Source organism: Streptomyces sp. NPDC051219 (assembly GCF_040682335.1).
Taxonomy (GTDB): domain Bacteria; phylum Actinomycetota; class Actinomycetes; order Streptomycetales; family Streptomycetaceae; genus Streptomyces.
This window is the reverse complement of sequence record NZ_JBFBAS010000001.1, coordinates 168,331-224,751: the sequence shown is the minus strand read 5'-3', so window position 1 is coordinate 224,751 and position 56,421 is coordinate 168,331. Positions and strand designations below refer to the sequence as shown.

Sequence of the window (56,421 nt, the reverse complement as noted above, 5' to 3'; positions counted from 1 at the left end):
GGACGAGCGCGAGCAGCATGGTCCGCAATCCGCCCGGGGATGCGGCGGGGGCCACGCCCGCCAGCACCGCGAAGGCGCCGAGGACGAGCGGGTGCACATACGGGAACACCCCCAGCGCGGCGAACGCCGCCCCGCCGACCAGCAGTCCGGCCGCCATGTGGGTGCGGGCCCGCCCGGGAGTGAGCCGGGGCCCCAGCAGCAGCGCCCCGGCCACCTCGCCGACGACATACGCGGCGGCGAGGGCGGCACCCAGGCCGTATCCACCGGGCCGCTCCCGGACCAGGAAGACGAGCGCGAGCGGCGCCATGGCGATGGGCGACCTGGCCGCGACCGTGACGAGGGACCAGGTCAGCGTGGGCCGGGTGGCGAGCTCGCGGTAGGACATGGAGCCGACGGTAGCCGGGCGCCCGGGGGTGGCCTCAACCGCAACCGCGAACTGGGCACAAAGGACGAGCACCGCGGACGGGTCATGCGGACGGGTCATGCGGACGGTACCGGCGCTTCAGAACGTCAGCACCCCCCGCGCCACCCGCCCGTGGTGCGCGTCGTCCGCCGCCTTCGCGAAGTCCTCCACCGGGTAGGTCTTCGTGACCAGTTCGTCGAGCAGCAGCCGGCCCTCCCGGTACAGCTCCGCGTACAGCGGGATGTCCCGCTGCGGGCGGGAGGATCCGTAACGGCACCCCAGGACGGACTTGTCCAGATACATCGACGAGACGAGGAACGACGCCTCCGCGGTTGCCGCCGGGACGCCGAGCAGAATCGCCTGCCCGTGGCGGTCCAGCAGGTCGATCGCCTGCCGGATCAGCCGCACGTTCCCGACGCACTCGAAGGCGTGGTCGGCCCCCGTCGGCAGGATCTCTCCGACCCTTTGGACCGATTCGAAGAAGTGCGTCGCGCCGAACTGCCGGGCCATCGCCTCTTTCGCCGGATTCGCGTCGACGGCGACGATCTTCAGGGCACCCGCGATCCGGGCGCCCTGAATGACGTTGAGGCCGATGCCGCCGGTGCCGATGACGACGACCGTGTCGCCGCGGTCGACTCGTGCGCGGTTCAGTACGGCGCCCACACCTGTCAGGACGCCGCAGCCGATCAGGGCCGCCGCCGTCAGCGGGATGTCCTCGGGGATCTTGACCGCCTGGACGGCCCTGACGATGGTGCGCTCGGCGAAGGCGGAGTTCGACGCGAACTGGAACAGCGGCTCGCCGCCCCGTGAGAACGGCCGGCCCGGCATCCCGATCGCCTTACAGCACATCGTCGGCCGCCCCCGGTCGCACTGCGCGCACGCCCCGCAGTTGGCCAGGGTGGACAGCGACACATGGTCGCCGGGCGTCACATGGGTGACTCCGGCGCCTACTTGCGCCACGACACCCGCGCCCTCGTGGCCGAGGACGACCGGCACCGGGAAGGGGATCGTACCGTCGACGACGGAGAGATCGCTGTGGCACAGCCCGGCCGCGGCCACCGCGACCATCACCTCGCCGGGTCCGGGGTCCCGTACTTCCAGGTCGTCGACCACCTGGGGCTGTTTGCCGTCGAAGACGATGCCTCTCATCCCGCCTCCTTGGGCTCTCGGGGAAGGCCGAGCACGCGCTCGGCGATGATGGTGCGCTGGATCTCGTCCGAACCCCCGTAGATCGTGTCGGCTCGGGTGAACAGGAAGAGCCATTGCTCCGCGTCGAGTTCGTAGGGGCGCTTCTCGGTCCAGTCGTACGGTCCGGCCGTGGCCGCCGCACCGCGCACCCGCACGGCGAGCTCACCCAGCCGCCGGTGCCAGCCGCCCCACAGCAGCTTGGCCACACTGGGGGCGCCCCGGTCGGCCGAACTGCCCAGAGTCCGCAGGGCGTTCCAGCGCATGACACGCAGCTCTGCCCACTGGCGCACGAGCTGGTCCCGCAGCACCGGATCGGCTGCCGCGCCCGTGTCCAGAGCGGTCCGCAGCACGCTGCGCAACTCCGCCGCGAACCCGATCTGCTGTACGAGGGTCGACACGCCGCGCTCCAGCGCGAGGAGCCCCATGGCGACGCTCCAGCCGTTGCCTTCGCCGCCGACGACATGTTCCGCCCGCGCCGTCGCGCCGTCGAAGAAGACCTCGTTGAATTCCGACGTCCCGGACATCTGACGGATGGGCCGGACCTCGATCCGCCCCGGCTGGTCCATCGGGACGAGGAGGAAGGACAACCCGTGGTGGCGCCGGGACCCGCGTGCGGTGCGCGCCAGCACGAAGCACCAGTCGGCGTCCTGGGCGAGCGACGTCCAGATCTTCTGCCCGCTGATCCGGTACGTGCCGCGCTCGCGCACCGCGGCGGTGCGGACGCCGGCGAGGTCCGAACCCGCGCCGGGCTCGCTGTACCCCTGGCACCAGAGTTCCTCGCCCCGGGCGATGCCGGGCAGGAAGCGGCGGCGCTGCGCCTCGTCGCCGTGGGCGATCAGCGTGGGCGCGAGCAGGTTCTCGCCGATGTGGCCGACGCGGCCCGGGGCTCTTACGCGCGCGTACTCCTCGGCCCAGACGACCTGCTGGGTGAGACCGGCGCGCCGGTGGCTGTAGCCCCCGCCTCCGTGCCCCGGCCCCTCGCTTCCGTACCCCGGCCCGCCGTTGCCGTACTCCGAAGGCTCGCCGTCGTCCCAGCCGATGCCGATCCAGCCGCCGGCGCCGAGTTCGCGCTCCCAGGCCCGGCGCGCGGCCACCCCCTCGTGCTCGCTGCCCGGCCCGCCCCTGCCCACGGCGGCGGCGAATTCGCCGGTCAGGTGTGCCGCGAGCCAGTCCCGCGCCTCGGCGCGAAAGGCCTCGTCCTGCGGTCCGAAGCTGAAGTCCACGGCGCCTCCGCTCAGTCATCCGCTCTCACGCGTGGGGACGGTCCTTCTTGGCCGCCGCGGCGGCCATGGCCTCCAGCTGGGCAAGCATGGGCATCGGATCCGTACCGACCGTGCCCGGGAGGAAGTCCGCGATCCGCTGCGGTGTCCAGGCCCCGTCGGTGTATCCGGCGCGCAGTTCGCGCGGCTGTGCCCACACGGCGATCTTGGGACCGGCGATCGTGTAGACCTGGCCGGTGATCTTCTCCTCCCGCGCCCGGTCGCTGAGCAGGTAGACGACGAGCGCCGCGACGTCCTCGGGTTCCCCGATCTCCTTCAGCTCCATGGGCACGTTGGCTGACATCCTGGTACGGGCCACCGGCGCGACGGCGTTGGCCGTCACCCCGTACTTGTGGAGGCCGAGTGCCGCGCTGCGGACCAGCGAGATGATCCCGCCTTTCGCCGCGCTGTAGTTGGCCTGGGCGACGCTCCCCTGGTGATTGCCACTGGTGAAGCCGATCAGGGTGCCGGTGCCCTGCTTGCGCATGACGGCGGAGGCGGCGCGGAAGACCGTGAACGTGCCCTTCAGGTGGGTGGCGACGACCGGGTCCCACTCCTCCTCGGACATGTTGAACAGCATGCGCTCGCGAAGGATCCCGGCGACGCAGACGACGCCGTCGATCCTCCCGTACCGCGCGAGGGCCGTGTCGACGATGCGTTGCCCGCCCGCCATCGTCGCGATGTCGTCGGCAACGGCGACCGCCTCTCCGCCAGCTGCCTCGATCTCCTTCACCACCGACTCGGCGACCTCGCCGGCCGGTTCGCCGCCCTCGATCGATACGCCGTAGTCGTTCACGACGACCCGGGCCCCCTCGGCCGCCGCGGCGATCGCGACCGCCCGTCCGATGCCCCGGCCCGCCCCGGTGACGGCTATGGCCTTGCCTGCCAAGAAGTTCCCCACGCCCGGCCCCTTCCCGCGGTTTCTGACGGACCGTTAGATTTTATCGGCCATCAGGAGTACCAGCACAAGCCCCCAGGAGGCGCCATGTCACTGCCGGCCGAGTTCCATGACATCGCCGAACGCGTGAACAACTGGGGTCGCTGGGGAGCCGACGACGAGATCGGCACACTCAACCTCATTACGGACCAGGTGGTCCGGGAGGCGGCCTCGGCCATCGTCACCGGCCGCCGGATCCCGCTGGCGCTGCCCCTCCACCAGGACGGGGTCCAGACGGGCATGATCCCGGGCCGGGTCAACCCGCTCCACTCCATGGTCCAGATCAACCAGGAACTGTTCGGTCCGGGCACGGTCGCGTGCAGCGACGACGCCGTGACGATGGGACTCCAGGCCGCCACCCACTGGGACGCCCTCACGCATGTCTCGCACTCGGGAAAGATCTACAACGGACGCCCCGCCGGCACCATCACCCCGCACACCCGGGCGCAGTTCAGCGGTATCGACAAGGCGGGGCACATCGTCTCCCGTGGCGTACTGCTGGACGTCGCACGGGCCAAGGGGGTGGACCGGCTGGCCGGGGACCACGCCGTGACCCCGGAGGATCTCGCGGCGGCGGAGGACCTGGCCGGAACCCCTGTACGGGCGGGCGACATCGTCCTCGTACGCACCGGGCAGATCCAGGTGTACCTGGCGGGCGACAAGCACGCGTACGGGTATCCGTCCCCCGGGCTGTCGGTCCGTACGCCCGAGTGGTTCCACGCGCGGGACGTCGCGGCCGTCGCCAACGACACCCTCACGTTCGAGATCTGCCCCCCGGAGATCGAGAATCTGTGGCTTCCGGTGCACGCGCTGGACCTGGTCGAGATGGGCATGCTCCAGGGCCAGAACTGGAATCTGGAAAAGTTGTCCACAGCCTGTGCAGAAGAGGGCCGCTACAGCTTCCTGCTGTCGGCGATGCCCGAGCCGTTCGTGGGCGGGGTGGGCACTCCGGTCGCGCCTGTCGCCGTGCTCTGAGCGGATTCGCGCAGGTCGAGCGGGTCGGAAACGATGGGCAGGTCAGGCGCGGGAGACAGGGGCGGCGGAGGAGACTTGCGGATGGCGGCGCGCGCTCATGCGCTCCCCGGGCACGGCACGGCGGGCCGCCATCCGACTGCGACCCGCACTCGCCAAGGAGAAAGGTTCCTCGGCGTCCCCTCGCCACGAATCACTCACCCAAGGGTGATCAATTGACAACGGTCCGTCAACACCGCGTCAACGAATTGGGAGTCACGCCCGATTCGTGACGGCGCACGACGGCTCACACGCCCCAGACCCGTACGCCCCCTCGGTACCCGTGGCCGCACCCCGGTCCACCTCGCACCAGATGCGCTTGCCCGCGCCCTCCGGCTGCCAGCCCCACCGGTCCGCGAGCCCGTCGACCAGCTCCAGCCCGCGGCCGTTGGTGTCGTTGCCCTCCGCGTGCCGGGGCCTGGGCGGGCAGGAGCTGATGTCGGCGACCTCGACCCGTACCGTGCCGGCGGCGTGGGCTCCGGCGTCCGCGGAGCCGAAGAGCATGCGCAGTACAGCCGGACACCCGGTGTGGACCACGGCGTTGGTGACCAGTTCCGAGATGAGCAGGATCAGGGTCTCGGCCAGGGGCTCGTCGTCTCCTATACCGGACCCGGCGAGGCGTGAACGCGCCCACCTACGGGCCCGCCCCACCTCCGCGGGATCGGCTCCGACCTCCAGCTGAACCTGAAGCACCTGCACCGCTCACACCATCCGAACCGGCGGACACATCGCCTCGCGCCTACGCGGGGTCACGGAACGTGATCCCGTTACGAGACAGCATGGTTGACGTACAGTCACCACAACAAGCGCTTCGGGCATATTCCAGCGCGAAGGAGTATGCGTGGTGCATACTGTGCGACGCACACTGCGGGGAGTCGAACAGGGGCGCGTTCGTCGCGTCCATGCATGGCGAGCGGCGCGCATTCCGCGCTCCGGGGCCGCCGCACTGGCAACTCCGGGACAGTCGCGCCTCACCACCACTCGCACCCGACGGAGCGTACCGGAGCACTGCCCCGACTCCCGCGTGTGACGAGTCGCGGTAAGGACACAACCCGGTATCGACAGACCGTAGCCGCCGAGCGCCCGGGCCGTCTCAGAGGGCCTCGGCGAGCAACTCCTCCGTCTGCTCCGCCGTCTGCCACTGCGCGGCGCGTACCCAGGCCCGCTTGAGGTACAGGTGAACATCCGCCTCCCAAGTGAAGCCCATGCCGCCGTAGACCTGCAGGCAGTCACGGGCGTTGCGTACGGCCGCCTCGTCCGCCAGCAGCTTGGCGGCGGCGACGTCGACGGCCATGCCGGTGGCCGCACCCGCGTACACGGCGGCCCGCGCCAGCTCGGCCCGCACCAGCATCTCGGCGCACAGGTGCTGGACGGCCTGGAAGCCGCCGATGGGCCGGCCGAACTGCTCCCGCTCCCGCGCGTATCGCACTGCCATGTCCAGCGTCCGGCACGCACTGCCGAGCTGCTGTGCGGCGGTGAGCAGTGCGGCCTCGCGCCGCAACAGGGCCGCCCCGGCGTCGACCGGCGTGCCTGCCGGGAGCGTACGCACCCGGTGCAGGGGGGTGAGCGGGTCTACGGACCTGACGGGTTCGGCGTTCAGGGAGGCGGCGGGCAGGACGCCGACGGTGTCCCCGTCGAGGACGAGGACGCTGTCGGCCGCGTCGGCGTGCGCGACGAGCGGGGCGGTGCGTCCCGGGCCGACGAGGCCTGCCCGATCAGCCGGATCACCCAGATCGACGCACGTCACCAGCGCGGCGCCCTCGGCTGCTCCCTTCACCAGTCCGGCGGCCAGTTGGCTGACGACGAGCGGCCCCGGCAGCAGCACCCGCCCGGCCTCCTCGTGTACGAGCACGGCCTCGGCCAGGGCGAGTCCCACCCCGCCGTCACTCTCGGCCAGCCTCAGCGAGAAGAACCCGGCCTCTCCCAGGGCGGCCCACACGTGCCGGGCACCCTGCCCCGCAGAGGTGTCCGAGGGGGTGCCCGAGGAGGTGTCCGAGGGTGGGTTTGAGGGTGGGTTTGAGGGTGGGTCCGGCGGCGTGTCCGGTGTGACGGCCGGCGAAGCGTCCACCGCCGCCCGCAGCGCCTCGCGGTCGAAACGGGCCGCCAGCAGCTCGCGGATGCCTCGTTGCAGGTCTCGCTGCTCGTCGGTGAGTTGGAAGCGCACGGACGTCACCGAACCCTCGGCAGGCCGAGGATGCGCTCGGCGACGATGTTCCGCTGGATCTGGGAGGTACCCGCCGCGATCGTGTACGAGAGGGAGGAGAGCCGTTCGAGGGTCCACTCGTGACCGGCGTCGAGCGAGGTGGCACCCAGTACCTCCGCGGCCGTGTCGTACAGCTCCTGCCGGGCGTGCGAGTACCGCAGTTTGAACACCGAGCCGCCCACCCCCGGCAGCCCGCCGGTTCTCTCCGCTTCGCTGACGTTCCACTGGGTGAGCCGCCAGAGCGCCGCGAACTCGGCGTGCAGCCGGCCCAGTTTCCGGCGCAGCACCGGGTCGTCCCAGCGACCGTTCTCCCGTGCCGCGGAAGCGAGTCGGCCGAGTGTCCGGCGGCAGGCGACCACCTCGCCGACGAAGGCCGTGCCCCGCTCGAAGGACAGCGTGACCATGGTGACGCGCCAGCCGTCGTTCTCGGCGCCGACCCGGTTGGCCACCGGCACCCGTACCTCGTCGAGGAACATCTCGGCGAACTCGGTGGAACCCGCGAGCGTGCGCAGCGGCCGGACCGTCACTCCGGGAGTGTCCATCGGCATGGCGAGCCAGCTGATCCCGCGGTGCTTGGGCCCGGTCGCGCCCGTACGCACCAGGAGCTCGCACCAGTCGGCCACCTCGGCGTGCGAGGTCCAGATCTTGGCGCCGCTGACCACGTACGAGTCGCCGTCCCGGACCGCCCGTGTGCGCAGCGCGGCCAGGTCGGAGCCGGCGTCCGGTTCACTGAACCCCTGGCACCACACCTCGTCGCCGCGCAGCACGGGCGGCAGCCAGCGCGCCCGCTGCTCGCGAGTGCCCTCGGCGGCGATGGTCGGCCCGGCATGCAGCAGGCCGACGAAGTTCGCGCCGACGTACGGGGCACCCGCCCGCTCGGTCTCCTCCAGAAAGATCAGGTGCTGCGTGGGTGTGGCGCCCCGGCCCCCCGCGTCCACGGGCCAGTGCAGCCCCGCGTAGCCGGCGTCGTACAGCCTGCGCTGCCAGCCGAGGTCGTAGGCCCGGCGGCCCGGCCAGTCGTCGGGCGAGGGCTTCGGCGGCAGTGTCGGCAGGACGTCCGCGAGCCAGGCCTTCAGCCGGACCCGGAAGTCCTCCTCCTCGGTGCAGGCGAGGTCCATCAGCGGTCCGGCCTGTCCGCTGCGTCGAAGTCCAGGCCGAGCATGCGGATGGCGTTGCCGCGCATCAGCTTGTAGACGGTCTCGTCGTCGAGGCCCTTGACGTGGTCGAGGGCGACTTCCCTGGTGTGCGGGAAGGTCGAGTCGACGTGCGGATAGTCGGTCTCGAAGGTCGCGTTGTCGCGCCCGACGACATCGAGCGAGGCGATCCCGTGCTTGTCCCGGAAGAAGCAGCAGAAGATCTGCCGGTAGTAGTACGTGGACGGCGGTTCGGGGATGAGGTCACGCACGCCGCCCCACGCCCGGTGCTCCTCCCACACGTCGTCCGCGCGCTCCAGGGCGTACGGAATCCAGCCCATCTGGCCTTCGCTGTAGGCGAGTTTGAGCCGGGGGAACTTCACCAGCACCCCGCTGAAGAGGAAGTCCATCATCGACGCCATGGCGTTGTTGAAGGACAACGACGCCTGCACGGCGGGCGGCGCGTCGGGCGAAGCGGCGGGCATCTGCGACGAGGACCCGATGTGCATGTTGACGACCGTGTCCGTCTCCTGGCAGACGGCGAAGAAGGGGTCCCAGTAGCCGGAGTGGATGGACGGCAGCCCCAGATGGGTGGGGATCTCGCTGAAGGTCACGGCCTTCACGCCGCGCGCGGCGTTGCGCCTGATCTCGGCGACGGCGAGTGCGATGTCCCAGAGCGGGATGATGCAGAGCGGGATCAGCCGGCCACGGCTGTCGCCACACCACTCCTCCACCATCCAGTCGTTGTACGCACGGACGCAGGCGAGGGCGACCTCCTTGTCCCTGGCCTCGGCGAAGGTCTGGCCGCAGAAGCGCGGGAAGGTCGGAAAGCACAGGGACGCCTCGACGTGGTTGAGGTCCATGTCCTTCAGCCGCTCGGCCGGGTCCCAGCAGCCGCGCCGCATCTCCGCGCGGGTGATTCCCTCCAGCGTCATGTCTTCACGGTCGAAGCCGACGGCCGCGATGTTGCGCTTGTACGGGAACTTGAGGTCCTCGTAGATCCACCAGTCGGCCGGCGGCCCGTCCGGGTCCATGGTGATGACGTACTTTCCGCCGGTGTACGCGAGTTCGCCGATTCCGGCGGTCAGCGGCCGTGGGCCGCGGTCGCCGTACTTGGCGGGCAGCCAGGTCTCGAAGAGGTGGGCGGGCTCGATCACGTGGTCGTCGACGCTGATGATCCGAGGCAGTTCCATGGGCTTCCCCTCACCCGCTATTTCTGATGGACCGTCAGAATTAGGCTAGCCCCGCACCCTCTGGACCGACAAGCACGTGGGCCTTACGCTCTCGAGCACCATCTGACTGGGCGTCAGTTACGGAGGACCCGGTATGGCCGGCAGTACCGCGTATGAGCTCGACGGCACCGCCACCCTGTGGGAACTGGTCGCCCGCCGCGCCGGCCTCACACCCGAGGCAGCCGTACTGATCCAGTCCGCCGACGACCCCGCCGATGACCGGCGCCTCACCTTCGGCGAGCTGCGCGACCGCGCCGAACGGGTGGCGGCCGGCCTGTACGAGCTGGGGGTCCGCCCCGGCAGCGTCGTCGCGTGGCAGCTGCCCACCCGGATCGAGACCGTGCTGCTTTCGGTCGCCCTGGGCCGGCTCGGCGCGGTGCAGTCGCCGGTCATCCCCTTCTACCGGGACCGCGAAGTGGGCTTCGTTCTCAAGGAGTCCGGGGCCGGGTTCTTCGCCGTGCCGGGCGAGTGGCGCGGCTTCGACCACGTGGCCATGGCCCGCCGTCTCGCGCCCACGCTGCCGCGGCCCCCCGTCGTACTGGAGGCCTACGAGGACCTGCCGGACGCGGACCCGGCCGTCCTGCCCGCCCCGCCCGCCGAAGGCACCACGGTCCGCTGGATCTACTGGACCTCCGGCACCACCTCCGACCCCAAGGGTGTCCTGCACACCGACCGCAGCCTCGTCGCGGGAGGCTCGTGCCTGGCGCACGCGCTGCGTCTCGGCCGGGACGACATCGGGTCCATAGCGTTCCCGTTCGCGCACATCGGCGGTCCGGACTATCTGGTGATGCTGCTCCTGTACGGCTTCCCGGCCGTCCTGTTCGAGAAGTTCTCCCTGCCGGACGCGCTCGACGGCTACCGCAGGCACGGCGTGACGACGGCCGGCGGCAGTACGGCCTTCTACTCGATGTTCCTGGCCGAACAGCGCAAGGCTCCCGGCCGGAAGCTCATCCCCACCCTGCGGCTGCTGGCGGGCGGCGGCGCCGCCAAACCGCCCGAGATCTACCACGCCGTCGTACGCGAGATGGGCGTCCAGCTCACCCACGGATACGGCATGACCGAGGTCCCCATGATCACCATGGGGGCGCCGGACGACACGGCGGAGAACCTCGCGGCCACCGAGGGCCGGCCGCCCGCCGGGATGGAGATCCGTATCACGGACGAAGAGGGAAAGCCGCTGCCCACCGGCACGGACGGCGAGGTCCGGCTGCGGGGGGAGGCGGTCTGCCTGGGCTATCTCGACCAGGCCCAGAACGCCGAGGTCTTCGACCCCGACGGGTTCCTCGTCACCGGGGACGTCGGCCATCTCACAGCAAGCGGCCATCTCGTGCTCACCGGGCGGCTGAAGGACATCATCATCCGCAAGGGCGAGAACATCTCCGCCAAGGAGATCGAGGACCTCCTCCACCGGCACCCGGCGGTCGGTGACGTGGCGGTGATCGGCCTGCCCGACCAGGCCCGCGGCGAGCGGGTGTGCGCCGTCGTCGAAAAGCCGGCGGACTCAGGCGGGCCGGCCCCGGAATCGCTGACCCTGGAATCGATGACCGCGTACCTGCGGGCCGAGGGCCTGTCCGTGCACAAGCTGCCGGAGCAACTGGAGCTGGTCGAGGCCCTCCCGCGCAACGACGCCCTGCGCAAGGTCCTCAAGTACAAGCTGCGCGAGCGCTATTCCTGAGAACCGTCACGGGTACGGTCAGGCGTCCGGCTCTGCGGTGGTGTAGTACGCCGCGAACGCCGTCATGATCTCGTCCTCGCTGATCCTGCCGTCACCGTCCGCGTCGAGCGCCTCAGCCGCCCGACGGGCCACCTCGGCGTCGGCACCCAGCACCCGGATCACCCGGGCGGCGCTCTGCGGCGTCGCGCCGGCGCCGTCCTCGTCCGCTACGGCAAGCACGGCGTGCAGGAAAGGCCGGGCGATCTCGGCGAAGCGCTGGGGGTTGTCGCGCAGCCGCTTCACGGCGCCCGTGACGAACTCCTCGCGGTTCACCCGCTGGTCGCCGTCGACATCGGCGATACCGGCCATGCCCTGCCAGAAGGCTTCCGCGCCGATGAAGACCGCCTGCCCCTTGTCGGAGCGGGCGGCGGTCCCGAACTCTGCGAGCACGGCCTTCGCCGCCGCGCTGAAGTCCTCGCGGTCGATGTAGCCGTTGCCATCCTGGTCGAAGGTGGCGAATCGGGCGGCGATCTTCCGCTCATACTCTGCGCTGTCCATTTTCGGCCTTCCGCCTCACGTGTCAGGTGGGGTTGCAGTCTCTTGCAGTCAGACGGAGCGTAAGGCCTGCGTGGCCGGGAAGTTAAGGAAAGCGGGCAAGGTGTTGATCAACTGCATCCGTACGCCCACCGCAGGTGACTGCGAGGTCGACACCCTGTTACACGCCGAGGTCGGCACCGTGTCACACGGCCATTCGTCCGAGCGCGAGCGGCTGCGCCTCCTCGTCCACCGCCGAGTCGATGTCCGGATAGACCTCGAAGAGCCGTCGCACTCCCAGCGCGGCCAGCACTCGGTTCACATGGGACCCTTCGACCGCACCCCGGGCGGGCAGGATCAGCCGGAGCCGGCCCTGGCAGGAGCGCATCAGCCGACGCGTCGCGATCAACACTCCGATGCCGCTGGAGTCGCAGAACAGTACCCCGGAGAGGTCGAGTACCACCGCACGGCGGCCCTCGGCCACGGCGTCGTGCACGTGTCTGCGGACTTCGGGTGCGGTCACCAGATCCAGTTCACCCGAGATGCGCAGCAGGGCCCAGCCACCCCGCTCTCCCTCGCTCACGTTCAGCAGCGACACGTGCCACACCTCTCGCCGTTGGATCCGGAACTACCCGTTCCTTGGCGGCTGCCCGGCCGTACGCATCTGAAACGCGGCGGAATCCCTACCCTTGCCGCGTGCCCCACGGGCGCACTTTGCGGCAAAGGGGAGTGCGCCGCGGCACATGGCCACTACATTCGAAGGGTCGACACCAGGGTTGGGGGCCGTATGCCGAAAGACGCACCACCCCGCTGGGACCGCCGGATGCAGCAGCGGCTCGCGCGGGGTGAGGCCGCGGCGCTCGGGGAGTTGTACGACCGGTTCGCCTCGCTCGTGCACAGCCTCGCCCATCGGGTGCTCGGCGACGAGGAGGCTGCCGACCGGATCACCCGCGAAGTCTTCGGCTACATCTGGGAGAACCCCGACGCGTACGACCCCAAGCAGGGGTCCATGCGCTCCTGGGTGGCCCGGCTCACCCACCGCCAGGCGGTGAACCGGCTGCGCCAGACCGAGGCGGCAGCCCTCACGGCCGGCGCCGGTTCGCGCGAGGAGCTGGAACGGAAAGTGCGCAACGCGTCCGCCGCCGCCCGCGCCGACTACATCGTCACCTCCATGCCCGCGCCACTGCGGGCCGCGTTGGAGCTCGCGTACTTCCAGCGCCGGGACTACCGGCAGGCCGCGGCGGACCTCGGCGTCACCGAGGACGAGGCGCGCAGGCGCCTGCGCCTCGGACTGCAACTGCTCTCGACGGCCAATACCCGGCCGGTCGAAGGATCATCACCGCCCGGATACGGGCACGCACTGTGAACGGGCCCGCGCACGGGGCGCCAGGCCCCGACAACCCCGACGACCCCGACGACATGGACGGCAAACAGCCGCGCATACCCGCCCCGCGGCAGGCGGCGGACAATCTCCACCTGCGCCAGGAACCGTTGCCCGCGCCCGAGTCCGCGCCGCCGCGCGCGCCGGAAGTCGCACAGTCGCCGGCACAGCCGCCCACTCCGCCGCCGCCCACTCCGCCGCCGCCCACTCCGCCGCCGGCGGCGCTGACCCACAAGGTGCTGAAGTCGCTCCTCGGCGCCTGGGCACTGTCCGCCTGCTCCGCCGAGGAGACCCAGGCCGTCGAGAACCACCTGACCGAATGCGCACCGTGCGCGGACGAGGCACTGCGCCTCCGTGACGCCGTGGGACTCCTGCACGCAGAGGAGAGCCTCGATCTCGACCCGCTGCTGCGCTCGCGCGTCCTGGAGGGCTGCCTCGGGCGCAGGCCCGCGCGTATCCCGGTACCGGACTGGGCCTCACCGTACGACGCGGAGACCGCTAGACTCGATGCCCTGCTGCGGGACATCGGCGACTCCGAGTGGCACGCGCCGGTACGGCTCAAGTGGTTCGAGGGCGAGCGCCAGGTCAGCCGCAAAACGACGGTCGCCGGTGTCATCGGGCACCTGATGACCGTCGACGGCATGGTCGCCACCGCGCTCGGCCTCGACGACCCCCTCGGCCCTGACGCGCCGGACTCGCCCGGCACCCCGAGTGAGCGCACCGAGGCGTACTGGCGGTCGTCCCAGCACCCGTTCACCCGCAGAGTCCGCGAACCCTGGCGTGAGCAGGGCCACACTCTGATTCGCACGGTCTCGTTCGCGGGCCGGGGCGTGGCCGAGCTGTCCGTCCCATACGGGACGGCCGCACTGCCCCTGCGGGACTCGTTCCTGGACCGTGCCTTCGAGTGCTGGGTGCACGCGGGGGACATCGCGGACGCGGTGGACTATCCGTACGACCCGCCGGCCGCTGCCCACCTCAACCGCATGATCGACCTTGCCGCCCGGCTGCTCCCGGGCGCTCTCGCCGAGCGCCGCCGGGCCGGACTCGCCACGCCGGCACGGCAGCTCGTGGCGGCGGGCTCCCCCGGCCGGACCCTTCACCTGGAGGTCGAGGGCTCGGGCGGCGGCAGCTGGTACATCGCCCTGGACTCCCCGGCGGCAACCCCTTCGCCGCAACACGCGGTGGCCCAGATCGCGCTGGACGGCGTCGAGTTCTGCCGGCTGGCCGCGGGCCACATCTCCCCGGAGGACGCGGCGGCGGGCCAGCAGGGCGACCGCGAGGCCATCCGGGACGTGCTGTTCGCGGCGGCTTCGCTGTCCAGACTGTGAGACCCGGCTTCGGGGTCAGGTGAAGACGACCGTACGGCGGCCGTTGAGCAGCACGCGGTGTTCGCTGTGCCACTTCACCGCGCGCGCCAGCGCCTGGCACTCCACATCGCGGCCGATCGCGACCAGCTGCTCGGGGGTCACCTGGTGCCCCACGCGCTCGACCTCCTGCTCGATGATCGGGCCCTCGTCGAGGTCCGCCGTCACATAGTGCGCCGTGGCGCCGATCAGTTTCACGCCGCGCTCGTGCGCCTGGTGGTACGGCTTCGCACCCTTGAAGCTCGGCAGGAACGAGTGGTGGATATTGATGATCCGGCCGTTCAGCTGCTTGCAGAGGTCGTCGGAAAGCACCTGCATGTAGCGGGCGAGGACGACCAGCTCGACCCTCTCGTCCCGCACCAGCGCCAACAGCTCTGCCTCGGCCGCCGCCTTGGTTTCCCTGGTCACCGGAATGTGGCGGAAGGGAATGCCGTACGAGCCGACGAGCTCTTCGAAGTCCCTGTGGTTGGAGACGACCGCCGCGATCTCCACCGGCAGCGCGCCGATCGACGAGCGGAAGAGCAGATCGTTCAGGCAGTGGCCGAACTTCGAGACCATCAGCACGATCCGCATCCGCTCGGAAGCGTGGTGGATCTGCCAGTCCATCCGGAACGAGTCGCCGATGGCGGCGAAGCTGGCCCGCAGCTTCTCCAGCGTGACAGGGGGCTCGGCCGAGAAGTGCACCCGCATGAAGAAGAGGCCGGTGCCATGGTCGCCGAACTGCTGACTGTCCTCGATGTTGCAACCGGTCATGAACAGGTAACTCGACACCGCGTGCACGATGCCCTGTTTGTCGGGGCATGTCACGGTCAGGACATACTGCTCGGGCTGCGGGTCGCTCATAAGCCCAAAGGATTCCACACCCGCGTCGGAGGGCTCACGCCGACCGAGTCATGATCCGCAGGACGTCGAGAGAACTCGGGGCGGCATCCGGGTCGTCGCCGTCACTCGCCGCGAGGCGTACGTGCGCGTCACGGGCGGCCCGTACCGCCTCGGGCCATCCGTGGTGCTCCATGTAGGCCGACACGGGAGCGTCCGCCCCGACCTGGTGCATGATGCGCAGCACCCGCAGGACGGCGGTGTCCACGAGAGCGGCCTCCTGGGAGTCGCGGAAGATCGTCCCCACGTACTTCTCGGCGGACCAGTTGTCCAGCCAGGTGTCCTCGACCAGCCGGTAGACGGCGTCGGTGACGTCCCCGTAGCCGTCGAGGCCGGCAAGCCAGCACTCCTGCTGGAAGGCGGGGTCGGAAAGCATGTGCAGCGCCGAGCGCACATTGCTGCGCCAGCGCCACCACGGCATGTCGTTGAGCGGCATGCCGCCCATGGTGGGGGAGCGACGGCCACGACGGGAAGAGTTCTCCGAACCTTGCACGGTTGTCGATCGTACGTTCCCGATTCGCAGAAGCGCGCGCACCCCTGCAATTCATCTTTGCGTCACCGAACGTTGAACAAGGGTCACTCGTGTGTTACCCGTGGGGCGGAATTGTGCAGAGACATGACCGGTTGGCGACGTACCTCATCCCTCCGCCCCAGCAACTCCGCGCTGACGACCGCGCTGTGTACGGCGGTCTGTGCGTCACTCATCGGGGGATGCGGTGTGCTCCCTGGGGACTCGGGGGGAGCCAGGGAGCCCATCACCGTCATGACGTTCGCGCCCGAGGAGACCCAGGCCACCAACATGGCGGGCATGCCGGCCATGGCCGGCGCGTACGCCCGCTGGATCAACAGCCGCGGCGGTATCAACGGCCGGGAACTCAAAGTCATCACCTGCAACGAGCACAACACTCCCGTCGGAGCGGGCGACTGCGCACGGAAGGCTGTAACCGCCAACGCCGTCGCGGTCGTCGGCTCGTACAGCCAGCACGGCCGGGCGTTCATGGCCCCGCTCGAGACCGCGGGTATCCCGTTCATCGGCGGCTACGGCGTCTCCGACGAGGAGTTCCAGAGCACGCTCTCGTACCCGGTGAACGGTGGCCAGCCGGTCCTCCTCGCGGGCAACGGACGCCAGCTCGCCCGCGACTGCGAGCGGGTCTCCCTGGTCCGTCCCGACACCGTCGCCGGCGACACCATGCCCGTACTCCTGAATTCGGGCCTGGTGGCAGGCAAGCGCACCGAGGCCGCCGACGTCCGCGCCGCCGAGGACGCGGGCGACTACAGCGCGAAGGCGCGGGAGGCCCTGCGGGAGGCGGGCGCGGACCCGTCGCTGCCGGGGGTCATCGGCTCGGCGGCGGCGACGGAGCGAGCGGCCAAGGGCTGCGTCACCGCCGTGCTCGGCGAGCGGACGGAGACCTTCTTCGACTCCTTCCGGCGGGTCCAGAAGGACCTCCAGAAGGTCCGGATCTCCTCGGTGCTCGGCAGCGTCAGCCAGGGCCTGGTGAACCGCACAGGCGGCAAGGAGGGCCCCTTCGAGGGCGCGTACGTCACCGGCTGGTACCCCGTGGCGAGCGATCCCCTCTGGGAGCCGATGCGCAAGGTGATCAGCGAGCACGCCTTCGGCGACGACCGCATCGACCCGGCCGACACCGGGATCCAGACGACGTGGATCGCGTACACGGTGTTAACGGACATAGTCCGCTCCCTCGGCGAGGGCGACATCACCGCGCCGCGCGTGGCGCAGGCCCTCGACCGCACCACCGGAATCGACACGGGCGGCCTCACGCCGAAGCTGAGCTGGCGGTACGAGGACATGCGCGCGGTACGGGGCTTCCCCCGGATTGTCAACGGCCGGGTGACGTTCCAGGTCGTCCGCGAAGGGCGTCTGGTGGCTCTGGAGAAGGGGTCCCGGGACATGACGGCGACGCTCGAAGGCTCCCCGGCGGCAAGGTAGGCCCCTCCCGGGCCCAGCGTCCTCGCGGAGGCCGGTCGCAGGGGGCGCCGGGGCTCCGCCTCCCTTCCCGCAGGCCCTCGGCCCCGGTGGGCGGGCTCGTCCATCCACCCACCGGGCAGGGACCTACAGCTGGGTCTTGTCGCGCTTCGTCAGACCGTACTGCCCGGCGATCGCGTTCCACAGGCCCGCGGCCTCCTGCTTGGCCTGAGTCGCTTCGCCGCTGGCGCGGTTGCCCGCCCCCGCCTGAGGCGTCTGCCGGGCACGGCCGTCCTTGCAGCCCTTCTTGCCGGCGACCTGGTCGGCCCAGGCGGCGTAGTGGTTGTCCGCTGCCGCGGACGACTTCCACGCCTTGGTCAGGGATGCCGACAGCCGTGCGTTCTCCGGCAGCTTGTCGACCGGGAGGGCCTGCAGACGGGTCACCAGGTTCTCTCGCTGTACGGCGGCGGCCCGTAGATCGATGGCGGCCTGGCCGAGGTTGTCGCACTTCTTGATGTTCTCGACCGAACGGATCACGGCCGCACGGCTGTTGTTGCTGTCGGCGAGCAGCTTGTCCAGCCCCTCGGCCTGCGCCTTGGCCGGATCGGCAGCCGGTTCGGCGGAGCTCCCGGTGGTGGGCGACGAGTCCGCGGTGACAGCAGTCCTGTCGTCCTGCCCCTTGTCCTCGTCGTCGCCGCCGCTCATCAGCGCGCCCACGCCGAGACCCACCACGGCCAGAGCGACAACGCCCGCGGCGATGAGGGCGGCCGGGGACCGGCGGCGCTGTCCGCCGCCCCGGCCCGGCGGCGGAGACTGGGGCTGGGTGTGCGGTGCGTGCGGCGAGGCGGGAGCGTACGGCCGCTGTGCCTGGCGCGGCTGCTGGGACCGGCGCTGCTGCGTCCCGTCGAAGCGGGGCAACTGCTGTGTGGGATCGGGGCGTTCGGATCCGGCGTCGGTACGGAAGAGGCTGTCGAACTCGGCGGGCGGCTGCCGGTCCTCCGGGGCGCCGGGCCTGATCCCGTACGGAGCGCCGGTCGGCGCGGCCGGAACGGGAGCGATGTACTGCGTCGCCTGCGCATCCGGCCCCTGGGGCACGCCGGTCCCTGCAGGCCCGGCGGGCACCGGCGCGATGTACTGCGTCGCCTGCGCGTCGGGTCCCTGCGGCGCCCACTGGCCGTGGCCCGTGCCCAGGAACTGGGTGGACTCGGCGGGGTGTTCGGGCGCCATCCCGCCGGGCGCTGCGGCCCCGTGCGCGTTGGCCCCAAGCGGCGGGTACACGGCTCCCGGCGGCGGGTAGGCGGCCATGGGCGGCAGGTACTGGGTGGCGTCCGCCTCCGCTCCGGCGTGCGGCGGCAACGGCATGGGCGTCGCCGGCTGCACCGGCTGCTGCGCCCCCTCGGGGGGCAGCGGCTGCGACACCGGCGCCTGCTGCTGGCCCGGCCCCCACGGCTGGCCCCAGGGCTGACCGCCCGCGGGGGCGACCTGCTCCCCCGAGGTTCCGGGTATCCAGGGACCACTGCCGTCCGCGGGCAGCACGACACCCTCGTGCGCGCGCCGGGCCGCGGGATACTGCGGCTCGTCGCCCTGACCGCTCTGCGTCACCGGGACTCCTACGTGTGTACCTACGGGACCGTCGGTTCACGCTACCGGGTCCCGCAGCCCCCCTGCCACGCACCGGAAAGCAGTAACAAGAAGGGCGCCCAAGACGCTGTTATGGGGCCGCGTGTGCCCCCGGCTACGCCGCGTTGATCTCCAGCCGCGCACGGAACTCGCGGACCGCCGGCTCCTCCCGGAACGGCTCCAGACGCTGCTGGAAGTCGTCCAGGTACTCGGCGCCCCGGTTGGACCGCAGCGTACCCAGCAGCTCGACCGCGCGCGTACCCGTGTGGCACGCCTGCTCGACCTCGCGGCGCTGGACCTGGGACGTGGCCAACAGCACAAGACCGATCGCGCGGCGACGGGCCTTGGTCTCCGGCAGGCCGTCCAGCGCCTCCTCCGCCCGCCGGCCCGCGGCCTCCGCCTGGCCGAGGTCACGGTGGCAGTGCGCCAGCTCGTCGGCGAGGTACGCCTCGTCGAAGTGGGCGATCCACGCCGGGTCGTCACCCGCGGTCGCTTCCGTACGCTCCAACGCGCCCAGCGCCCGGCCCGCCGCCACCTGGGTGGCGCGCGCGTCGCCCAGCAGAGCGTGCCCCCGCGCTTCCGCCGCCAGGAACATCGCCTCCGCGCGCGGCGGCACCTGACCGCGCGCACCCTCCTGCGCGGCCCGCGCCAACTGGGCGATCTCGCGCGGGTTCCCGAGCTGCGCGGCGAGGTGGCTCATCGACGCGGCCAGCACATAGCCGCCGTAACCACGGTCGCCGGCCGCCTGCGCGAGCCGCAGGGCCTGGATGTAGTAGCGCTGGGCGAGCCCCGGCTGACCGGTGTCGACGGCCATGTAGCCGGCCAGCTCCGTGAGCCGCGCCACAGCCGCGAAGAGCGCGCGGCCGACCGACTCCCGGTACGAGCCGGCCAGCAGCCCGGACACCACGCTATTGAGGTAGTGGACGACGATCGGGCGGACATGACCGCTGCCGAACCTGTGGTCCAGCTCGACCAGCGCCTCGGTCGTGGCCCGGACGGCGTCGACGTCCGAGGCCCCCACCCGCGCGCCCACCGACCGCGCCACCTGTGCGTCCGCGCCGGTGATCAGCCAGTCACGGCTGGGCTCCACCAGCGCGGAGGCGGCGACGGTCGATCCGGAGAGGAAGTCGCGGCGGCCCACGTCGCTGCGCCACAGCTCGCAGACCTGCTCGATCGCGCCCGGCACGGTGGGCGAGAACTGCAGGCCGATCCCGGAGGCGAGATTCTTGCCGTTGGCCATCCCGATCTCGTCGATCGTGACCGTACGGCCGAGCTTGCGGCCCAGCGCCTCGGCGATGATCCCCGGTGCCCGGCCGCGGGGCTGCTGGCCGCGGAGCCAGCGGGCCACCGATGTCTTGTCGTACCGGAGATCGAGACCGTGCTCCGCCCCGCACATGTTCACGCGGCGAGCCAGCCCGGCGTTGGAGCACCCTGCTTCCTGGATGAGCGCCTGCAGCCGTTCGTTCGGCTGGCGGGCGACGAGCGGCCTGGCTGCCATGACTACCCCCTGAGGCTGCAATGATCTTTGAATTGATCACTGCCCGGCGAATATGCAAAGAATGCGGCGGATGACTGCGTAGTCGCTGTAGTCGGCTTTGCTGTTGTTGGCGGGTTTGACGGTTTTATCCACTTCGGGGCGGCCTTCCGCGGCGTTCCGTGAACTTCCAGGACGTTCCACTGCGTTCTTCCACGCCTGTGGCTACCCGCTCACTGCTCCCCGTCCCCCTGCGCGCCCCCGGCCGTGCACCGGTGCGCCCCGCATGCGATACATGCAGGATCGATGCTCCCGGCACCTCGCAGGCCGCGCCCGTAACCCGAGGTGACGGCGGCAGTTGAGTTCACCGTGGAAGAGACCATCGGAGTCACGGAAGCCGCACCCATCCCCAAGCAGCGAGGCGACCTGCTGCTGGATCACGCCGTGCGGTACGCGGAAGAGCGCCACTGGGACGTGTTCCCCGGCACCTGGCTGGAGGCCGAGGACGGCAGGGAGCAGTGCTCGTGCGGCGACGCCGCCTGCTCCGCGCCCGGCGCCCATCCGGTACGCCAGGACTGGGAGTCGCAGGCGACGGGGAGCGCGGTGCAGGCGCGGCGGCTCTGGGCGAAGCACCCGAAGGCGTCCATCCTGCTGCCGACGGGCCGGACGTTCGACGCGATCGACGTGTCCGAGACGGCCGGGTTCCTCGCCCTGGCCCGGATGGAGCGCATGGAGCTGACACTCGGCCCGGTCACCTGCACCCCGGACCGCCGGATGCTGTTCTTCGTCCTGCCGGGCGCCGGGCTGAAAGTTCCCGATCTGGTAGGGAAGTTGGGGTGGTCGCCCGCCGCGGTCGACCTGATCGCCCGCGGCGAGGGCGACTACGTCGCCGCTCCCCCGACCCGCGTGGGCGGCCACGGCGCGGTGCAGTGGGCCCGGCGGCCCACACCGGCCAACCGTTGGCTGCCCGACGCCGAGGAACTGATCAGCCCGCTGGCATACGCGTGCGGGCGGGAGGCCGCCGACGCTCGGGCCAGGCGCGCCCAGGACTCATAAGGTGTCCCCCAGGCTGTGTTTCATGACCAGCCACGGGGACACCGAGAGGCGGGGCGGATGCCGGACGAGGCAGCTGAAGAGGCGGGCGGAGCGCGTACGGCGCCGCCCGCCGCCGTACGTGCAGAGGGCCTGTGGAAGCGGTTCGGCGAGCAGATCGCCGTGGCCGGGATCGATCTCGAGCTGCCCGCCGGGAAGTTCATCGGCCTGGTCGGACCGAACGGCGCGGGCAAGACGACCACGCTGTCGATGGTGACCGGACTGCTCCGCCCCGACCAGGGTCGAGTCGAGATCACCGGCCGTGACGTCTGGCGGGACCCGGCCGAGGTGAAGGCCCGGATCGGCGTACTGCCCGAGGGGCTGCGGCTCTTCGAGCGGCTCTCGGGGCGCGAACTCCTCGCGTACACCGGGCGGCTGCGGGGGCTGCCCGGGGAGGAGGTCGACAAGCGCGCGACGCAACTGCTGGACGTACTGGACCTGGCGGGCGCGCAGCACAAGCTGGTCGTCGACTACTCCACCGGCATGCGGAAGAAGATCGGCCTGGCGGCCGCCCTGCTCCACAACCCCGAAGTCCTCTTCCTGGACGAGCCGTTCGAGGGGGTCGACCCCGTCTCCGCGCAGACCATCCGCGGCGTCCTGGAGCGGTACACCCTGTCGGGGGCGACCGTCGTCTTCTCCAGCCATGTGATGGAACTCGTCGAGTCGCTCTGCGACTGGGTCGCGGTCATCGCGGCGGGCCGGATCCGGGCGCAGGGCACCCTCGCCGAGGTGCGCGGCGACGCGCCGTCCCTGCAGAGCGCCTTCCTCGAACTGGTCGGCGCAGGCGCGCGGGACCACAGCGACTCCCTGGACTGGCTGGGCGGCGGGGCCGGCCGATGAGCACGAGCACGAGCCCGCCCACTGCCGGAATCACCCCGGTCTTCGTCCGCCTGAAGCTGTCGCTGCTGCGCAACGGGCTGCGCCAGTCCTCCGGCCGCAAGGCCGCCTACATCGCCTCCGTCGTGGTCACGCTGCTCTTCGCGGCGCTCCAGCTGATCGGGCTCATCGCGCTGCGCGGCAACGGACACGCGGCGACCGTCGTGGTCCTGCTGACGGGCGTACTGGCCCTCGGCTGGGCCGTGATGCCGCTGTTCTTCCCCAGCGGGGACGAGACCCTCGACCCGACCCGGCTGGTGATGCTCCCCCTGCGGCCCCGACCGCTGATCGTGGCGCTGCTCACCGCCTCCCTCGTCGGGATCGGCCCGCTGTTCACCCTGTGCCTCGTCGCGGGTTCGGTGGTGGCGGTGGCGCACGGCGGTGCCGCCGTGGCGGTCGGCGTGCTCGCCGTACCACTGACGCTGCTGGTGTGCGTGGCGCTGGCGCGGGCGGTGGCGGCGGCCAACATCCGGCTGCTGACCAGCCGTAAGGGCCGCGACCTGGCCGTACTCAGCGGCCTGGTGATCGCGGTCGGCATCCAGGTGGTGAATTTCGGCGGCCAGAGGCTCAGCGAAGCCGGCGGGCTGTCGGCCCTCGACCCGGTGGCAGATGTGGTGCGGTGGCTGCCGCCCGCCTCGGCGATCGGTGCGGTGGACGCCGTCGCCCAGGGTGCTTACGGACGCGGTGCCGCTCAACTCCTGCTGGCCGCCGCCGCGCTGGTGCTTCTGCTGTGGTCCTGGCAGCGCAGCCTGACGAAACTGATGACCGCGCCGGACGGCTCGACCCTCCAGGCGGCGGAGCCCGCGCGGAAGGAGTCGTCGTCCACGGGCCTGTCGCGCCTGCTCCCCGAGGGCCGCACGGGCACGGTCATGCAGCGCAGCCTGCGCTATGTGTGGCGGGATCCGAAGACCAAGGCGGCATGGGTCACTTCGCTGGCCATCGGCCTGATCGTGCCGGTGTTCAACGCGCTCCAGGGCACCGGCACGATCTACTTCGCCTGCTTCGCGGCCGGGATGCTGGGCATCCAGATGTACAACCAGTTCGGCCAGGACACTTCGGCGTTCTGGACGGTGGCCCTCACAATCTCCTCGACGCGCGACGCCTACCTCGAACTGCGGGCCCGGGCCCTGGCGCTGCTGGTGGTCACCCTGCCGTACTCGGCGTTCGTCACCGTGGTCACGGCGGGCCTCGTGGGCAACTGGCGGGCTCTGCCCGAGGCGCTGGGCCTCTCGCTCGCGCTGCTGGGCGCGATGCTGTCCACGGGCGCGGTGGCCTCGGCCCGCTTCCCGTACTCGATTCCACAGGACAGCGCGTACAAGAACGTGGCCCCGGGCCAGGCGGGCCTGGCCTGGATCAGCATCTTCGGCGGCATGACGGCCTCGGCCCTGCTCTGCGCGCCGCTGTTGGCGCTCACTGTCTGGCTCCATGTCACGGGTGCCCACCACTGGCTCTGGCTGATCCTCCCGGCGGGCGCCGCCTACGGCGCCCTGATCACCTGGGCCGGCCTGCGCTTCGCGGCCCCGACGACCGCGAACCGGCTCCCGGAGATCCTGACGGCGGTGAGCAAGGGGTGAGGGGGCAGGGGCCTGCCCGCACCCGGTGCCTCACGGCGTGAGGACACCGTCCAGGAAGGGCTCCACCGCCGCGCGCCAGCCCTCCGGCTGGTCGTAGTGGACCAGGTGCCCCGCGTCCGGTACCTCCGCGTAGCGGCCGCGGGGCAGTACCCGGACCATTTCCTGGGCCTCGGCGCGCCCCAGTTCACCGTCCAGGCCGCGGACCACCAGGGCCGGACACCGGACCTGGGCAAGCTCGTCCCAGTGCGCGTCGTAGACCCACGTCTCCCGGGACTTGAGCATCTGGCGGCGGGAGAAGACCGGACGCCAGCCGTCCGCACGCTCGGCCATCACCTCGGCGAAGAACTCGCCACGCGCCGGGCTGGGGCGCTCCACCCAGGGGTCGTCCTCGCCGAACCACTTGCGTACGTCCGCGAGCGTCGCGAAGGGCACCGGCCAGGCGCGGAACCAGTCTTCCCACTCGCGCTGTGACGCCGCCCCCAGGGCCGAGGCGCGCATGTCGCAGATGATCAGCGCCTCGACGAGGTCTGGTCGGCGGGCCGCGAGCTGCCAGGCGGTCAGGGCGCCCATGGAGTGACCGATGAGGGTCACGGGGGCGAGGCCGAGCTGTTCGACCGCGGCCTCGGCATCGGCCACGTACGCCTCACGGCTGTACGGACCCTCGGCCGGCTTCTCGCTGCGCCCGTGGCCCCGCTGGTCGAGGCCGACCGCGCGGCGCCGCTCGGCGAGCCAGCGGGCGGTGGGCGCCCAGTGCGAGGCGCGTCCCATGAGCCCATGCAGTAAGAGCACGCCGGGGGCGTTCTCGGTGTCCCCTCCGCCCTTGGGCGGGTCGGCGAACTCCCAGGCGGCGAGCCGTACTCCGTCGGCTCCTGTCACGTCGATGCGCCGCACCAATGTCCTGGCACCCCCTTCAGTCGTCTTCGGTTCGTCCATCCGTCCAGAGCGGTTGAGCCCCGCCAGACTATCGAACTCGTATTCGAAAACGAGCGTCTCCCCAGCAACACCCCTCGTTCGAGTGACCTCGCTCAAGGATTGACGGACGCAACCGAGGGGAGATCTTCAACGGGAGGCGGGCCGCTCGGGGAAGACGGTCCGAGGGGATTGACCCTGGGAGCTCGGGGCTCCGGGTCAGCACAGGGGAGGACAGGTCCCGGCGCCGCAAGGCGCCGGGACCCTCCGTACCAGCGGACGAAGCGGAACCAGACCCAGCAGACAGGTCCCCGGTGCGGGCAGAAGCCGTCCAGCGCCACGGGCGCATACCCCTGCCCCCTCCCTGACCCGCTGTGCGCGCACAGCCGACCCCTCGGGTCATATGCCTCAACGACAGCCTTGCACGCGGCCCCGCACGGAAGCTGCCATTCCGCGGGAAAGCGGCTGCCGCCCGCCCGACGCCCTGCGTCCGCCCGTCCGAAGCCGCCCGAAGCCGGCTGAAGCCCAGTCAGCGCTTGGCGACGAAGACGTGTGAGGCGACCTCCGTGTTCAACTCCGCGGCCTCACCACTGCTGCCCACCAGCACGCCGCCCGCCGACTCCGTGACACTCACCACCGAACCGGGCTGCACACCCGCGCGCCGCAACGTGTACATCAACTGGGCATCCGTCTGGATCGGCTCACCGATCCGCCGGACCACCACGGTCTTGCCCTCCGCACCGGGGTGCAGCTCGGCCAGGCTCACCATGTTGTCGTCCAGGAACGGGTCCGCCTCGGCCTTCTCGCCCAACTCCTCCAGGCCGGGGATCGGGTTCCCGTACGGCGACTCGGTCGGGTGACGCAGCAGCTCCAGCACCCGCCGCTCCACCGCCTCGCTCATCACGTGCTCCCAGCGGCATGCCTCCGCGTGCACCTGCTCCCACTCCAGACCGATCACGTCGACGAGCAGGCACTCGGCCAACCGGTGCTTGCGCATCACGCGCGTCGCCAGCCGGCGGCCCTCTTCGGTCAGCTCGAGGTGCCGGTCGCCCGCGACCGTCACCAGCCCGTCGCGCTCCATCCGCGCCACCGTCTGGCTGACCGTCGGACCGCTCTGATCGAGCCGCTCCGCGATCCGGGCGCGCATGGGGACCACGCCTTCCTCTTCCAGCTCAAGGATGGTGCGGAGATACATCTCCGTGGTGTCGATCAGTCCGGACATACGTGCCCCTCGATTATCGTGCGCTGGCCCTGACCCCAATTCTGACGCATAGCTCCGACAACCGGGCAGCACCAAGGAGAGCGCGTATTGACAGGTGCGTGGTCCAGACCGCACGGTGATCGGCGGAACCCGGACACACCCCCGCTGGAAAGGTCCTCCGCGATGAGCGAGAGCAAGCTGGCCGGTCAGTTCTTCGACGCCGCCATCGCACTGCTGCAGCGGGTACGGGAGGAGGAGTCCGGGAACATCGCCGCGGCCGGCTCCCTGATCGCCGACACCGTCTCGGCGGGCGGCAGGCTCTTCGCCTTCGGCGCCGGCCACTCCTCGCTCGCCGCCCAGGACGTCGTCTATCGGGCAGGCGGCCTCGCGCTGATGAACCTCCTCGCTGTCCCCGGCGTCGTCGGCATCGACGTCATGCCGGCCACCCTCGGCAGCGCCCTGGAACGAGTCGACGGCCTCGCGGGCGCCGTGCTCGACAGCAGCCCCGCCACCGAGGGGGACGCGCTGGTGATCATCTCGCTGTCCGGGCGCAACGCCCTGCCCGTGGAGATGGCGATGAACGCCCGGGCGCTCGGCCTGAAGGTCATCGGAGTGACGTCGGTGGCCTACGCGACGGAAACCAAGCCGCGGCACGTGTCCGGCACCTTCCTCAAGGACCACTGCGACGTCGTCCTCGACAGCAAGATCGCGGTCGGTGACGCGGAGCTGACGGCCGACGGCATCGAAGCCCCCTTCGCCCCCGCGTCCACCGTAGTCACCAGCGCGGTCATGCAGGCCGTCATGGCGCATGCGGCCGGCGAGCTCGCAGGCCGCGGCATCGAACCGCCTCTGCTGCGCTCCGGCAACGTCGACGGCGGGCACGAGTGGAACGGCCGCGTCATGACGGAGTACCGCGACCGGATCTTCTTCCGTCACTGACGCGGGGGCAGCGCGGGACCTAGGCCAGACCTAGGCCACGACAGCCGCCTCCGTGCCGAGGACGCGCTACGTAGCGAGGACCTGCGCCAGATCCAGCGCGGCGGCGACCTGGGCAGCCACATCTTCCCCGTACATCGCGTCCGGACGCTCGAACGCCGGGCGGCTCGGGCCACGCAGGAAAGTGACCACCCCCAGCGTGCGGCCACGGCTGCGCAGCACCGTGCACAGGGCGTGCACGGTACCGTCCGGCCACTGGCGGGCCGCCGCCCACGCGGCCGCCGCCCCGGCCGGCGCGTTCGTCGGCGCGCTCGCCCGCACCGGGCCGATCCGGTCCATCGCCTGCAGCGCGGGATGCCCCTCCGCGTACCGCACCGGAATGGACCCCGGCGCCGGCAGCGCCGGGCCGGCGGCACCGGCGGGCGTCGAGGCCACCCTTACGAGATGGGGCGGATCCCCCGTCGCGATGTCCAGCAGCGCGTGGTCGGCGAACCCGGCCAGGGCGAATTCCATGTGCACCGTCGCCGCTTCGAGGGGATCGTCGCACTCCCCCGCCGCGCGGGCCGCCCGGTGCAGCTGGTTCGTACGGAAGCGCATCTGTGCCGCGTCCGAATCGGCCTGACGCGACTCCGTGATGTCCTGGAACAGCCAGCCGACCCCGAGCGGAACCGGCTCCTCCGCAAGCGGCGAGGCCAGCCGCAGGAAGCCGCATCGCCAGCAGCGGCGGCGCCCACCCTCGGCGGTCCGTACCGTCACCCACAGCTCGACCGGCGCCGGCGGCGCGCCCTCGGCCAGCACATGCTGCAGGGCACCCTCCAACTCCTCCACGCCCTGCGTGAGCAGTTCACCCAACGGCCGCCCGAGCAGCGCCGTACGCCCCGAGCCGAGCGCACGCGCCGCATGCGCGTTGACGACCGCCGGACGCAGGTCGACGTCCACCAGCACCACGCCCCAGGACGCGTCCTCCAGCAACGCCTCACTGAGCGCGATCGACCGCTCCAGATCGATCTGCGCATGCACCTCGCTGAACGCGCAGTACACCCCGGCCGGCTTGCCGTCCGCGCCCCGGACCCCGGCCGACTGCGTCCGTACGAGCACGCGCCCGCCGTCCTTCGTCACCAGCGCGAACTCGTGCACCTGGCGGCCAGGCGTGTCCATGGCGGCCATCAGCCGCCGCTGCACGTCCTCGGCATCGGCGGTCCGCACCGCCCACCCGGCGAACCCGCGCCGCCCCACGGCCTCGGCCGCGGACCAGCCCAGAATCCGCTCGGCCTCACGGTTCCAGTGGGTGACCACACCGTCCGCGTCGAACGCGCACAGCGCGGCATCCATCCCGTCGAGAAGCGCGGCCAGCAGATCGGACCCGGGGCCCTCCCGCTCCGGCTCCTGCGGCCCCACGGCATCGGCGGTCTCACTACTTCGGGAAGCACTCACCTGGCACCCCCTGCAGGTGTTCGCGTGTGCTGCACGTCGGATCATTCAACTGGAACGTGACGCAGCCCACACCATTTTCCCCGAAATCCGTGCGCCCCGGTAACTGGGAAAGTCGACCGGATACGGCAACACCGCGTCACCACCTCAACGGGCCGCTTCGACGTCTCCCACGGGAGCCACGGCGGATCCAGCGGGCTGATGGCTACGGGTACGCAAGGAAGACGGAAGCCTGGGACGACAATGCCCGTCAAAAATGTCTTGAGGCTTCCCCGCCCGCTTCCTAGAGTGAGACCACGCCTGAAAGGAGGTGATCCCGAAGTGATTTCATTTCGGACGCGCGAGGTGACTGCGGGCTAGCGCCCGTTGTCGCACCCAGTGCGGTCGGCGGAACGCCGGCCAATCCCAAGCAGTCGCCGACCCGTGGGCTCGCCGGTACGTCCGGCCGGCTTCTCCGTACTCGTACGGAGGGACCCGAGCCCACGGGTTCACTGCGTTCCGGGGCCCTACGGGCGGCCTGCGCGCGGCCTACGGGCACAGCCTCTCGAGGCGCCAGCCGCCCTCAGCCTCCGCCACGTACCGCAGCCGGTCGTGCAGGCGGTTCTCGTGGCCCTGCCAGAACTCCATCGCCTCGGGTGCGATCCGGTAGCCGCCCCACTCCGGCGGGACCGGGACCCGTTCGTTCTCCGGGTAGCGCGCAAGTAGGTCCGCGTGACGGCGGTCGAGTTCCTCTCGGGAGGCGATCACCGAGGACTGGTCGCTCGCCCAGGCGCCGAGCTGGGAGCCGTGCGGGCGGGAGCGGAAGTAGGCAGCCGTCTCGTCGCGGCCGATCCGGGCCGCGGTGCCCGAGACGATGACCTGGCGGGCGATCGGATGCCAGGGAAAGAGCAGCGAGACATACGGGTTCGCGGCGATTTCCATGCCCTTACGCGAGGTGTAGTTGGTGAAGAAGACGAAGCCGCGGGCATCGAAGGCCTTCAGCAACACCGTGCGGGAGCTGGGCCGGCCGTCGGGCGTGGCGGTGGTGACCACCATGGCGTTCGGTTCGAACAGGCCGCTGGTCACCGCCTCGTGGAACCAGCGGGCGAACTGTTCCATCGGCTCGTCGGCGAAGGAGTCCTCCGTGACGATCTCGGAGCGGTACTGCTTGCGCATGGCGGCGGGATCGAAGCCGGCGGGGTCAAGGTCCAGGTCCTGGTTCTCCACGGGACCCATCCTGCCGCAGCCCCCAGTCTGCCCGGCACGGAGTGCCGCTAATCCTCCCCGGACGGAATAGAGCAGTGTGCCGGACATCACGCTTCCCCGCATCGGCGGAACCCGCCAAAATCTTGGGCTGGGCCTCTGTGGCCTCCGTACATGACGGGATATCGTGCCTGCTCCACGAGCGGTTGGGTGCCCACCGGCCGTACGGGGCATCACGGGGGTGACGGGCCCGGACCGCGAGTCGTGCGCATACGACCGTGGATCCGCGCCGGCGCCGACTGCTTTCACCACCTGTTTTGACACCCGGTTTCACGCCGCTTGTCGCACACATCATGAGGAGCCGCCTGATGTCCGACTTCGTACCCGGCCTCGAAGGGGTCGTCGCGTTCGAGACGGAGATCGCCGAACCCGACAAGGAAGGCGGATCTCTCCGCTATCGGGGCGTCGATATCGAAGACCTGGTCGGGCACGTGTCCTTCGGGAATGTGTGGGGCCTGCTCGTCGACGGTGCGTTCAACCCCGGGCTGCCGCCCGCGGAGCCGTTCCCGATTCCGGTGCACTCCGGTGACATCAGGGTCGACGTGCAGTCGGCGCTGGCGATGCTCGCGCCCGTGTGGGGCCTGAAACCGCTGCTCGACATCGACGAGCAGACCGCCCGCGACGACCTGGCGCGCGCCGCCGTGATGGCACTGTCGTACGTGGCGCAGTCCGCGCGCGGGCAGGGGCTGCCGATGGTGCCGCAGCGGGAGATCGACAAGGCGCAGTCGGTTGTGGAGCGGTTCATGATCCGCTGGCGCGGCGAGCCGGACCCGAAGCACGTCAAGGCCGTCGACGCGTACTGGACTTCGGCCGCCGAGCACGGCATGAACGCCTCCACCTTCACCGCGCGGGTGATCGCGTCGACCGGCGCCGATGTGGCTGCCGCCCTTTCGGGTGCCGTGGGCGCCATGTCGGGGCCGCTGCACGGTGGTGCGCCGTCCCGTGTGCTCGGGATGATCGAGGAGATCGAGCGCACGGGTGACGCGACCGCGTATGTGAAGCAGGCGCTGGACAAGGGCGAGCGTCTGATGGGCTTCGGCCACCGGGTGTACCGGGCGGAGGACCCGCGGGCGCGCGTGCTGCGGCGCACCGCGAAGGAGCTGGGGGCGCCCCGCTTCGAGGTGGCGGAGGCGCTGGAGAAGGCGGCGCTGGAAGAGCTCCACGCGCGTCGCCCGGACCGGGTGCTGGCCACGAACGTGGAGTTCTGGGCGGCGATCATGCTGGACTTCGCCGAGGTGCCTGCGCACATGTTCACGTCGATGTTCACGTGTGCGCGTACGGCCGGCTGGTCGGCGCACATCCTGGAGCAGAAGCGGACGGGACGACTGGTGCGGCCTTCCGCGCGGTATGTGGGCCCGGGCACGCGGAGCCCCCAGGACATCGTCGGTTACGGCGACATCGCCGGCTGACCGGCGCGTCCGACCGGCCGGCACCACACGGCAACGGCGCCGCACCCGTTTCCCGGTGGGGGGCCGGTGGCGGGGGGTGGCCCCGGGGCCTGGCGCGGGTCTCAGCCGGCCGCGACGAGCGGCTGCTCGACGAGGTCGGCGTGGTGCCGGGCGGCGGCCTTGGGGTGGGCGCGCAGCCAGCCCTTGAGCTCGTTCCGGCCGAACTCGGCGAAGAGCGGGTTGGCCGGATCGCTGGTGACACCGGGGGCCTGTGCCTCGTACGGGAAGGGCAGCGGCTCGATACGGGCGTCGAGGCGCGGGTTGTAGAAGAACGGCACCGAATAGCGCTCGGTCGCGCCGGGCGGGCTGACGACGCGGTGGTTGGTGGCCTTGAGGTAGCCGTTGGTGGCCACTTCGAGGAGTTCGCCGAGGTTCACGACGAAGGCGCCCTGGATCGGCGGTACGTCGTGGAACTCGCCGTCGCCCCGCTGGACCTGGAGGCCGCCTATCCGGTCCTGGAGGAGCAGGGTGAGGAAGCCGTAGTCCTTGTGGGCGCCGACGCCCTGGCCGGTGCCGTCGGCCGCGCCGCCGCTGCCGGGGTAGCGGACCAGCTTGAGGTGCAGGTGGGGGTGGCCGGCGAAGACGTCGTCGTAGAAGTCCGCCGGGGCGCCGATGGAAACGAGCAGCTCGTGCAGCAGCCGGGCGGCGACCTCGCTGAGCCGGTCGATCCAGCCGAGGGCCGCGGCGCGCAGGGCGGGAAGGCCGGCGGGCCACTGGTTGGGGCCTTCCAGCCACCAGTAGGCGGGCTCGCCCGGTCCCGGGATGCGCGGGGGCCGTTCGGCGCCGATGTCGAGCTGGTCGCGCCAGTCCCGGCTGCCGCCGGTGTGCTCGTCTCCGGTCCGGGTGTAGCCGCGGAAGTGCGGGGAGTTGATGTTGCCGATGGCGAGCCGTTCGGCCTCGGGGAGGGCGAAGAAGGCGCGCATGGCAGACATCAGGGCGTCCGTCTCGGTGTCCGTGATGCCGTGCCCGGTCAGCTGGAAGAAGCCGACGTCGTGGGCCGCGCTGTGGAGCTGGGCGTGCAGGAGTGCACGGGCCTGGGGGCCGCGGTCGGCGGCGGAGAGGTCGATGACGGGGAGCTGAAGGTACGACATGGGTGCATCCGCGGGTGTGTGGGCCCGGTCGCGCAGCCGGGGGTGCCGGGTACGTGCGCCGCGGCGACAGCCTGGGTGGGGGCGATGCGCGCCGGTGACCGAGCGGGGTGGAGAGGGGGGCGGCCTGACCTGCGAGGGCGGGCGGCGGGGCGGGACGGGGCGTGCTGAGAGATCAGACGGAGCGCCGACAGCCCACGCTCGTGACGCGGACGTAGTCCACGTGGCGGCGTCGTACGAGCGAAAGCATGCGGCAAGGGTACGCCGCCCCCGGAAAAGCGGAAGTGACGGGGGTCACACGGCCTTCACGCGTGGCTCATACCGGCTGTCCGAGGGCGGCGTCGAGCAGCCGCGCCCACTGGGCGACGACCCTGCCGCGGCGGGCGGTGTCGTCGGTGAGGACGTTGGCGAGGCCGAGGCCCCGGGCCATGTCGAGGAGGCCCTGAACCGATTCGCGGACGCCGGGGACGGATTCGTCGGCACGCAGGAGGGCGACCGCGATGCGGTGGGTTTCGCGGCCGACGCGGGTCTCGAGTTCGGTGACTCGGGGGCGCAGCTGGTCCTCGTTGGACGCGGCGACCCAGAGTTGGAGGGCGGCGCGGAAAAGCGGGCCGGTGTAGAGGTCGACGAGGGCGCCGACGACGGCCGTGCGGTCCTGGACGGGCAGGGCGCGCAGGGCGGTGGAGCGCTCCTCGGCGACGTATTCGACGGCGGCGGTGAACAGGTCCTCGCGGGTCGGGAAGTGGTGCTGGGCGGCGCCCCGTGAGACGCCGGCGCGTTCGGCGACCACGGAGACGGTGGAGCCGGCCCAGCCGTGTTCGGCGAGGCAGGAGACGGCGGCTTCGAGGAGGCGTTGCCGGGTGGCCCGGCTGCGGTCCTGCTTGGGGGCGGTCACCGTGCCCATACGGGGTCCCGGCGCTCCAGGAACGCGGTCATGCCCTCGCGGGCCTCGTCGGAGGCGAAGAGGCGGACGGAGAGGGCGGCGAGGTCGTCGGTGTCGCGGTCGAAGGCGCGCAGCACTTCGGCGGTGAGCAGACGCTTGGACTCGGCGAGGCCTTGCGGGGATCCGGCGCGCAGGCCGTCGAGTACGGGGACGAGTGCGGCGTCGGGATCGTCCGCGGCGAGGGTGATGAGCCCGATACGGGCGGCTTCGGGCGCGTCGAAGCGTTCGGCGGTGAGGTAGTACCGGGCAGCGGCGCGGGGGTCGAGCCGGGGCAGGAGCGGCAGCGAGATCACGGCGGGCGCGAGTCCGAGCCGGGCCTCGGTGAAGGCGAAGCTCGCACCGGGCCCGGCGACGGATATGTCGCAGGCCCCGAGCAGCCCGAGGCCGCCGGCCCGCACATGCCCGGTCACCCGGGCGACGACGGGCTTGGGCAGCTCGACGACGGCCCGCATCAGACTCACGAGCCCGTGCGCGGCGGCTCCCCGCGGATGGCTGGGGCCCGCCCCGGCCCGGCCGGGGGCACCGGCCGGGGCTCCCACCCCGGCCGGTGTCCGCGTCGTGGCCTCCTTCAGATCAGCTCCGGCGCAGAACGTCGTGCCGGTGTGGGTAAGGACCACCGCCCGGACCGCGGGGTCCTTCGCACACGCCGACAGCGCATTCGTCAGCTCGCCGACGAGCGCCGCCGAGAGTGCGTTGCGGTTCGCCGGCGAGTCCAGCGTGAGTGTGGTGACACCGCGCTCGTGCGCGGTCTGTACAAGCTGTACGAGCGTCATACGCTGTCGGACTTCCTTTCCCTCACGCGCAGTTCGCGCCTGAGGATCTTGCCGGAGGCCGCGCGTGGCACCTGAGTGGTGAACTCCACGCGGCGGACCTTCTTGTACGGGGCGACGCGTTCGGCGACGTACGCCATCACGTCCTCCTCGGTGAGGCCGTCCGCCGACGGCTGGCGGACGACGTACGCCTTCGGAATCTCGTTGCCCTCCGCGTCGTAGACACCGATGACGGCCGCGTCCGCGATTTCCTCATGGGTGAGGAGGAGCGCTTCGAGGTCGGCCGGGGCGACCTGGTAGCCCTTGTATTTGATCAGCTCCTTGACGCGGTCGACGACGAAGAGCCAGCCGTTCTCGTCCACCCGCCCCACGTCGCCCGTGTGCACCCATCCCTCGGCGTCGATCATCGCGGCGGTTTCGTCCGGGCGGCCGAGGTAGCCCTTCATCACCTGCGGTCCGCGGAGAGCGACCTCCCCCTCCTCGCCGGCCCCGAGCTCCTTGCCCGGCTCCGTGAGGGAGAGGATCCGCATCTCCGTGTTCGGCAGGAGTTTGCCGACCGCTCCGGGGGGTGAGCCGGGCCCGTCCAGCGGCGTGACATGGGTGCCGGGCGAGAGTTCCGTCATCCCGTACGCCTGCATGACCGGCGGCAGGTCCAGCCGGCGCGAGCAGGCCTGGGCGAGTGCGGCGTCCAGCGGGGCGGCGGCGCTGACGATGTACCGGAGTGAGGACAGGTCGTGGCCCGCCACCGCCGGATGCTTGGCGAGCGCGAGGACGATGGGCGGGGCGACGTACAGGCCGGTGATGCGGTGTGTCTCTATCGCCGTCAGGAACTGGTCGAGGTCGAAGCGCGGCAGGACGACGACGGTGGCCCCGTGGCTCAGCGGTGCGTTCATCAGGGCCGTAAGGCCGTATATGTGAAAGAACGGCAGCACCGCGAGGATTCGGTCGCCGGGTCCCATCGGCAGGACGGGGTAGAGCTGGGCGAGGTTGGTGGCGATGCTGCGGTGGGTGAGCATCACGCCCTTGGGGCTCGCGGTGGTGCCCGAGGAGTAGGGCAGGACGGCCACGTCCTCGCCCGGGTCGATCGCGACGTCCGGTACGGGGGCCGTGGTCGCGAGCATGTCGAGGACGGACCGGTGACCGTCCGCGCTGTCGCAGACGAAGACCTCCTCCACCCCGCCGGCCAGTTCGGCGGCCCTTCGGGCCACTTCGAGCAGCGGAGAGACGGTCACGATCCAGCGGGCCGCCGAGTCCCGCAGCTGCTTGGCGAACTCCTCTGGGGTGGACAGCGGGTGCACGGTGGTGACGGACGCGCCGGCCCGCGTCGCGCCGTAGAAGACGGCCGGGTAGGCGATCGTGTTGGGGCTGTGCAGAGCGAGTACGTCTCCCTTGCGCAGCCCCGACTCCGCGAGCCCTGCAGCGATCTTGCGGGTGAAGCCGTCCAGCTGTGCGTACGTGAGGGTGGCACCGTCGGCCGCGTCCACGAGGGCGACGGTGTCGCCGAACTCGGCGGCCCGGCCGAGTACTGCGTCGTGGATGGGCAGATCGACGACAGGAACTGCCGGGTAGTCGCTGTGGAACACCATGACCATGATCCCTTCGACGGCGTACGCGCGCCGGACTCCTGCCGGACGCGTTGCTGCGGGCTCAGAATCCCCCGTACTAGTACGACTTGGGGAGACCCAGGGACTGGTGCGATACGAAGTTCAGGATCATCTCCCTGCTGACCGGCGCAATCCTGGCGACGCGGGCGGCGGTGACGAGGGAGGCGAGGCCGTACTCCCGCGTGAGGCCGTTGCCGCCGAGGGTGTGCACCGACTGGTCGACCGCCTTCACACAGGCCTCGCCGGCCGCGTACTTGGCCATGTTGGCCGCCTCTCCCGCGCCGAGGTCGTCGCCCGCGTCGTAGAGGCGGGCGGCCTTCTGCATCATCAACCGGGCGAGTTCGAGCTCGATGTGCGCCTGGGCCAGGGGGTGGGCGATGGCCTGGTGACCGCCGATGGGCTGCTTCCACACTTCGCGGGTCTTGGCGTACTCGACGGCCTTGGCGACGGCGTAGCGGCCCATGCCGAGCGCGAAGGCGGCGGTCATGATGCGTTCGGGGTTGAGGCCGGCGAAGAGCTGGAGCAGGCCGGCGTCCTCGTCGCCGACGAGGGCGTCCGCGGGCAGCCGTACGTCGTCCAGGACCAGCTCGAACTGCTTCTCCGCCGACGCGAGTTCCATGTCGATCTGCGCGCGACTGAAGCCCGGCGCCTCGCGCGGGACGATGAACAGACACGGCTTGAGACGTCCGGTCCGGGCGTCCTCCGTGCGGCCGACGATCAGGGTCGCGTCCGCGATGTCCACACCGGAGATGAAGACCTTGCGGCCGGTGAGCAGCCAGTCGTCCCCGTCACGGCGGGCGGTGGTGGTGATCCGGTGGGAGTTCGAGCCGGCGTCGGGCTCGGTGATGCCGAAGGCCATGGCGAGGCTGCCGTCGGCAAGTCCTGGCAGCCACTGCCGCTTCTGCCGCTCGGTGCCGAAGCGGGCGATGACCGTGCCGCAGATGGCGGGCGAGACGACCATCATCAGCAGTGGGCAGCCTGCCGCGCCCAGCTCCTCCAGCACGATGGACAGCTCGGCGATGCCGCCGCCTCCGCCGCCGTACTCCTCCGGGAGGTTGACGCCGAGGTAGCCGAGCTTGGCGGCCTCGGCCCACAGCTCCTCGGGATGGCCTCCGTCACGTACGACCCGGGTGAGGTAGTCGCGGCCGTAGCGCCGGCCGAGGGCGGCGACGGCGGCCCGCAGGGCCTGGTGCTCTTCGGTTTCGAGGACGGTGCTCATGACTGCGGTTCCTCCTGGACGACGGCGAGCAGGGCACCGACCTCGACCTGGCGGCCGGGGGCGGCGTGGAGCGCGGTGAGCGTGCCGGAGGCGGGAGCCGCGATGCGGTGCTCCATCTTCATGGCCTCCAGCCACAGAAGAGGCTGCCCGGCGGTGACGCGGTCGCCGGGCGCGAGCCCGTCGGCGACACGGACGACGACACCGGGCATGGGCGCGAGCAGGGACCCGGGTTCGGTCCGGTCCTGCGGGTCGGGGAAGCGGGGCAGGGCGGTGAGGACGGCGTGGGCGCCGGTGGGGGTGTCGACGTACACGGTGCGGGCGTCGTACGCCGGGCCGGCGTACGTGGTGACGTCGAACTGTCGCAGGACGCCGTCCACTTCGAACGCAACGCGGGTGGGCTGTACGTCGACGAGCCGCAGGCCGGGGAAGGTCTCGGCGTCCAGACCGTCGCGGGTCAGGCGGTAGCGGACCTCGTACTCGGTGCCGTCGGGCTCGGCGCGGTAGCGCCTGACCTGCGGCTGGGAGGGGACGTTGCGCCAGCCGCCGATCCGGGCGGGCAGGACGGCTCCACCCGGTGGACCGTGCGGCCCCTCGCGCCGCGCGGCGGCGTCCGCCAGGGCGGCGGCGAGTACGGCCGGCGAGGCAGCCCCCGTGGCGGCGTCGTGTGAAGTGAGCGCAGCGAGATGCCGGTCGTAGAAGCCCGTGTCGAGGGTTCCGGCCACGAAGTCCGGGTGGCGCAGGCTCCGCACCAGCAGATCGCGATTGGTGACCGGCCCGTGGACGCGGGCCAGTTCCAGGGCGTGTGCCAGCTTCCGGACGGCCTCGGCACGGGTGGGCGCCCAGGCGATGACCTTGGCGAGCATGGGGTCGTAGTGCACGCCGATGACGTCACCGTCGGCATAGCCGGCGTCGAGCCGCACCCACGGCACGGTCCCGGCTCCCGGCGGTACGGACGCCCCGCCCACGTGCGACGCCCCCCGCACCGACAGGTGGTGCAGCAGGCCCGTCTGGGGCTGCCACTCGCGGGCCGGGTCCTCCGCGTACAGCCGGGCCTCCACCGCGTGGCCCACCGGGACGGGCGGCACCGGCGGAAGGGGAGCGCCCTCGGCGACCCGGATCTGCAGGGCGACCAGATCGAGGCCGAACACCGCTTCGGTCACCGGGTGTTCAACCTGGAGGCGGGTGTTCATCTCCAGGAAGTAAGGACGGCCGTCCTGGGTGACGAGGAACTCGACCGTTCCCGCGCCCCGGTAGCCGATGGCCCGCGCCGCCTCCACGGCGGACTCGTGGAGAGATGCCCGGAGGGTGTCGGGCAGGCCGGGCGCGGGAGCCTCCTCCACGACTTTCTGGTGCCGGCGCTGGAGGGAGCAGTCGCGGGTGCCGAGGGCCCACACCGTGCCGTGTGCGTCCGCGAGGATCTGGACCTCGACGTGGCGGCCGCGTTCGACGTAGGGCTCGGCGAAGACCTCGCCGTCACCGAAGGCGGACCGCGCTTCGGCGGAGGCGGCGATGAGTTCGGCGGGGAGCGTCACCAGATCGCGGACGACCCGCATGCCCCGGCCGCCACCGCCCGCGGCGGCCTTGAGGAGGAGCGGAAGATGGGCGTCGGTGGCCTCTCCGGGTTCCACCGGGGCCAGCAGGGGAACACCGGCCGCCGCCATGAGCTCCTTGGCGCGGGTTTTCGAGGCCATGGCCTCGATCGCTTCTGGTGGCGGACCGATCCAGGACAGGCCCGAGTCCCGTACGGCGCGCGCGAACTCGGCGTTCTCTGAGAGAAATCCATAGCCCGGGTGGACGGCGTCGGCGCCTGCCGCGAGGGCCGCCTTGACGATCAGATCACCGCGCAGGTACGTGTCGGCGGGCGCGGCACCGGGCAGCCGTACCGCCGCGTCCGCCTCCCGTACGTGCAGAGCGCCCGCGTCCGCGTCGGAGTACACGGCCACGGTGGCCAGGCCGAGTTCACGGCAGGTGCGGAAGACCCGGCAGGCGATCTCGCCCCGGTTGGCGACAAGAACAGAGCTGATCATTTCCGCCTCACATCCGGAAGACGCCGAAGCCGCCACGCGCGCCCTCCACCGGCGCGTTGTGGAGGGCCGACAGACACAGGCCGAGCACGGTGCGGGTGTCGCGCGGGTCGATGACCCCGTCGTCGTACAGCCGCCCGGACAGGAACATCGGCAGGGACTCGGACTCGATCTGCTGCTCGACCATGGAGCGCAGCGCCGCGTCCGCCTCGGCGGCCTTGTCGTCGTACGGCTGCCCCTTCGCCGCCGCCGAGGCGCGGGCCACGATCGACAGCACGCCCGCGAGCTGCTGCGGTCCCATCACGGCAGACTTGGCGCTGGGCCAGGCAAAGAGGAAGCGCGGGTCGTACGCCCGGCCGCACATGCCGTAGTGCCCGGCGCCGTACGACGCTCCCATCAGGACCGACAGGTGCGGCACCTTGGAGTTGGACACCGCATTGATCATCATCGCGCCGTGCTTGATGATGCCGCCCTGCTCATACTCCTTGCCCACCATGTAGCCGGTGGTGTTGTGCAGGAACAGCAGCGGGATGTCACGCTGGTTCGCCAACTGGATGAACTGAGCGGCCTTCTGGGACTCGGCGGAGAAGAGCACTCCCTGCGCGTTGGCGAGGATTCCCACGGGGTAGCCGTGCAGCCGCGCCCATCCGGTCGCCAGGCTCGTCCCGTACAGCGGCTTGAACTCGTCGAAGTCGGAGCCGTCGACGATCCGTGCGATGACCTCACGGGGGTCGAAGGGAGTCTTCAGATCGCCGGGGACGATCCCGAGGAGTTCCTCCTCGTCGTACTTGGGCGGCTCGGCGGCCCCGGGATCGGCATGTGCCTTACGCCAGTTGAGGCGGGCGACGACGCGCCGCGCCTGTCGCAGGGCGTCCTCCTCGTCGAGGGCGAAGTAGTCGGCGAGACCGGAGGTGCGGGCATGCATCTCGGCCCCGCCGAGCGATTCGTCGTCGCTCTCCTCACCCGTGGCCATCTTCACCAGCGGCGGTCCGCCCAGGAAGACCTTCGAGCGCTCCTTGATCATGATGGTGTGGTCGGACATGCCTGGGACGTAGGCCCCGCCCGCCGTCGAGTTTCCGAAGACGACCGCGACGGTCGGGATGCCGGCCGCCGAGAGGCGCGTGAGGTCGCGGAAGATCGCGCCACCGGGGATGAAGATCTCCTTCTGGGAGGGGAGATCGGCACCGCCGGACTCGACCAGGCTGATACAGGGCAGCCGGTTGGCGTACGCGATTTCATTGGCGCGCAGCGCCTTCTTCAGCGTCCATGGGTTGCTGGCGCCACCGCGCACGGTCGGGTCGTTGGCGGTGATCAGACATTCCACGCCCTCGACGGTGCCGATGCCCGTGACCATCGAGGCGCCGACCGGGTAGTCACTGCCCCAGGCGGCGAGCGGCGACAGCTCCAGGAACGGGGTGTCGGGGTCGAGCAGCAGCTCGATGCGCTCGCGGGCGAGCAGCTTGCCGCGTCCGTGGTGCCTGGCGGTGTACTTCTCACCTCCCCCGGCGAGGGCCTTGGCGTGCTCGGCGGTGAGGTCGGCGAGCTTGGCGAGCATCGCCTCGCGATGAGCGGTGTACTCGGGGCTCTGCGGATCGACGGCCGTGGCGAGGACGGTCACAGCGCCCCCTCGGACGCGGGCCGCGGGTCCTGGCGACTGAGGGTGCGCCTGCCGGTGCAGGTGTCCGTGCAGGTGTCCGTGCGGGTGTACGTGCGGGTGTCCGGGAGTCGTACGCCGGCCTGTCGTCCGTGTCGATGTCGCACCGTGCGTCCCTTCCTGTGCTGTCGATTGCCGCGCGCCGCGCGCCGCGGTCGGGCCACGCGGCCGGTCACGACCGGTCCACCCGGCCACGGTCCGTCGTGTGGCCGTCCGCCGTGCGGCGAACCGCCGTGGGACCATCCGCCGTGGGACCGTCCGCCGTGTGGCCGTCCTCCGGCCGGCCGTCCAGCAGGCTTTCCGGTACGTCGATGTGGCGGGCCCGCAGCCACTCCCCCAGGCCCTTCGCCTGCGGGTCGAACCGGTGCTGCGCCGCGACCCCCTCGCCGAGCAGACCGTCCACGACGAAGTTGAGCGCCCGCAGATTCGGAAGCACCTCTCGCGTGACGGCCAGCTCCCGCGTCTCCGGAAGCAGTTGCCGGAACCGTTCGGTGGTCAGCGTGTGGGCGAGCCAGCGCCACGCGCTGTCGGTGCGCGCCCACACGCCGACGTTCGCACTGCCGCCCTTGTCGCCACTGCGCGCCCCGGCGACCCGCCCGAGCGGCACCCGCCGCACCGGTTCCGGCGGCAGCGGCTCGGGCAACGGCGGCGGCGGGACGGGCTCCAGTACGCGCGTATGGGTGGCAGCCGGCACCTCCACCCGCTGTCCGTCCGGGAGCACGGCGGTGTGCGGGACCTCCGACGCGGCCACGTACGCCGCCTCGAACACCCCGTACGGGGCGCCCTTCCCGGGCGGCGCCGTTACGTGGAAGCCGGGATAGCTGCCCAGCGCCAGTTCGACGGCGGCCCCGCTCAGCGCGCGCCCGACCGCGTCGGGGTCGCTGTCGCGCACCACCAGCCGCAGCAGCGCGCTCGACGTCTCCTCCGTCTCGGCGTCGGGCCGGTCCGTGCGGGCGAGCTCCCAGCGGACCTCCGCCGGGGGCCTCTTCCCGCGCCCGAGTGCGTCCTCCAGCTGACCGCGGACCAGTTCCGCCTTGGCCTCAATGTCCAGCCCGGTCAGGACGAACACGACCTCGTTGCGCCAGCCGCCGATCCGGGTCAGCCCGGTCTTGAGGGTGGCCGGCGGCGCCTCGCCCCGCACCCCGCTGATCCTCACCCGGTCGGGCCCGGCCGGGTCCAGCCTTACGGAGTCGAGGCGCGCCGTGACATCCGGCCCGGCGTACCTGGCCCCTCCGGTCTCGTAAAGCAGCTGCGCGGTGACCGTCCCGACGTCGACAACGCCGCCCGTCCCGTCATGCTTGGTGATGACCGAGGACCCGTCGGCGTGGATCTCGGCGACCGGGAAGCCGGGGCGGCGGATGTCGTGCCCCGCGAAGAAGGCGTAGTTGCCGCCGGTCGCCTGGGTTCCGCACTCCAGCACATGACCGGCGACGACGGCACCGGCCAGCCGGTCGAGATCCTCGGCGGTCTCCGCGCCCCAGCCGAAGTGGGCGGCGGCGGGCCCGGTGACCAGGGCCGCGTCCGTCACCCGCCCGGTCACGACCACATCGGCGCCAACCCGCAGGCACGCGGCGATCCCGGCTCCGCCGAGATACGCGTTGGCCGTCAGAACCCCATCCGGTACGGGCAGGCCGTCGCCCTCCACATGGGCGACGGCCACCTGTACGCCGACCCGGTCGGCCAGTTCCCGTACGGCGTCGGCAAGCCCTGCCGGGTTCAGGCCACCCGCGTTGGTGACGATCTTCACCCCGCGGTCGTGCGCGAGTCCGAGCCCTTCCTCGAGCTGGCTCAGGAACGTCTTGGCGTAGCCGAGGCGAGGGTCCTTCAGCCGGTCCCGGCCGAGGATGAGCATGGTCAGCTCGGCGAGGTAGTCCCCGGTGAGGACGTCCAGGGGGCCGCCGGTGAGCATCTCCCGCACGGCCTCGAACCGGTCACCGTAGAAGCCGGAGGCGTTCCCGATCCGCAGCACGTCCGGGCTCGCGCGGCCGGCTGTGTCCGCCTGCCGTGCCTCGCTGCCCCCGGCGGTCACTCGTCGCCCTTGGGCGCGCGGCCCGGGCCGGCAGGGCCGGCGAAGGCCTGGGCGATGTCCAGCCAGTGGTCCGCGTCCAGGCCCTTCGCCTCCACGGCCACGTCGTCGCGGTGCGCCCGCTGGGTCACCAGCAGGCAGAAGTCCAGCGCGCTCCCCGCCACCCGCTGCGCGGCGTCCTGGGGCCCGTACGTCCAGAGCTCTCCGCCCGGTCCGGTGAGCTCCACCCGGAACTCCTCGGCGGGTGGCACCTCACCTCGTACGAAATACGTGTAGTCGCGCGCCCGCACGCCGATCCGCGCAACATGCCGGAGTCGGCCGGTGGGTGTGCGGCGCACACCCAGCGCGTCCGCAACATCCTGACCGTGAGCCCAGGTCTCCATGAGCCGCCCGGTCGCCATGGAGGCGGTGCTCATAGGCGGCCCGTACCAGGGGAACCGGGCACCCGGCGGGGCGGCGCGCAGCGCGCGCTGCAGCTCCTCGCGGCCGGCCCGCCAGCGGCTCAGCAGTTCGGCGGGCGGCAGTGCGGCCCCCTCGGCAGCGCCCTCGTCGACGAACTGGTCGGGGGCAGCGACCGCCTTCTCGACCATGCCCGCGAACCCGTCGGCATCGGTGACGGCGAGCAGCGAGGCCGTGTCCGTCCAGGCGAGGTGGGCGATCTGATGGGCGACGGTCCAGCCCGTGGCCGGCGTGTCCCGGGCCCAGTCGCCGGGACTCAACCCCCTTACGAGAAAGTCGAGTTCATCCCCTTCGCTGCGCAGATCGTCGAGCACGGCGGACGGATCGGACACGGTGCGCTCCCCTCGGGGTACCACGGCGTGGACCGAAGCGTGGCAGCGCGAGGAGAAACAAGCAAGCGTGCTTGCATTATTCGTTGAGGAGGGTTTCCGGCGCGAGCTTCCTCGTCTGCGACCGGACTGCGCCGATGCTGGCCGCGATGACCAGCGCGATGGCCAACGCGTCGGTCAGGGCGAGCGCTTGGTGCAGCACCAGGAATCCGGCGGTCGCCGCGATGGCCGGTTCCAGGCTCATCATGACGGCGAAGGTGGAGGCCGGCAGCCGGCGCAGCGCGAGCAGTTCCAGCGTGTACGGAAGCACGGACGACAGCACCGCGACCGCGACTCCGAGCGCGAGCGTGCCAGGCACCAGCAGCTTGCCGCCCGCCTCCGCGATGCCCAGCGGCAGGCTGAGCACTGCCGCGACGGCCATCGCCAGCGCGAGCCCGTCGGCCTGCGGGAAGCGCCGGCCGGTCCTGGCGCTGAACACTATGTAGGCCGCCCACATGGCTCCGGCCCCCAGGGCGAATGCCACACCTACCGGGTCCAGGCCGCCGAAGCCGCCCCCGCCGAGCAGGGCCACACCAACGAGCGCCAGGCCCGCCCAGAGGAGGTTCACCAGCCGCCTCGACACGATCACCGACAGGACGAGCGGCCCGAGCACCTCGAGGGTGACGGCCGCGCCCAGCGGAATCCGGTCGACGGCCTGGTAGAAGAGGCCGTTCATACCGGCCATCGCGACACCGAAAGCACACACGGTGCCCCAGTCGGACCGGGAGTGCCCCCGCAGTCTCGGCCGGCACACGACGAGCAGCACCAGCGCGGCGGCGGCGAGCCGCAGAGCCACCACCCCGGCCGCCCCGGCACGGGGCATGAGCAGCACCGCGATGGCCGCGCCGAACTGTACGGACACCCCGGCCGCGACCACCAGCGCCACCGGACCGAGCCGCGTCGCACGCGAGGCGGCAGGGCCGCCGGACGCCGGGCGAACGGGGCTGGTGGGAGCGATGGGGGAGGCGGGAGAGGTGGGCTTGCTCATCCCTCCACAGTAAGGGCTCCAGGCGGCCGCTCTCCCTTACGAAATGTCCAACTCCCGTCGCTGCCCGTCGCACCCCCGGCTCCGTCTCACGCCTGGCGCTCCGCGGGCAGGCCCTCCGCCAGGCCCTCCGCCAGGACTTCCGCCAGGTGTCTGGCCCGGCGGTTCGCCAGCTGGTCCAGTTGCGTGCGGCAGGAGAAACCGTCCGCCAGGACCTCCACCTCCTCGTCCGCACCCCGTACGGCCGGCAGCAGTTGTTCCTCGGCGCAGGCCACCGACACCTCGTAGTGGCCGCCGCCCCGCTCGAAGCCGAAGTTCCCGGCGAGCCCACAGCAGCCGCCGCTCAGCTCGCCCGTGAGCCCGGCCTTCGCGCGCAGCCTCCGCTCGGCCGCGTCGCCCAGCACGGCGTGCTGGTGGCAGTGGGTCTGGCCGGCCACCGCCCGGCCGATGACCGGCGGCCGCCATTCGGGCGCGTACTCCTCCAGTACCTGAGCGAAGGTCCGCACCCGGTCCGCCAGCCGCCCCGCCCGGGGGTCACCGGCGAGCAGCTCGGGCAGATCGGTGCGCAGAGCGGCCGCACAGCTCGGCTCCAGTACGACAACGGGGTCGCCCGACGCCAGGACCGGCTCCAGTGCATCGAGAGTGCGGCGCATGACCCTACGGGCCCGGTCCAGCTGCCCGGTCGAGACGTACGTCAGCCCGCAGCAGACCCGCCCCGTCGGCAGCTCGGCGTGCAGCCCCGCGTCTTCCAGCACCGCCACCGCCGCGTGGCCCACGCCAGGGCTCAGGTAGTTGGTGAACGTGTCCGGCCACAGCACCACCGAACGCGCCTCCCCCGCAGGCCGTCCCCTCCCAGCCGCGCGGCGCCACCACCCACGGGTGAACGGCACCCGCGCCAGCTCGGGAATCCGCCGCTCCGGCGCGAGCCCGCCCACCCGCTTCGCGAGTGCGGCCAGCGGGCCCACCCGCCCCGCCGCGTTCAGCAGGCCCGCCAGCCGCAGCGCGGAGGCCGCCCTCAGCCACTGCGGCAGCCGGCCCATCGAGTAGTGCGCGGCGGGCCGCAGCCGGCCTGCGTAGTGGTGATGCAGGAACTCCGCCTTGTACGTGGCCATGTCCACGCCCACCGGGCAGTCACTGCGGCACCCCTTGCAGGACAGGCACAGATCCAGCGCGTCCCGCACCTCCGCCGAGCGCCAGCCGTCCGTCACCACCTCGCCCGCGAGCATCTCGTGGAGCAGCCGGGCGCGCCCGCGGGTGGAATGCCGCTCCTCTCCCGTCGCCCGGAAGGACGGGCACATCACCCCGGCGTCGGCCGGCGAAGTCGTCCGGCACTTGGCGACGCCCACGCAGCGCCGCACCGCCGCCCTGAAGTCGCCACCGTCGTCCGGATAGCCGAACTCGACGTCCACCGGCCGCTTCGGCAGCACCTCGAAGCGCAGGTTCTCGTCCAGCCGCGCGGGCCGCGCGAGCATCCCCGGATTCATGCCGCCCGCCGGGTCCCACACGTCCTTGAACTGCTCGAAGAGACGGACGACGTCGTCGCCGTACATCTTGGGCAGCAGTTCGGCACGCGCCTGTCCGTCGCCGTGCTCGCCCGACAACGACCCCCCGTGCGCCCCGACCAGCTCCGCCACCTCCTCCGAGAACCGGCGGAAGCGGCCCACGCCCGCCTCGCTCAGGAGATCGAAGTCGATCCGCACATGGATACAGCCGTCGCCGAAGTGCCCGTAAGGCGTGCCGCGAAGACCATGGGCCGCGAGCAGGCCCCGGAACTCCCGCAGGTAGGCGCCGAGGCGGGCCGGCGGTACGGCGCAGTCCTCCCACCCCGGCCAGGCCTCGCTGCCGTCGGTCATCCGGGTCGCGGTGCCGGCCGCGTCCTCCCGTACGCGCCACAGCAACCGCTGGGCCGCCGTGTCGGTGACCACCGTTCCCTCCAGCGCGTCGGCCGCGCGCACCACTTCCCCGGCGCGCGCCCGGGCCTCGGCCTCGGTCCCGCCGCCCGTCTCCACGAACAGCCAGGCGCCCCCGCGCGGCAGCCCGCCCGGGTCCGGCACCAGGTCCTGGGCCATGCCCTCCACGGTCAGCGGTCCGTAGGGAAGCAGCCCGGCGGCCGCGTCCGCCGCCGCGCTCTCGTCGGCGTACCCGAGCACGGCGAGTGCCCGCGCGCGCGGCGCTTCCACCAGGCGTACGACCGCCTCGTTCACCACACCCAGAGTGCCTTCACTGCCGCAGAACGCGCGGGCCAGTTCAACCCCCCGTTCCGGCAGCAGCGCGTCCAGCGCGTAGCCGGAGATCCGGCGCGGCAGCCCGGACGGAAAGCCGGTCCGCAGCAGCGCCAGATTGGCGTCCACCAGCTCCCTGAGTCCCCCGGGCGCCCCGGCCCACCCCTGCCCGAGCCGCAGTGAGCCGCCGCCGTACGTGACGACGGAAAGCTCGCGGACATTGTCGGCGGTCGTCCCCCAGGCCACGGAGTGCGAGCCGCACGAGTTGTTGGCGATCATCCCGCCGAGCGTGCAGCGGCCGTGGGTGGACGGATCGGGCCCGAAGGTCAGCCCGTACGGGCGTACCGCGTCCTGCAGCACGTCCAGCACCACTCCCGGTTGGACCACCGCCGTGCGCGCCGCCGGATCCACCGACACGACGGACCGCATATGGCGGGTGAAATCGAGGACGACACCCGTCCCCGTGGCCTGCCCGGCGATGCTGGTCCCGCCGCCGCGCGGCACCACCGGCACCCCGGCCTCCCGGCACACCCGCAGCGCCTGCGCCACGTCCTCCGCGTCCTGCGGCGCGACCACTCCGAGCGGTACGCGCCGGTAGTTGGAGGCGTCCATGGTCACGAGGGCCCGCGCGCCGGTCCCGAAGTCCACCTCGCCCCGCACCACCGCCCGCAGGCCTGCCGCCAGTCCCCGCACGTCCGCCGTAGTCACCATGGGCCCAGCCTGCCCACTTCCGGGCCGGGACTGCCAGGCGCCGGTGGAGCTCCCGCGTCCCAGACATCTGCGTCTCACCGGGTGGACGCGCGACTGAAGGCCGGGCAGGGACGGACTAGGCTGCGAACGTGGCTGAGATCCAGATTCCCGCTGACATCAAGCCCGCCGACGGCCGTTTCGGCGCGGGCCCCTCCAAGGTGCGTACGGAGGCGCTGGACGCCCTGGCCGCCACCGGCTCCTCCCTTCTCGGTACCTCTCACCGCCAGGCCCCGGTCAAGAACCTGGTCGGCAAGGTGCGCGAGGGCGTACGCGACCTCTTCTCCCTCCCCGAGGGTTACGAAGTGATCCTGGGCAACGGCGGCTCCACCGCCTTCTGGGACATCGCGACCCACGGGCTCATCGAGCAGAAGTCGCAGCACCTCACCTTCGGTGAGTTCTCCTCCAAGTTCGCCAAGGCCGCGAAGCTCGCGCCCTGGCTCTCCGAGCCGACCGTGATCTCGTCCGACCCGGGCACGCACCCGGACCCGCAGGCCGAGGCCGGTGTGGACGTCTACGCCTACACCCACAACGAGACCTCGACGGGCGTCGCGGCCCCGGTCGAGCGGGTACAGGGCGCCGACGCCGGCTCACTCGTCCTGGTGGACGCGACCTCGGGCGCAGGCGGCCTGCCGGTCGACATCACCGAGTCGGACGTCTACTACTTCGCCCCTCAGAAGTCGTTCGCTGCGGACGGCGGCCTCTGGCTCGCGGCCTTCTCGCCGGCGGCTCTGGAGCGCGCGGCCCGGATCCATGCGTCCGGCCGGCACATCCCGGAGTTCTTCTCGCTGCCGACGGCGATCGACAACTCCCTGAAGAACCAGACGTACAACACCCCGGCGCTGGCCACCCTCTTCCTGCTCAACGAGCAGCTGGAGTGGATCAACAGCCAGGGCGGCCTGGACTGGGCGGTTCGCCGCACGGCGACCTCCTCGCGCACGCTGTACGGCTGGGCGGAGGAGTCGAAGTACGCGACCCCGTTCGTGACGGACCCGGCCAAGCGCTCGCAGGTCATCGGCACGATCGACTTCGCGGACGAGATCGACGCTTCGGCGGTGGCGAAGGTGCTGCGCGCGAACGGAATCGTGGACACGGACCCGTACCGCAAGCTGGGCCGCAACCAGTTGCGCGTCGCGATGTTCCCGGCGGTAGAGCCGGCGGACGTCGAGGCGCTCACGGCGTGCATCGACCACGTGATCGAGAAGCTGTAACCAGGCGTACGTAAACGAGAACGGGCCTCCGGCGATCACCGCCGGGGGCCCGCGCCGTTCGGCCGCCTGTCCGTTCGCCGGATGCGGCGGGATGCGGCCGCTCGGCCGGGGCTGTGCCGCGTACAGCCGAGCCCCGCGCAGCGAGCACGTACATCCGCGCACTGACGGCGGCCGGGGCGTCAGCCTCTTCGGAACAGCCGCTTCAGCCCGAATACGAGCGCCGTCGCGACCCCGAGGACGATCGCGCCGACCGTGAAGCTTCCGCTGCTCCCGTCACCCGCGGCGCCGCCGCCTCCGCTTCCGCCCGCCGACGACGAACCGCCGTCCCTCGAGGGCGGATTGTCACCGTTCGCCCCAGCCCCCGGCACCGCGACCCGCACCACCCGGCTGTTCGCCCCCTCTGAGCCGAACATCAGGGCCGCGCCGTCCGCCGTGTACGAGACCGACTCCGACTGACCCTGCAGCGGCGCGTCCACCCGCTCGCCTCCGTCGAGCGAGCCGTCGCCCTGCCACGCGTACACCCGGGCACTGAAGTAACTCCGCAGCACGAGACGCTTTCCGTCCGGGGAGAAGGCCCCGTCGGTCACCCACGGCACATCCGCGACCCGCCGGAAGGTGTTGGACCCGGAGGCGGTGAGCTCGGCGGGCCCCTCGTACAGCCCGCCGGTCTCCTCGTTCTTGCTGGCGATGTAGACCCGGCCGGTCTTCGGATGGACCATCAGGGCCTCGGCGTTACGTGCCCCGTCGGCGTACCGGACGGTGAACTGGGTCGCCCGCACCGTGGCGTCGCCCAACTTCTGCGGCTCGGGGAAGCGGTAGATCCACACATGGTCCCAGGACCCATCGAGGTTGTCCCCTATGTCGCCGACATACACATGGCCGTCCGGGCCCACCGAGATTCCCTCGACGTCGCGCGGCGTGCCCACGCCCGTCATGGTGATCCTCGCGACCGTCTGCCCGGTCTTGGAGTCGACGGCGTACACGTACGGACCGTCCTCGCTGTCGTTGTGCGTCCAGTAGACGCCGGGATGGGCACGGCTGGCGGCCAGGCCGCTGGACTCCGTGATCCGCGGATCCTCGATCGTGAAGGAGTCGTCGGCCACGGCCGGACCGGCCGTCATGACCACGACGGCCAGCGCGGCACCAGCACCTGACACACCAAGAAGCGAACGCATGCCCCAAGCCTGCCACCCCGTCCGCGTGTTCAGCGTCACAGCGCGGGCCGTACGGCCGATCGGCGATGATGACCTGATGCGTTTCATGTTCGTCGGCGACTCCATGACCATCGGACGCGCCGGCGACTACTCCTGGCGCTACCGGATGTGGCAGCACCTGTGCGCGTCCTTCGGCGGCCCGTTCGAGATCGTCGGACCGCGCACCGCGATGTACGACACCTTCGCCGACGCCCCCGTGTCACACGAGTACGCCGATCCCGGCTTCCCCGTGGAAGCCCGCAGGCACCTGGCCGGCTGGGGTGAGGGCTGGCAGCACATGGCCCCGGTCGTCGGCGGGACAGTGGGGGCACACAAGGCGGACATCCTTCTCGTCTCCCTCGGCCTGATCGACCTCGGCTTCTACACGGACAGCACGGAAACGGCTGCCAACACCCGCCGTTTCATCACCGCGGCCCGCGAAGCGAACCCGCACATCCGCGCCGTACTCCTGCCCGTGATACCGAACATACGGGCCGCGTCCGACGCGCCCTTCGCCGCCGAGTGCGACCGCTTCAACGTGCTGCTCGCGAAGGCGGTCGCGGACCTCGACAGCCCCTCCTCGCCGTTGCTCCTGGCCTCGCGCCCGGAGGCGTACGACATCCACCGCGACACCTACGACGGCACCCACCCGAACGCATCTGGCGAGCACCGCCTCGCGGGCGCCTTCGCCGACGCGCTGCACCAGGCGTGGGGCCTGGGCGGGCCGTACAAGCGCGCCGTCTCCTAAGCCCTGTCCGGTGCCAAGGCCTGTCCGGTGCCCAAGCCCTGTCCGGGCCTACGCCTTGTCCGGACCCGGGCCCCCGCGGGGCGCTCTTGCCTGGAGCGGGCTCCAAGGCGTTGGCTTGACCCTCATGAAGTACACGCAGCTTACGAAGGGACGACGGCCACCGTACGTACAGCTACCTGCTCACCAGGCGAAGGCTTCCGGGGACGGTCCCGGACCGGGGAAGATCCCGTCCAGGGCCGTCAGCAGCTCGTCACTCAGCTCCAGCTCCAGGGCGCGCAGGGCGCTCTCCAGCTGTTCGGCCGTGCGCGGCCCGACGATCGGGCCGGTGACACCGGGACGGGTCAGAAGCCAGGCCAGCGCGGTCTCGCCGGGTTCCAGTCCGTGCTTGTCGAGCAGGTCCTCGTACGCCTGTACCTGCGCCCGTACGGAGGTGTTGGCCAGCGCGTCCGCGGACCGGCCGGAGGCGCGGCGCCCACCCTCGACCTCCTTCTTGATCACACCGCCCAGCAGGCCGCCGTGCAGCGGGGACCAGGGGATCACCCCGAGTCCGTACTCCTGGGCGGCCGGGATGACCTCCATCTCCGCACGCCGCTCGGCGAGGTTGTACAGGCACTGCTCGCTGACCAGGCCGACGCTGCCCCGTCGCGCGGCGGTCTCGTTCGCCTGGGCGATCTTGTACCCGGGGAAGTTCGATGACCCCGCGTACAGCACCTTCCCCTGCTGGATCAGTACGTCGACCGCCTGCCAGATCTCCTCGAAGGGGGTCCGGCGGTCGATGTGGTGGAACTGGTAGACGTCGATGTAGTCGGTCTGGAGTCGCTTCAGGCTCGCCTCGACGGCCCGCCGGACGTTCAGCGCCGACAGACGGTCGTGGTTGGGCCACGGGTCTCCGTCGCCGGCCATGTTCCCGTACACCTTCGTGGCCAGAACCGTTTTGTCCCGCCGACCGCCGCCTTGGGCGAACCAGGTACCGATGATCTCCTCGGTACGGCCCTTGTTCTCACCCCACCCATAGACATTGGCCGTGTCTACGAAGTTCAGACCAGCGTCGAGCGCGGCATCCAGGATGCTGTGGCTGGTGGGTTCGTCTGTCTGAGGACCGAAGTTCATCGTGCCGAGAACGAGTCGGCTGACCTTGAGTCCCGTGCGTCCGAGCTGCGTGTACTTCATGAGCCCCAAGCCAACTGCTTCGAGTCCACTCCAGGCAAGAGCACCCCGCGTACCCACCGATTTATGCGACAACGCGCATAGTCGCGTCTCTGCATAGACGTCCGAACCCACGGCTCCGTACGGTCTTCCTGTCTGGCCCTGATGAGGGCCACGAACCGGGGGGTTCACATGGCTCGTGAGGAACTGACCCGACTCACCGGCAACGGAAACGGCGAGTGCGGACAGGGCGACAGCCCGAACGTGTACCGCACCGCGTCCGGCTCCTTCGTCGTGCAGGGCGACCTGGCCGACGCCTTCACACCGCCCTCCGGCGAGGGGCTCGTGGAGATTCCCGAGAACGTCCTGAGGGAGGCTGTACGTGCTCGTGGACGGTGACGAGTGGCAGGCCAAGTTCCGGGACTTCAATGCCGAGGCATGGCGGCTCGAGGCCCTTCCCCAGTACCTCGTACCGCAGGAAGCGGAGGAATTCACAGCGTTCAAGAACGGCGCCCGCTTCCCCGGCCCTTATGAGGACTCCTGGACGGCGCTGATCCGCAAGCACGTCTCGTCCGGTGGCGGCATCGGGCGCGTGCACATCCTGACCCGGCCACTCTCGGCAGGGCAAGATCCTCTACGCCGGTTCGTCGAACTTCCCCGGCTACAAGATCGCCCAGGCCAATGAAACGGCCGCCCGGCGCGGCTCGCTCGGGCTCGTCAGCGAGCAGTGCCTCTACAACCTCGCGGAGCGCCGCGCGGAGATGGAGGTCATCCCCGCCGCACAGGAGTACGGCCTCGGGGTCATCCCGTGGTCGCCGCTGCACGGCGGACTGCTGGGCGGAGTGATCCGCAAGGAGAGCGAGGGCGGCGCGGCCCGCTCGACGTCCGGCCGCTCGGCGGACGCGCTGGCGAACACGACCGTACGCGCGCAGATCCAGTCGTACGAGGACCTGCTCGACAAGCACGGCCTGCAGCCGGGCGAGGTGGCCCTGGCGTGGCTGCTCACGCGCCCGGGCGTGACGGGCCCGATCACCGGCCCGCGCACGACGGACCAGCTGGCGTCGGCGCTTCGACGCGGCCGAGCTGGAGCTGTCGGACGAGGTGCTGTCGTCCCTGGACGAGATCTTCCCGGGCTCCGGACCGTCCCCGGAGGCGTTCGCCTGGTGACCGCCGGGCGTGGCCGCGGCGGGGAGGACATCCCTACCCGACCGCGGCCGCCACTGCGATGACGGCGAACATCAGCACGAGCACACCGGCCATGATCCGGTTCCTGGTCTTGGGGTCCATCCCTTGAGAGTAACCGCCCGTGACGGCGGTCAGGACCGGAGTGACGGCCGTCACTGGGCAGTTGAGCTCAACCGCCCAGCGGCCATGCCTCCAGCACCTCGTACCGCGGCTGCTCGCCCGGCACTCCGCTCTTCGGCAGGTTGCTGCGTACGAGACAGAGTTCGGCGACCTCCCACGGCGTCCCCTCCAAGGGACGCAGCGCTTCGGCGAACGGCCGCAGGTCGGCGTCCGTCCGGCTGCGCGCGAGGGTGAGGTGCGGCGTGTAGCGCCGGTGCCCTTCCATCGGTACGCCGGACCGGCGGGCAGCCGCGTCCGCCCGTTCCGCGAGGAGCCGCATGGCGTCGATCCCGCCCGCCGCCCCGGCCCACAGGGCGCGGCCTCCGAACCGGCCGCCGCCGTGGATGCGCAGGGGGAAGGGGTCGGTGCGATGAGCCGCCCGCCCGAGCCGTTCGCGCAGTTCGGGCAGCAGCCGGTCTTCGACCTCGCCCATGAAGGCGAGCGTGAAGTGCCAGCCGTCGCACCCGGTCCAGCGCAACCCGTCCGCGCCCGGCAGGGCGTGCAACCGGTCGACGGCGGCGGCGATTTCGTCCACCGCCCGGTCCGGCGGCAGCACAGCAGCGAAGAGTCTCATGGCGCGAGTATGCGGGAGACCGCGCCAGGAGGGACAAGGCGTCGGGCCGCCCGCCACCCCACGAGGGGCGACAGACCCGACGGCGAAGCCCCGCAGCAGCGAAGCCCCGCGGCCGGAACCGAAGCGGTCACGCCGCGGTCGCCAGCTGCTCCTTCGGTACGAAGGCCAGGTGCCGCCGTCCGCGGCGCAGGTCGATCCGCAGTCGCAGGCCCCCGACGCGGCACAGCATCAGGCCGACACCGACGGCGGCCAGCGCGGAGACCGCGCCGCCGGCGGCGAAGCCGGTCCGTGCCCCGTAGGTGTCGGTGATCCAGCCCACGAGCGGAGCGCCCAGCGGCGTACCGCCGGTGAAGACCATCATGAACAGGCTCATCACCCGCCCCCGCATGGCGGGATCGGTCGCCATCTGAACGCTGGAGTTGGCCGTGACGTTGACGGTCAGGCCGGACATCCCGATCGGCACCAGCAGCGCCGCGAACAGCCAGAAGGACGGCGCGAAGGCGGTCACCGTCTCGAGCACGCCGAAGAGCACGGCCGCGCCGACGAGCAGCCGCAGCCGGGACGTGCCTCGCCGCGCGGCGAGCAGCGCACCGGCCAGGGAGCCGGCCGCCATCAGGGTGTTGAGCAGGCCGTACGTGCCGGCGTCGCCGTGGTAGACGTCGTCGACGAAGGCGGACAGCCAGATCGGGAAGTTGAAGCCGAAGGTGCCGATGAAGCCGACCAGGACGATGGGCCAGATCAGTTCGGGACGGCCGGCGACATAGCGCAGCCCTTCCCGCAGCTGGCCCTTGCCGCGCGGCGCGCGCTCCACCTTGTGCAGCTCCGCGGTACGCATCAGCAGCAGGCCCATGAGGGGCGCGAGGAAGGAAAGTCCGTTGAGCAGGAAGGCGTATCCGCTTCCGACGGCCGTGATGAGCACGCCGGCCACGGCGGGCCCGACCAGCCGGGCGGACTGGAAGTTGGCTGAGTTCAGGCTGACCGCGTTGGCGAGCTGGACCGGTCCGACCATCTCGGAGACGAAGGACTGGCGGGCCGGGTTGTCGACGACCGTGACCAGGCCGAGGACGAACGCGGTGAGATAGACATGCCAGACCTGGACCTGTCCGCTGAGCGTGAGGACCGCGAGCGCGAGGCCGGTCAGGCCCATCGCGGACTGGGTGGCCAGCAGCAGCCGCCGCTTGGGCAGGCGGTCGGCGAGGACTCCGCCGTAGAGTCCGAAGAGCAGCATCGGCAGGAACTGAAGCGCGATGGTGATGCCGACGGCGGATGCGGATCCGGTCAGGCTCAGTACCAGCCAGTCCTGAGCGATGCGCTGCATCCAGGTGCCGGTGTTGGAGACGACCTGGCCCGTGGCGAAGAGCCGGTAGTTACGGATCTTCAGCGAGCTGAACATGGTGGTAGGGGCGGGTGCGGGTGCGGAGTCTGCTCCGTGTCCCGTACGCAAAAATGTTCGCCTCCTTGCAGGTTTTCGGTGATTACAGGTGTGCGAGCTTCTCCAGCACGGGAGCGGCCGCGCGCAGCTTGGCCCATTCCTCGTCGTCGAGCTCGGCCGCGAGCCCGGCCAGCCAGGCGTTCCGCTTACGGCGGCTCTCTTCGAGCATCGCCTCGGCCGTCTCGGTCTGGGTGACCACCTTCTGACGGCGGTCGTCGGGGTGCGGCTCCAGCCTGACCAGCCCCTTGGCCTCGAGCAGCGCCACGATGCGGGTCATCGACGGCGGCTGGACATGCTCCTTGCGGGCCAGCTCACCGGGGGTGGCCGAGCCGCAGCGGGCGAGGGTGCCGAGCACCGACATCTCGGTCGGGCTCAGCGACTCGTCGACGCGCTGGTGCTTGAGCCGGCGCCCCAGCCGCATGACGGCGGAGCGCAGGGAGTTCACGGCGGCAGCGTCGTCGCCATGGGAGAGGTCACGCATGTTCTTTAGCATAACTCATTACCCATTCTAAATACCACCACTCAAGCCGCTGTACGGCACGTGTCACCCGTACGAGTGAGACGGCTCCGGAAAGTGACGCGGAGGCCGCGCCCCTCCCCCGACTCTGTCCGCATGGGGACAGACGTGCTCAGCCTGCGGATAGACGGTGACCTGCTGGACCGCCTCCGGCAGCATGCCGCGAAACGCGGAATGAGCGTCCAGGACTATGTGGTCCGGACGCTCATTCGCGACGACTTCGACGAACGCTTCAAGACGGCGGTCGACGAGACGGAGAAGTTCTACGGGCTGACGGACCCTAGGTGAGGCCGAGCCCCGGCATGGCGTAGTAGAAGACGAACACCGCCGACACCGCGTACATCGCCGCCGGCACCTCGCGCCCGCGTCCCGCCACCAGCCTCAGCACGCAGAAGCTGATGAAGCCGATGCCGATGCCGTTGGTGATCGAGTACGTGAACGGCATCATCACCATCGCCAGGAAGGCCGGCACGGCGATCGTGAAGTCGCCCCAGTCGATGTCCCGGACGGAACCGGCCAGGATCAGGAAGCCCACCGCGAGCAGGGCGGGGGTCGCCGCCTGGGACGGGACCATCGTGGCCAGCGGCGTGAGGAACAGCGCCACCGCGAAGAGACCGCCCGTCACGACGCTCGCGAGACCGGTGCGGGCGCCTTCGCCCACGCCCGCCGTCGACTCCACGAAGCAGGTGTTGGCGGAGGAGGAGGTCGCACCGCCCGCCGCGACCGCGATGCCGTCCACGAACAGGACCTTGTTGATGCCCGGGAAGTTGCCGTCCTTGTCCATCAGCTTGGCCTCGTCGCCGACGCCGAGGATCGTGCCCATCGCGTCGAAGAAGCACGACAGCAGGACGGTGAAGACGAACAGCGCGCCGGTCAGGTAACCGACCTTCGCGAAGCCGCCGAACACGCTGACCTCGCCGACCAGCCCGAAGTCGGGGGCGGCGACCGGATTGCCCGGCCACTCCGGCACGGTCAGACCCCAGGCCTCGCCCGGCAGACCGACGAGCAGCTGGATGAGGACGGCGACCAGCGTCATCACGACGATGGAGATCAGGATCGCGCCCGGCATCTTGCGGATGATCAGCGCCAGCGTGAGCAGCGTACCGAGGACGAAGACCAGCACCGGCCAGCCGCCCAGGTGCCCGGACGCACCGAGCTGAAGCGGCACGGTGGTGTGGGCGGCGTCCGGGATACGGGAGACGAAGCCGGAGTCCACCAGGCCGATCAGCATGATGAACAGGC

Annotated in this window: 51 protein-coding genes and 1 pseudogene (2 of these 52 cut by a window edge); 16 read left to right on the top strand and 36 right to left on the bottom strand. The window is 71.3% G+C overall.

Going from position 1 to position 56,421, the window contains the following annotated elements; genetic code table 11:
- The 4 genes from AB0M62_RS01125 to AB0M62_RS01110 all read right to left on the bottom strand — a co-directional run.
- Window positions 1-385, bottom strand: partial view of an MFS transporter gene (locus AB0M62_RS01125; protein WP_366071948.1) — the 5' portion only. 899 nt of this gene lie to the left of the window's left edge; the window shows 385 of its 1,284 coding nt (coding positions 1-385); its start codon is at window positions 383-385; its stop codon lies beyond the left edge, outside the window.
- A 117-nt stretch (window positions 386-502) separates the two neighbouring features.
- A complete protein-coding gene (locus AB0M62_RS01120; protein WP_366071947.1) occupies window positions 503-1,552 on the bottom strand; it encodes a Zn-dependent alcohol dehydrogenase in 1,050 nt (349 codons plus the stop codon).
- Window positions 1,549-2,814, bottom strand: coding sequence for an acyl-CoA dehydrogenase family protein (locus AB0M62_RS01115; RefSeq protein WP_366071946.1), 1,266 nt, complete (start codon window positions 2,812-2,814; stop codon window positions 1,549-1,551). The genes AB0M62_RS01120 and AB0M62_RS01115 overlap by 4 nt, the downstream gene beginning before the upstream one ends.
- A 25-nt stretch (window positions 2,815-2,839) precedes the next feature.
- Window positions 2,840-3,751 carry an SDR family oxidoreductase gene (locus AB0M62_RS01110; protein ID WP_366071945.1) on the bottom strand — a complete coding sequence of 304 codons (912 nt, stop codon included), beginning with the start codon at window positions 3,749-3,751 and terminating at the stop codon, window positions 2,840-2,842.
- A gap of 84 nt (window positions 3,752-3,835) precedes the next feature.
- On the opposite strand from AB0M62_RS01110, the gene AB0M62_RS01105 reads away from it, so the two are divergent.
- Complete coding sequence (locus AB0M62_RS01105; RefSeq protein ID WP_366071944.1) at window positions 3,836-4,762, top strand: cyclase family protein; 927 nt, start codon at window positions 3,836-3,838, stop codon at window positions 4,760-4,762.
- Window positions 4,763-5,014: 252 nt separating this feature from the next.
- Here AB0M62_RS01105 and AB0M62_RS01100 read toward each other — a convergent pair whose 3' ends face one another.
- From AB0M62_RS01100 to AB0M62_RS01085, 4 genes are all read right to left on the bottom strand, one after another.
- The gene (locus tag AB0M62_RS01100) at window positions 5,015-5,497 is read right to left on the bottom strand and encodes an ATP-binding protein (RefSeq protein WP_366071943.1); all 483 of its coding nucleotides are present in this window, start codon (window positions 5,495-5,497) and stop codon (window positions 5,015-5,017) included.
- 394 nt (window positions 5,498-5,891) lie between these two features.
- The gene (locus AB0M62_RS01095) at window positions 5,892-6,962 is read right to left on the bottom strand and encodes an acyl-CoA dehydrogenase (protein WP_366071942.1); all 1,071 of its coding nucleotides are present in this window, start codon (window positions 6,960-6,962) and stop codon (window positions 5,892-5,894) included.
- A 5-nt stretch (window positions 6,963-6,967) separates the two neighbouring features.
- The gene (locus tag AB0M62_RS01090) at window positions 6,968-8,119 is read right to left on the bottom strand and encodes an acyl-CoA dehydrogenase (RefSeq protein WP_366071941.1); all 1,152 of its coding nucleotides are present in this window, start codon (window positions 8,117-8,119) and stop codon (window positions 6,968-6,970) included.
- Window positions 8,119-9,327, bottom strand: coding sequence for an amidohydrolase family protein (locus AB0M62_RS01085; protein ID WP_366071940.1), 1,209 nt, complete (start codon window positions 9,325-9,327; stop codon window positions 8,119-8,121). The genes AB0M62_RS01090 and AB0M62_RS01085 overlap by 1 nt, the downstream gene beginning before the upstream one ends.
- Window positions 9,328-9,460: 133 nt before the next feature.
- Between AB0M62_RS01085 and AB0M62_RS01080 the strand changes: the two genes are divergently transcribed.
- Window positions 9,461-11,041: an AMP-binding protein gene (locus AB0M62_RS01080; protein ID WP_366071939.1), complete on the top strand. Its 1,581-nt coding sequence runs from the start codon at window positions 9,461-9,463 to the stop codon at window positions 11,039-11,041.
- A gap of 18 nt (window positions 11,042-11,059) precedes the next feature.
- Here the strand turns inward: AB0M62_RS01080 and AB0M62_RS01075 are convergent, their stop codons facing one another.
- Window positions 11,060-11,578, bottom strand: coding sequence for an EF-hand domain-containing protein (locus AB0M62_RS01075; RefSeq protein ID WP_366071938.1), 519 nt, complete (start codon window positions 11,576-11,578; stop codon window positions 11,060-11,062).
- A 181-nt stretch (window positions 11,579-11,759) separates the two neighbouring features.
- The gene (locus tag AB0M62_RS01070; protein ID WP_366071937.1) at window positions 11,760-12,152 is read right to left on the bottom strand and encodes an STAS domain-containing protein; all 393 of its coding nucleotides are present in this window, start codon (window positions 12,150-12,152) and stop codon (window positions 11,760-11,762) included.
- 189 nt (window positions 12,153-12,341) lie between these two features.
- Between AB0M62_RS01070 and AB0M62_RS01065 the strand changes: the two genes are divergently transcribed.
- Together AB0M62_RS01065 and AB0M62_RS01060 are read left to right on the top strand one after the other, a co-directional pair.
- The gene (locus AB0M62_RS01065) at window positions 12,342-12,920 is read left to right on the top strand and encodes a sigma-70 family RNA polymerase sigma factor (RefSeq protein WP_366071936.1); all 579 of its coding nucleotides are present in this window, start codon (window positions 12,342-12,344) and stop codon (window positions 12,918-12,920) included.
- 53 nt (window positions 12,921-12,973) lie between these two features.
- On the top strand, window positions 12,974-14,263 hold the full coding sequence (locus AB0M62_RS01060; RefSeq protein ID WP_366072234.1) for a zf-HC2 domain-containing protein: 1,290 nt from the start codon (window positions 12,974-12,976) through the stop codon (window positions 14,261-14,263).
- Between the two features lie 15 nt (window positions 14,264-14,278).
- On the opposite strand, the gene purU is transcribed toward AB0M62_RS01060, so the two are convergent.
- Window positions 14,279-15,142: a formyltetrahydrofolate deformylase gene (gene purU, locus AB0M62_RS01055; protein WP_366071935.1), complete on the bottom strand. Its 864-nt coding sequence runs from the start codon at window positions 15,140-15,142 to the stop codon at window positions 14,279-14,281.
- A 34-nt stretch (window positions 15,143-15,176) separates the two neighbouring features.
- Entirely contained in the window at window positions 15,177-15,623 is a 447-nt protein-coding gene (locus AB0M62_RS01050; RefSeq protein ID WP_366072233.1) for a hypothetical protein, read from the bottom strand.
- A 171-nt stretch (window positions 15,624-15,794) separates the two neighbouring features.
- On the opposite strand from AB0M62_RS01050, the gene AB0M62_RS01045 reads away from it, so the two are divergent.
- Entirely contained in the window at window positions 15,795-17,126 is a 1,332-nt protein-coding gene (locus AB0M62_RS01045) for an ABC transporter substrate-binding protein (protein ID WP_366071934.1), read from the top strand.
- 123 nt (window positions 17,127-17,249) lie between these two features.
- Here the strand turns inward: AB0M62_RS01045 and AB0M62_RS01040 are convergent, their stop codons facing one another.
- Window positions 17,250-18,704, bottom strand: a complete 1,455-nt coding sequence (locus tag AB0M62_RS01040) for a hypothetical protein (RefSeq protein ID WP_366071933.1) — start codon at window positions 18,702-18,704, stop codon at window positions 17,250-17,252.
- A gap of 133 nt (window positions 18,705-18,837) precedes the next feature.
- Window positions 18,838-20,220, bottom strand: coding sequence for a transcriptional regulator (locus AB0M62_RS01035; protein WP_366071932.1), 1,383 nt, complete (start codon window positions 20,218-20,220; stop codon window positions 18,838-18,840).
- Window positions 20,221-20,565: 345 nt separating this feature from the next.
- On the opposite strand from AB0M62_RS01035, the gene AB0M62_RS01030 reads away from it, so the two are divergent.
- Genes AB0M62_RS01030 through AB0M62_RS01020 form a run of 3 tightly spaced genes read left to right on the top strand, consistent with a single transcriptional unit; the run spans window position 20,566 to window position 23,738 of the window.
- Complete coding sequence (locus tag AB0M62_RS01030; RefSeq protein ID WP_366071931.1) at window positions 20,566-21,252, top strand: bifunctional DNA primase/polymerase; 687 nt, start codon at window positions 20,566-20,568, stop codon at window positions 21,250-21,252.
- 57 nt (window positions 21,253-21,309) lie between these two features.
- Window positions 21,310-22,128, top strand: coding sequence for an ABC transporter ATP-binding protein (locus tag AB0M62_RS01025; protein WP_366071930.1), 819 nt, complete (start codon window positions 21,310-21,312; stop codon window positions 22,126-22,128).
- Window positions 22,125-23,738: a transporter gene (locus AB0M62_RS01020; protein ID WP_366071929.1), complete on the top strand. Its 1,614-nt coding sequence runs from the start codon at window positions 22,125-22,127 to the stop codon at window positions 23,736-23,738. The genes AB0M62_RS01025 and AB0M62_RS01020 overlap by 4 nt, the downstream gene beginning before the upstream one ends.
- A 30-nt stretch (window positions 23,739-23,768) precedes the next feature.
- Here the strand turns inward: AB0M62_RS01020 and AB0M62_RS01015 are convergent, their stop codons facing one another.
- Window positions 23,769-24,632, bottom strand: a complete 864-nt coding sequence (locus tag AB0M62_RS01015) for an alpha/beta hydrolase (RefSeq protein ID WP_366072232.1) — start codon at window positions 24,630-24,632, stop codon at window positions 23,769-23,771.
- A gap of 544 nt (window positions 24,633-25,176) precedes the next feature.
- Complete coding sequence (locus tag AB0M62_RS01010) at window positions 25,177-25,869, bottom strand: metal-dependent transcriptional regulator (protein WP_366071928.1); 693 nt, start codon at window positions 25,867-25,869, stop codon at window positions 25,177-25,179.
- 162 nt (window positions 25,870-26,031) lie between these two features.
- Between AB0M62_RS01010 and AB0M62_RS01005 the strand changes: the two genes are divergently transcribed.
- Complete coding sequence (locus AB0M62_RS01005; protein WP_366071927.1) at window positions 26,032-26,787, top strand: SIS domain-containing protein; 756 nt, start codon at window positions 26,032-26,034, stop codon at window positions 26,785-26,787.
- 66 nt (window positions 26,788-26,853) lie between these two features.
- Here the strand turns inward: AB0M62_RS01005 and AB0M62_RS01000 are convergent, their stop codons facing one another.
- Window positions 26,854-28,218: a PAS domain-containing protein gene (locus AB0M62_RS01000; protein WP_366071926.1), complete on the bottom strand. Its 1,365-nt coding sequence runs from the start codon at window positions 28,216-28,218 to the stop codon at window positions 26,854-26,856.
- 525 nt (window positions 28,219-28,743) lie between these two features.
- Window positions 28,744-29,430, bottom strand: coding sequence for a pyridoxamine 5'-phosphate oxidase (gene pdxH / locus AB0M62_RS00995; protein WP_366071925.1), 687 nt, complete (start codon window positions 29,428-29,430; stop codon window positions 28,744-28,746).
- Window positions 29,431-29,765: 335 nt separating this feature from the next.
- Between pdxH and AB0M62_RS00990 the strand changes: the two genes are divergently transcribed.
- Window positions 29,766-30,866 carry a citrate synthase 2 gene (locus AB0M62_RS00990; RefSeq protein ID WP_366071924.1) on the top strand — a complete coding sequence of 367 codons (1,101 nt, stop codon included), beginning with the start codon at window positions 29,766-29,768 and terminating at the stop codon, window positions 30,864-30,866.
- Window positions 30,867-30,967: 101 nt separating this feature from the next.
- On the opposite strand, the gene AB0M62_RS00985 is transcribed toward AB0M62_RS00990, so the two are convergent.
- From AB0M62_RS00985 to AB0M62_RS00935, 11 genes are all read right to left on the bottom strand, one after another.
- Window positions 30,968-31,996 carry a 2-oxoglutarate and iron-dependent oxygenase domain-containing protein gene (locus AB0M62_RS00985; RefSeq protein ID WP_366071923.1) on the bottom strand — a complete coding sequence of 343 codons (1,029 nt, stop codon included), beginning with the start codon at window positions 31,994-31,996 and terminating at the stop codon, window positions 30,968-30,970.
- 313 nt (window positions 31,997-32,309) lie between these two features.
- A complete protein-coding gene (locus tag AB0M62_RS00980; protein ID WP_366071922.1) occupies window positions 32,310-32,897 on the bottom strand; it encodes a TetR/AcrR family transcriptional regulator in 588 nt (195 codons plus the stop codon).
- Window positions 32,885-33,709: an enoyl-CoA hydratase family protein gene (locus AB0M62_RS00975; protein WP_366071921.1), complete on the bottom strand. Its 825-nt coding sequence runs from the start codon at window positions 33,707-33,709 to the stop codon at window positions 32,885-32,887. Before AB0M62_RS00975 ends, AB0M62_RS00980 begins: the two co-directional genes overlap by 13 nt.
- On the bottom strand, window positions 33,706-35,292 hold the full coding sequence (locus AB0M62_RS00970) for a 4-coumarate--CoA ligase family protein (protein ID WP_366071920.1): 1,587 nt from the start codon (window positions 35,290-35,292) through the stop codon (window positions 33,706-33,708). The genes AB0M62_RS00975 and AB0M62_RS00970 overlap by 4 nt, the downstream gene beginning before the upstream one ends.
- A gap of 76 nt (window positions 35,293-35,368) precedes the next feature.
- Window positions 35,369-36,529, bottom strand: coding sequence for an acyl-CoA dehydrogenase family protein (locus tag AB0M62_RS00965; protein ID WP_366071919.1), 1,161 nt, complete (start codon window positions 36,527-36,529; stop codon window positions 35,369-35,371).
- Window positions 36,526-38,556 carry a biotin carboxylase N-terminal domain-containing protein gene (locus AB0M62_RS00960; RefSeq protein ID WP_366071918.1) on the bottom strand — a complete coding sequence of 677 codons (2,031 nt, stop codon included), beginning with the start codon at window positions 38,554-38,556 and terminating at the stop codon, window positions 36,526-36,528. Before AB0M62_RS00960 ends, AB0M62_RS00965 begins: the two co-directional genes overlap by 4 nt.
- A gap of 7 nt (window positions 38,557-38,563) precedes the next feature.
- Window positions 38,564-40,171: a carboxyl transferase domain-containing protein gene (locus AB0M62_RS00955; RefSeq protein WP_366071917.1), complete on the bottom strand. Its 1,608-nt coding sequence runs from the start codon at window positions 40,169-40,171 to the stop codon at window positions 38,564-38,566.
- A 208-nt stretch (window positions 40,172-40,379) separates the two neighbouring features.
- Window positions 40,380-42,176: an acyclic terpene utilization AtuA family protein gene (locus tag AB0M62_RS00950; protein ID WP_366072231.1), complete on the bottom strand. Its 1,797-nt coding sequence runs from the start codon at window positions 42,174-42,176 to the stop codon at window positions 40,380-40,382.
- A gap of 56 nt (window positions 42,177-42,232) precedes the next feature.
- Window positions 42,233-43,024, bottom strand: coding sequence for a TIGR03084 family metal-binding protein (locus AB0M62_RS00945; protein ID WP_366071916.1), 792 nt, complete (start codon window positions 43,022-43,024; stop codon window positions 42,233-42,235).
- A 76-nt stretch (window positions 43,025-43,100) separates the two neighbouring features.
- A complete protein-coding gene (locus tag AB0M62_RS00940) occupies window positions 43,101-44,048 on the bottom strand; it encodes an EamA family transporter (RefSeq protein ID WP_366071915.1) in 948 nt (315 codons plus the stop codon).
- Between the two features lie 86 nt (window positions 44,049-44,134).
- Entirely contained in the window at window positions 44,135-46,978 is a 2,844-nt protein-coding gene (locus AB0M62_RS00935) for an FAD-binding and (Fe-S)-binding domain-containing protein (RefSeq protein WP_366071914.1), read from the bottom strand.
- Window positions 46,979-47,106: 128 nt separating this feature from the next.
- Here AB0M62_RS00935 and serC point away from each other — a divergent pair, with 128 nt between their 5' ends.
- Window positions 47,107-48,225 carry a phosphoserine transaminase gene (gene serC / locus AB0M62_RS00930; RefSeq protein ID WP_366071913.1) on the top strand — a complete coding sequence of 373 codons (1,119 nt, stop codon included), beginning with the start codon at window positions 47,107-47,109 and terminating at the stop codon, window positions 48,223-48,225.
- A 179-nt stretch (window positions 48,226-48,404) separates the two neighbouring features.
- Here the strand turns inward: serC and AB0M62_RS00925 are convergent, their stop codons facing one another.
- A complete protein-coding gene (locus AB0M62_RS00925) occupies window positions 48,405-49,400 on the bottom strand; it encodes a WD40 repeat domain-containing protein (RefSeq protein ID WP_366071912.1) in 996 nt (331 codons plus the stop codon).
- A 76-nt stretch (window positions 49,401-49,476) separates the two neighbouring features.
- Here AB0M62_RS00925 and AB0M62_RS00920 point away from each other — a divergent pair, with 76 nt between their 5' ends.
- Window positions 49,477-50,166: a GDSL-type esterase/lipase family protein gene (locus tag AB0M62_RS00920; RefSeq protein WP_366072230.1), complete on the top strand. Its 690-nt coding sequence runs from the start codon at window positions 49,477-49,479 to the stop codon at window positions 50,164-50,166.
- 180 nt (window positions 50,167-50,346) lie between these two features.
- On the opposite strand, the gene AB0M62_RS00915 is transcribed toward AB0M62_RS00920, so the two are convergent.
- Window positions 50,347-51,336, bottom strand: coding sequence for an aldo/keto reductase (locus tag AB0M62_RS00915; RefSeq protein WP_366071911.1), 990 nt, complete (start codon window positions 51,334-51,336; stop codon window positions 50,347-50,349).
- A 168-nt stretch (window positions 51,337-51,504) separates the two neighbouring features.
- Here AB0M62_RS00915 and AB0M62_RS00910 point away from each other — a divergent pair, with 168 nt between their 5' ends.
- From AB0M62_RS00910 to AB0M62_RS00900, 3 genes and pseudogenes are all read left to right on the top strand, one after another.
- Window positions 51,505-51,711: a hypothetical protein gene (locus AB0M62_RS00910; protein WP_366071910.1), complete on the top strand. Its 207-nt coding sequence runs from the start codon at window positions 51,505-51,507 to the stop codon at window positions 51,709-51,711.
- Window positions 51,695-51,997, top strand: coding sequence for a DUF6879 family protein (locus AB0M62_RS00905; protein WP_366071909.1), 303 nt, complete (start codon window positions 51,695-51,697; stop codon window positions 51,995-51,997). The genes AB0M62_RS00910 and AB0M62_RS00905 overlap by 17 nt, the downstream gene beginning before the upstream one ends.
- Window positions 51,930-52,479: pseudogene (locus AB0M62_RS00900) on the top strand (aldo/keto reductase); the annotation flags it as partial. The gene AB0M62_RS00905 and the pseudogene AB0M62_RS00900, both read left to right, overlap by 68 nt.
- 33 nt (window positions 52,480-52,512) lie before the next feature.
- Here the strand turns inward: AB0M62_RS00900 and AB0M62_RS00895 are convergent.
- The 4 genes from AB0M62_RS00895 to AB0M62_RS00880 all read right to left on the bottom strand — a co-directional run bounded on the left by AB0M62_RS00895 (window position 52,513) and on the right by AB0M62_RS00880 (window position 55,143).
- Complete coding sequence (locus tag AB0M62_RS00895) at window positions 52,513-52,653, bottom strand: hypothetical protein (protein WP_366071908.1); 141 nt, start codon at window positions 52,651-52,653, stop codon at window positions 52,513-52,515.
- Window positions 52,654-52,666: 13 nt separating this feature from the next.
- The gene (gene thpR, locus AB0M62_RS00890) at window positions 52,667-53,230 is read right to left on the bottom strand and encodes an RNA 2',3'-cyclic phosphodiesterase (RefSeq protein ID WP_366071907.1); all 564 of its coding nucleotides are present in this window, start codon (window positions 53,228-53,230) and stop codon (window positions 52,667-52,669) included.
- Window positions 53,231-53,357: 127 nt separating this feature from the next.
- Entirely contained in the window at window positions 53,358-54,674 is a 1,317-nt protein-coding gene (locus tag AB0M62_RS00885) for an MFS transporter (RefSeq protein ID WP_366071906.1), read from the bottom strand.
- A 31-nt stretch (window positions 54,675-54,705) separates the two neighbouring features.
- Complete coding sequence (locus tag AB0M62_RS00880) at window positions 54,706-55,143, bottom strand: MarR family transcriptional regulator (RefSeq protein ID WP_366071905.1); 438 nt, start codon at window positions 55,141-55,143, stop codon at window positions 54,706-54,708.
- 132 nt (window positions 55,144-55,275) lie between these two features.
- Here AB0M62_RS00880 and AB0M62_RS00875 point away from each other — a divergent pair, with 132 nt between their 5' ends.
- On the top strand, window positions 55,276-55,467 hold the full coding sequence (locus AB0M62_RS00875; RefSeq protein ID WP_366071904.1) for a ribbon-helix-helix protein, CopG family: 192 nt from the start codon (window positions 55,276-55,278) through the stop codon (window positions 55,465-55,467).
- Here the strand turns inward: AB0M62_RS00875 and AB0M62_RS00870 are convergent.
- Window positions 55,460-56,421, bottom strand: the 3' portion of a protein-coding gene (locus AB0M62_RS00870) for an NCS2 family permease (RefSeq protein WP_366071903.1). Its footprint extends 493 nt past the window's final position; 962 of the gene's 1,455 nt are visible here — the last part of the coding sequence; its start codon lies off the right edge, out of view; it ends in the stop codon at window positions 55,460-55,462. The two genes, AB0M62_RS00875 and AB0M62_RS00870, sit on opposite strands and share 8 nt — an antisense overlap.

Excerpts from the sequence above, each read along its gene's own strand:
- AB0M62_RS01085 (WP_366071940.1), bottom strand. The coding sequence starts at position 9,327 with ATGGAACTGCCTCGGATCATCAGCGTCGACGACCACGTGATCGAGCCC.
- AB0M62_RS00920 (WP_366072230.1), top strand. The coding sequence starts at position 49,477 with ATGCGTTTCATGTTCGTCGGCGACTCCATGACCATCGGACGCGCCGGC.
- AB0M62_RS00935 (WP_366071914.1), bottom strand. The coding sequence starts at position 46,978 with ATGGTGACTACGGCGGACGTGCGGGGACTGGCGGCAGGCCTGCGGGCG.
- pdxH (WP_366071925.1), bottom strand. The coding sequence starts at position 29,430 with ATGGGTCCCGTGGAGAACCAGGACCTGGACCTTGACCCCGCCGGCTTC.
- AB0M62_RS01120 (WP_366071947.1), bottom strand. The coding sequence starts at position 1,552 with ATGAGAGGCATCGTCTTCGACGGCAAACAGCCCCAGGTGGTCGACGAC.
- AB0M62_RS01060 (WP_366072234.1), top strand. The coding sequence starts at position 12,974 with ATGGACGGCAAACAGCCGCGCATACCCGCCCCGCGGCAGGCGGCGGAC.
- AB0M62_RS00970 (WP_366071920.1), bottom strand. The coding sequence starts at position 35,292 with ATGGTGTTCCACAGCGACTACCCGGCAGTTCCTGTCGTCGATCTGCCC.
- AB0M62_RS01090 (WP_366071941.1), bottom strand. The coding sequence starts at position 8,119 with ATGGACCTCGCCTGCACCGAGGAGGAGGACTTCCGGGTCCGGCTGAAG.
- AB0M62_RS01045 (WP_366071934.1), top strand. The coding sequence starts at position 15,795 with ATGACCGGTTGGCGACGTACCTCATCCCTCCGCCCCAGCAACTCCGCG.
- AB0M62_RS00980 (WP_366071922.1), bottom strand. The coding sequence starts at position 32,897 with ATGGGCACGGTGACCGCCCCCAAGCAGGACCGCAGCCGGGCCACCCGG.
- AB0M62_RS00915 (WP_366071911.1), bottom strand. The coding sequence starts at position 51,336 with ATGAAGTACACGCAGCTCGGACGCACGGGACTCAAGGTCAGCCGACTC.
- AB0M62_RS00965 (WP_366071919.1), bottom strand. The coding sequence starts at position 36,529 with ATGAGCACCGTCCTCGAAACCGAAGAGCACCAGGCCCTGCGGGCCGCC.
- AB0M62_RS01065 (WP_366071936.1), top strand. The coding sequence starts at position 12,342 with ATGCCGAAAGACGCACCACCCCGCTGGGACCGCCGGATGCAGCAGCGG.
- AB0M62_RS00975 (WP_366071921.1), bottom strand. The coding sequence starts at position 33,709 with ATGACGCTCGTACAGCTTGTACAGACCGCGCACGAGCGCGGTGTCACC.
- AB0M62_RS01080 (WP_366071939.1), top strand. The coding sequence starts at position 9,461 with ATGGCCGGCAGTACCGCGTATGAGCTCGACGGCACCGCCACCCTGTGG.
- AB0M62_RS01020 (WP_366071929.1), top strand. The coding sequence starts at position 22,125 with ATGAGCACGAGCACGAGCCCGCCCACTGCCGGAATCACCCCGGTCTTC.
- AB0M62_RS00925 (WP_366071912.1), bottom strand. The coding sequence starts at position 49,400 with ATGCGTTCGCTTCTTGGTGTGTCAGGTGCTGGTGCCGCGCTGGCCGTC.
- AB0M62_RS01035 (WP_366071932.1), bottom strand. The coding sequence starts at position 20,220 with ATGGCAGCCAGGCCGCTCGTCGCCCGCCAGCCGAACGAACGGCTGCAG.
- AB0M62_RS00960 (WP_366071918.1), bottom strand. The coding sequence starts at position 38,556 with ATGATCAGCTCTGTTCTTGTCGCCAACCGGGGCGAGATCGCCTGCCGG.
- AB0M62_RS01005 (WP_366071927.1), top strand. The coding sequence starts at position 26,032 with ATGAGCGAGAGCAAGCTGGCCGGTCAGTTCTTCGACGCCGCCATCGCA.
- AB0M62_RS00910 (WP_366071910.1), top strand. The coding sequence starts at position 51,505 with ATGGCTCGTGAGGAACTGACCCGACTCACCGGCAACGGAAACGGCGAG.
- AB0M62_RS01025 (WP_366071930.1), top strand. The coding sequence starts at position 21,310 with ATGCCGGACGAGGCAGCTGAAGAGGCGGGCGGAGCGCGTACGGCGCCG.
- purU (WP_366071935.1), bottom strand. The coding sequence starts at position 15,142 with ATGAGCGACCCGCAGCCCGAGCAGTATGTCCTGACCGTGACATGCCCC.
- AB0M62_RS00875 (WP_366071904.1), top strand. The coding sequence starts at position 55,276 with ATGGGGACAGACGTGCTCAGCCTGCGGATAGACGGTGACCTGCTGGAC.
- AB0M62_RS01105 (WP_366071944.1), top strand. The coding sequence starts at position 3,836 with ATGTCACTGCCGGCCGAGTTCCATGACATCGCCGAACGCGTGAACAAC.
- AB0M62_RS00985 (WP_366071923.1), bottom strand. The coding sequence starts at position 31,996 with ATGTCGTACCTTCAGCTCCCCGTCATCGACCTCTCCGCCGCCGACCGC.
- AB0M62_RS00940 (WP_366071915.1), bottom strand. The coding sequence starts at position 44,048 with ATGAGCAAGCCCACCTCTCCCGCCTCCCCCATCGCTCCCACCAGCCCC.
- AB0M62_RS00990 (WP_366071924.1), top strand. The coding sequence starts at position 29,766 with ATGTCCGACTTCGTACCCGGCCTCGAAGGGGTCGTCGCGTTCGAGACG.
- thpR (WP_366071907.1), bottom strand. The coding sequence starts at position 53,230 with ATGAGACTCTTCGCTGCTGTGCTGCCGCCGGACCGGGCGGTGGACGAA.
- AB0M62_RS01075 (WP_366071938.1), bottom strand. The coding sequence starts at position 11,578 with ATGGACAGCGCAGAGTATGAGCGGAAGATCGCCGCCCGATTCGCCACC.
- AB0M62_RS01010 (WP_366071928.1), bottom strand. The coding sequence starts at position 25,869 with ATGTCCGGACTGATCGACACCACGGAGATGTATCTCCGCACCATCCTT.
- AB0M62_RS00880 (WP_366071905.1), bottom strand. The coding sequence starts at position 55,143 with ATGCGTGACCTCTCCCATGGCGACGACGCTGCCGCCGTGAACTCCCTG.
- AB0M62_RS01050 (WP_366072233.1), bottom strand. The coding sequence starts at position 15,623 with ATGGGCGGCATGCCGCTCAACGACATGCCGTGGTGGCGCTGGCGCAGC.